51 protein-coding genes (1 of these 51 running past the window's edge) are annotated in these 57,671 nt (G+C 31.5%); 22 read left to right on the forward strand and 29 right to left on the reverse strand.

Annotated elements, in window-relative coordinates; genetic code table 11:
* On the forward strand, nucleotides 1–224 hold a 224-nt coding region (locus tag ACZIYX_RS10935; protein WP_462682274.1), incomplete at its 5' end, for a hypothetical protein.
* Between the two features lie 50 nt (nucleotides 225–274).
* On the opposite strand, the gene ACZIYX_RS10940 is transcribed toward ACZIYX_RS10935, so the two are convergent.
* The 8 genes from ACZIYX_RS10940 to ACZIYX_RS10975 all read right to left on the reverse strand — a co-directional run bounded on the left by ACZIYX_RS10940 (nucleotide 275) and on the right by ACZIYX_RS10975 (nucleotide 8,953).
* The gene (locus tag ACZIYX_RS10940; protein WP_462682275.1) at nucleotides 275–847 is read right to left on the reverse strand and encodes a hypothetical protein; all 573 of its coding nucleotides are present in this window, start codon (nucleotides 845–847) and stop codon (nucleotides 275–277) included.
* A 314-nt stretch (nucleotides 848–1,161) separates the two neighbouring features.
* Nucleotides 1,162–1,773, reverse strand: coding sequence for a class I SAM-dependent methyltransferase (locus ACZIYX_RS10945; protein ID WP_462682276.1), 612 nt, complete (start codon nucleotides 1,771–1,773; stop codon nucleotides 1,162–1,164).
* Nucleotides 1,774–1,952: 179 nt separating this feature from the next.
* Nucleotides 1,953–2,810 carry an AraC family transcriptional regulator gene (locus ACZIYX_RS10950; RefSeq protein WP_462682277.1) on the reverse strand — a complete coding sequence of 286 codons (858 nt, stop codon included), beginning with the start codon at nucleotides 2,808–2,810 and terminating at the stop codon, nucleotides 1,953–1,955.
* Nucleotides 2,811–3,087: 277 nt separating this feature from the next.
* Nucleotides 3,088–3,807, reverse strand: coding sequence for a DUF4369 domain-containing protein (locus ACZIYX_RS10955; RefSeq protein WP_462682278.1), 720 nt, complete (start codon nucleotides 3,805–3,807; stop codon nucleotides 3,088–3,090).
* 93 nt (nucleotides 3,808–3,900) lie between these two features.
* On the reverse strand, nucleotides 3,901–5,205 hold the full coding sequence (locus ACZIYX_RS10960; RefSeq protein ID WP_462682279.1) for a DUF819 family protein: 1,305 nt from the start codon (nucleotides 5,203–5,205) through the stop codon (nucleotides 3,901–3,903).
* A gap of 80 nt (nucleotides 5,206–5,285) precedes the next feature.
* Nucleotides 5,286–7,181 carry a M61 family metallopeptidase gene (locus ACZIYX_RS10965; RefSeq protein ID WP_462682280.1) on the reverse strand — a complete coding sequence of 632 codons (1,896 nt, stop codon included), beginning with the start codon at nucleotides 7,179–7,181 and terminating at the stop codon, nucleotides 5,286–5,288.
* Complete coding sequence (locus tag ACZIYX_RS10970; RefSeq protein WP_462682281.1) at nucleotides 7,168–7,989, reverse strand: Cof-type HAD-IIB family hydrolase; 822 nt, start codon at nucleotides 7,987–7,989, stop codon at nucleotides 7,168–7,170. The genes ACZIYX_RS10965 and ACZIYX_RS10970 overlap by 14 nt, the downstream gene beginning before the upstream one ends.
* A 40-nt stretch (nucleotides 7,990–8,029) precedes the next feature.
* On the reverse strand, nucleotides 8,030–8,953 hold the full coding sequence (locus ACZIYX_RS10975; protein WP_462682282.1) for an alpha/beta hydrolase: 924 nt from the start codon (nucleotides 8,951–8,953) through the stop codon (nucleotides 8,030–8,032).
* Nucleotides 8,954–9,222: 269 nt separating this feature from the next.
* On the opposite strand from ACZIYX_RS10975, the gene ACZIYX_RS10980 reads away from it, so the two are divergent.
* Nucleotides 9,223–10,005, forward strand: a complete 783-nt coding sequence (locus tag ACZIYX_RS10980; protein ID WP_462682283.1) for a S1/P1 nuclease — start codon at nucleotides 9,223–9,225, stop codon at nucleotides 10,003–10,005.
* A gap of 3 nt (nucleotides 10,006–10,008) precedes the next feature.
* Here ACZIYX_RS10980 and ACZIYX_RS10985 read toward each other — a convergent pair whose 3' ends face one another.
* On the reverse strand, nucleotides 10,009–10,869 hold the full coding sequence (locus ACZIYX_RS10985; protein WP_462682284.1) for a helix-turn-helix domain-containing protein: 861 nt from the start codon (nucleotides 10,867–10,869) through the stop codon (nucleotides 10,009–10,011).
* 206 nt (nucleotides 10,870–11,075) lie between these two features.
* Between ACZIYX_RS10985 and ACZIYX_RS10990 the strand changes: the two genes are divergently transcribed.
* Nucleotides 11,076–11,492: a hypothetical protein gene (locus ACZIYX_RS10990; RefSeq protein WP_462682285.1), complete on the forward strand. Its 417-nt coding sequence runs from the start codon at nucleotides 11,076–11,078 to the stop codon at nucleotides 11,490–11,492.
* A gap of 223 nt (nucleotides 11,493–11,715) precedes the next feature.
* Here ACZIYX_RS10990 and ACZIYX_RS10995 read toward each other — a convergent pair whose 3' ends face one another.
* Complete coding sequence (locus tag ACZIYX_RS10995) at nucleotides 11,716–12,177, reverse strand: hypothetical protein (protein WP_462682286.1); 462 nt, start codon at nucleotides 12,175–12,177, stop codon at nucleotides 11,716–11,718.
* A gap of 174 nt (nucleotides 12,178–12,351) precedes the next feature.
* Here ACZIYX_RS10995 and ACZIYX_RS11000 point away from each other — a divergent pair, with 174 nt between their 5' ends.
* Both ACZIYX_RS11000 and ACZIYX_RS11005 read left to right on the forward strand, forming a co-directional pair.
* A complete protein-coding gene (locus tag ACZIYX_RS11000) occupies nucleotides 12,352–13,413 on the forward strand; it encodes a M12 family metallopeptidase (protein ID WP_462682287.1) in 1,062 nt (353 codons plus the stop codon).
* 289 nt (nucleotides 13,414–13,702) lie between these two features.
* Entirely contained in the window at nucleotides 13,703–16,015 is a 2,313-nt protein-coding gene (locus tag ACZIYX_RS11005) for a S9 family peptidase (protein ID WP_462682288.1), read from the forward strand.
* Between the two features lie 63 nt (nucleotides 16,016–16,078).
* Here ACZIYX_RS11005 and ACZIYX_RS11010 read toward each other — a convergent pair whose 3' ends face one another.
* The 5 genes from ACZIYX_RS11010 to htpG all read right to left on the reverse strand — a co-directional run bounded on the left by ACZIYX_RS11010 (nucleotide 16,079) and on the right by htpG (nucleotide 20,418).
* Nucleotides 16,079–16,684, reverse strand: a complete 606-nt coding sequence (locus ACZIYX_RS11010) for a MarR family winged helix-turn-helix transcriptional regulator (protein WP_462682289.1) — start codon at nucleotides 16,682–16,684, stop codon at nucleotides 16,079–16,081.
* A 67-nt stretch (nucleotides 16,685–16,751) separates the two neighbouring features.
* A complete protein-coding gene (locus ACZIYX_RS11015; RefSeq protein WP_462682290.1) occupies nucleotides 16,752–17,018 on the reverse strand; it encodes a DUF2024 family protein in 267 nt (88 codons plus the stop codon).
* 29 nt (nucleotides 17,019–17,047) lie between these two features.
* Nucleotides 17,048–17,773 carry a hypothetical protein gene (locus tag ACZIYX_RS11020; RefSeq protein WP_462682291.1) on the reverse strand — a complete coding sequence of 242 codons (726 nt, stop codon included), beginning with the start codon at nucleotides 17,771–17,773 and terminating at the stop codon, nucleotides 17,048–17,050.
* A gap of 186 nt (nucleotides 17,774–17,959) precedes the next feature.
* Nucleotides 17,960–18,193: a thioredoxin family protein gene (locus tag ACZIYX_RS11025; protein WP_462682292.1), complete on the reverse strand. Its 234-nt coding sequence runs from the start codon at nucleotides 18,191–18,193 to the stop codon at nucleotides 17,960–17,962.
* A gap of 338 nt (nucleotides 18,194–18,531) precedes the next feature.
* Complete coding sequence (htpG, locus tag ACZIYX_RS11030; protein WP_462682293.1) at nucleotides 18,532–20,418, reverse strand: molecular chaperone HtpG; 1,887 nt, start codon at nucleotides 20,416–20,418, stop codon at nucleotides 18,532–18,534.
* 964 nt (nucleotides 20,419–21,382) lie between these two features.
* Here htpG and ACZIYX_RS11035 point away from each other — a divergent pair.
* Nucleotides 21,383–22,390: a 3-oxoacyl-ACP synthase III family protein gene (locus ACZIYX_RS11035; RefSeq protein ID WP_462682294.1), complete on the forward strand. Its 1,008-nt coding sequence runs from the start codon at nucleotides 21,383–21,385 to the stop codon at nucleotides 22,388–22,390.
* Nucleotides 22,391–22,654: 264 nt separating this feature from the next.
* On the opposite strand, the gene ACZIYX_RS11040 is transcribed toward ACZIYX_RS11035, so the two are convergent.
* The gene (locus ACZIYX_RS11040) at nucleotides 22,655–25,075 is read right to left on the reverse strand and encodes a TonB-dependent receptor (RefSeq protein WP_462682295.1); all 2,421 of its coding nucleotides are present in this window, start codon (nucleotides 25,073–25,075) and stop codon (nucleotides 22,655–22,657) included.
* 382 nt (nucleotides 25,076–25,457) lie between these two features.
* Between ACZIYX_RS11040 and ACZIYX_RS11045 the strand changes: the two genes are divergently transcribed.
* Nucleotides 25,458–25,820 carry a CoA-binding protein gene (locus ACZIYX_RS11045; RefSeq protein ID WP_462682296.1) on the forward strand — a complete coding sequence of 121 codons (363 nt, stop codon included), beginning with the start codon at nucleotides 25,458–25,460 and terminating at the stop codon, nucleotides 25,818–25,820.
* Here ACZIYX_RS11045 and ACZIYX_RS11050 read toward each other — a convergent pair.
* On the reverse strand, nucleotides 25,797–27,290 hold the full coding sequence (locus ACZIYX_RS11050; protein WP_462682297.1) for a sodium:solute symporter: 1,494 nt from the start codon (nucleotides 27,288–27,290) through the stop codon (nucleotides 25,797–25,799). The genes ACZIYX_RS11045 and ACZIYX_RS11050 overlap by 24 nt on opposite strands.
* Nucleotides 27,291–27,591: 301 nt before the next feature.
* Here ACZIYX_RS11050 and ACZIYX_RS11055 point away from each other — a divergent pair, with 301 nt between their 5' ends.
* Together ACZIYX_RS11055 and ACZIYX_RS11060 are read left to right on the forward strand one after the other, a co-directional pair.
* Nucleotides 27,592–28,281 (forward strand): hypothetical protein, encoded by a 690-nt coding sequence (locus ACZIYX_RS11055; protein ID WP_462682298.1) that lies wholly within the window; start codon nucleotides 27,592–27,594, stop codon nucleotides 28,279–28,281.
* Between the two features lie 15 nt (nucleotides 28,282–28,296).
* Nucleotides 28,297–29,106 (forward strand): ThiF family adenylyltransferase, encoded by an 810-nt coding sequence (locus tag ACZIYX_RS11060; RefSeq protein WP_462682299.1) that lies wholly within the window; start codon nucleotides 28,297–28,299, stop codon nucleotides 29,104–29,106.
* Between the two features lie 15 nt (nucleotides 29,107–29,121).
* On the opposite strand, the gene ACZIYX_RS11065 is transcribed toward ACZIYX_RS11060, so the two are convergent.
* Nucleotides 29,122–29,808 carry an ABC transporter ATP-binding protein gene (locus ACZIYX_RS11065; protein WP_462682300.1) on the reverse strand — a complete coding sequence of 229 codons (687 nt, stop codon included), beginning with the start codon at nucleotides 29,806–29,808 and terminating at the stop codon, nucleotides 29,122–29,124.
* A 249-nt stretch (nucleotides 29,809–30,057) separates the two neighbouring features.
* Here ACZIYX_RS11065 and ACZIYX_RS11070 point away from each other — a divergent pair, with 249 nt between their 5' ends.
* A complete protein-coding gene (locus ACZIYX_RS11070; RefSeq protein WP_462682301.1) occupies nucleotides 30,058–30,654 on the forward strand; it encodes a PAS domain-containing protein in 597 nt (198 codons plus the stop codon).
* Nucleotides 30,655–30,770: 116 nt separating this feature from the next.
* Here the strand turns inward: ACZIYX_RS11070 and ACZIYX_RS11075 are convergent, their stop codons facing one another.
* The 5 genes from ACZIYX_RS11075 to lnt form a co-directional block, all read right to left on the reverse strand.
* Nucleotides 30,771–31,895 (reverse strand): nuclear transport factor 2 family protein, encoded by a 1,125-nt coding sequence (locus tag ACZIYX_RS11075; RefSeq protein WP_462682302.1) that lies wholly within the window; start codon nucleotides 31,893–31,895, stop codon nucleotides 30,771–30,773.
* 126 nt (nucleotides 31,896–32,021) lie between these two features.
* Complete coding sequence (locus tag ACZIYX_RS11080; protein ID WP_462682303.1) at nucleotides 32,022–33,068, reverse strand: helix-turn-helix domain-containing protein; 1,047 nt, start codon at nucleotides 33,066–33,068, stop codon at nucleotides 32,022–32,024.
* Nucleotides 33,069–33,173: 105 nt separating this feature from the next.
* Entirely contained in the window at nucleotides 33,174–33,599 is a 426-nt protein-coding gene (locus ACZIYX_RS11085) for a hypothetical protein (protein ID WP_462682304.1), read from the reverse strand.
* A 408-nt stretch (nucleotides 33,600–34,007) separates the two neighbouring features.
* A complete protein-coding gene (locus tag ACZIYX_RS11090) occupies nucleotides 34,008–35,879 on the reverse strand; it encodes an ABC-F family ATP-binding cassette domain-containing protein (RefSeq protein ID WP_462682305.1) in 1,872 nt (623 codons plus the stop codon).
* Nucleotides 35,880–36,042: 163 nt separating this feature from the next.
* Nucleotides 36,043–37,623 carry an apolipoprotein N-acyltransferase gene (gene lnt / locus ACZIYX_RS11095; protein WP_462682306.1) on the reverse strand — a complete coding sequence of 527 codons (1,581 nt, stop codon included), beginning with the start codon at nucleotides 37,621–37,623 and terminating at the stop codon, nucleotides 36,043–36,045.
* Between the two features lie 870 nt (nucleotides 37,624–38,493).
* Between lnt and ACZIYX_RS11100 the strand changes: the two genes are divergently transcribed.
* The 6 genes from ACZIYX_RS11100 to ACZIYX_RS11125 all read left to right on the forward strand — a co-directional run bounded on the left by ACZIYX_RS11100 (nucleotide 38,494) and on the right by ACZIYX_RS11125 (nucleotide 44,262).
* On the forward strand, nucleotides 38,494–38,655 hold the full coding sequence (locus tag ACZIYX_RS11100) for a hypothetical protein (RefSeq protein WP_462682307.1): 162 nt from the start codon (nucleotides 38,494–38,496) through the stop codon (nucleotides 38,653–38,655).
* A gap of 84 nt (nucleotides 38,656–38,739) precedes the next feature.
* Complete coding sequence (locus ACZIYX_RS11105) at nucleotides 38,740–38,937, forward strand: hypothetical protein (protein ID WP_462682308.1); 198 nt, start codon at nucleotides 38,740–38,742, stop codon at nucleotides 38,935–38,937.
* A gap of 581 nt (nucleotides 38,938–39,518) precedes the next feature.
* A complete protein-coding gene (locus ACZIYX_RS11110; protein ID WP_462682309.1) occupies nucleotides 39,519–40,271 on the forward strand; it encodes a CDP-alcohol phosphatidyltransferase family protein in 753 nt (250 codons plus the stop codon).
* Between the two features lie 3 nt (nucleotides 40,272–40,274).
* On the forward strand, nucleotides 40,275–40,835 hold the full coding sequence (locus tag ACZIYX_RS11115; protein ID WP_462682310.1) for a hypothetical protein: 561 nt from the start codon (nucleotides 40,275–40,277) through the stop codon (nucleotides 40,833–40,835).
* A gap of 14 nt (nucleotides 40,836–40,849) precedes the next feature.
* Entirely contained in the window at nucleotides 40,850–43,309 is a 2,460-nt protein-coding gene (locus tag ACZIYX_RS11120; protein WP_462682311.1) for a DUF3160 domain-containing protein, read from the forward strand.
* Between the two features lie 32 nt (nucleotides 43,310–43,341).
* Nucleotides 43,342–44,262 carry a CapA family protein gene (locus tag ACZIYX_RS11125; protein WP_462682312.1) on the forward strand — a complete coding sequence of 307 codons (921 nt, stop codon included), beginning with the start codon at nucleotides 43,342–43,344 and terminating at the stop codon, nucleotides 44,260–44,262.
* Here the strand turns inward: ACZIYX_RS11125 and lptB are convergent.
* From lptB to ACZIYX_RS11145, 4 genes are all read right to left on the reverse strand, one after another.
* Nucleotides 44,259–45,002, reverse strand: a complete 744-nt coding sequence (lptB, locus tag ACZIYX_RS11130; protein WP_462682313.1) for an LPS export ABC transporter ATP-binding protein — start codon at nucleotides 45,000–45,002, stop codon at nucleotides 44,259–44,261. The two genes, ACZIYX_RS11125 and lptB, sit on opposite strands and share 4 nt — an antisense overlap.
* Nucleotides 45,003–45,084: 82 nt before the next feature.
* Entirely contained in the window at nucleotides 45,085–45,435 is a 351-nt protein-coding gene (locus ACZIYX_RS11135; protein WP_462682314.1) for a carboxymuconolactone decarboxylase family protein, read from the reverse strand.
* Nucleotides 45,432–46,268 (reverse strand): twin-arginine translocase subunit TatC, encoded by an 837-nt coding sequence (tatC, locus tag ACZIYX_RS11140; RefSeq protein WP_462682315.1) that lies wholly within the window; start codon nucleotides 46,266–46,268, stop codon nucleotides 45,432–45,434. The genes ACZIYX_RS11135 and tatC overlap by 4 nt, the downstream gene beginning before the upstream one ends.
* A complete protein-coding gene (locus ACZIYX_RS11145) occupies nucleotides 46,268–47,254 on the reverse strand; it encodes a KpsF/GutQ family sugar-phosphate isomerase (protein ID WP_462682316.1) in 987 nt (328 codons plus the stop codon). Before ACZIYX_RS11145 ends, tatC begins: the two co-directional genes overlap by 1 nt.
* A gap of 216 nt (nucleotides 47,255–47,470) precedes the next feature.
* On the opposite strand from ACZIYX_RS11145, the gene ACZIYX_RS11150 reads away from it, so the two are divergent.
* Nucleotides 47,471–49,672: a RecQ family ATP-dependent DNA helicase gene (locus tag ACZIYX_RS11150; protein WP_462682317.1), complete on the forward strand. Its 2,202-nt coding sequence runs from the start codon at nucleotides 47,471–47,473 to the stop codon at nucleotides 49,670–49,672.
* A gap of 75 nt (nucleotides 49,673–49,747) precedes the next feature.
* On the opposite strand, the gene ACZIYX_RS11155 is transcribed toward ACZIYX_RS11150, so the two are convergent.
* On the reverse strand, nucleotides 49,748–50,995 hold the full coding sequence (locus ACZIYX_RS11155; RefSeq protein ID WP_462682318.1) for a hypothetical protein: 1,248 nt from the start codon (nucleotides 50,993–50,995) through the stop codon (nucleotides 49,748–49,750).
* 374 nt (nucleotides 50,996–51,369) lie between these two features.
* On the opposite strand from ACZIYX_RS11155, the gene ACZIYX_RS11160 reads away from it, so the two are divergent.
* From ACZIYX_RS11160 to ACZIYX_RS11175, 4 genes are all read left to right on the forward strand, one after another.
* Nucleotides 51,370–52,575, forward strand: coding sequence for a lanthionine synthetase C family protein (locus tag ACZIYX_RS11160; protein WP_462682319.1), 1,206 nt, complete (start codon nucleotides 51,370–51,372; stop codon nucleotides 52,573–52,575).
* A gap of 89 nt (nucleotides 52,576–52,664) precedes the next feature.
* Nucleotides 52,665–52,937: a hypothetical protein gene (locus ACZIYX_RS11165; RefSeq protein WP_462682320.1), complete on the forward strand. Its 273-nt coding sequence runs from the start codon at nucleotides 52,665–52,667 to the stop codon at nucleotides 52,935–52,937.
* A gap of 364 nt (nucleotides 52,938–53,301) precedes the next feature.
* Nucleotides 53,302–55,548, forward strand: coding sequence for a lantibiotic dehydratase family protein (locus ACZIYX_RS11170; RefSeq protein ID WP_462682321.1), 2,247 nt, complete (start codon nucleotides 53,302–53,304; stop codon nucleotides 55,546–55,548).
* Nucleotides 55,549–55,550: 2 nt separating this feature from the next.
* Nucleotides 55,551–56,435, forward strand: a complete 885-nt coding sequence (locus ACZIYX_RS11175; protein ID WP_462682322.1) for a thiopeptide-type bacteriocin biosynthesis protein — start codon at nucleotides 55,551–55,553, stop codon at nucleotides 56,433–56,435.
* A gap of 109 nt (nucleotides 56,436–56,544) precedes the next feature.
* Here ACZIYX_RS11175 and ACZIYX_RS11180 read toward each other — a convergent pair whose 3' ends face one another.
* Nucleotides 56,545–56,907 (reverse strand): LytR/AlgR family response regulator transcription factor, encoded by a 363-nt coding sequence (locus ACZIYX_RS11180; RefSeq protein ID WP_462682323.1) that lies wholly within the window; start codon nucleotides 56,905–56,907, stop codon nucleotides 56,545–56,547.
* A gap of 613 nt (nucleotides 56,908–57,520) precedes the next feature.
* Here ACZIYX_RS11180 and ACZIYX_RS11185 point away from each other — a divergent pair.
* On the forward strand, nucleotides 57,521–57,671 hold the start of the coding sequence (locus ACZIYX_RS11185; RefSeq protein WP_462682324.1) for a peptidylprolyl isomerase. 782 nt of this gene lie beyond the right edge of the window; the window shows 151 of its 933 coding nt (coding positions 1–151); it begins with the start codon at nucleotides 57,521–57,523; the stop codon falls past the right edge of the window.

The raw sequence follows: 57,671 nt of genomic DNA on the forward strand, positions 1-57,671 counted from the left end.
CCTACTGCATAAAAAAGCGTCCTTCAATCCTACTTTTTACCAATCCAATTAGAAAATTTTGTCTGCGTGACTTTTTGAAATTAAACCTAACGTCTCGTATAAGAAACGTAGGGCAGGTGATAAGCGATACGTTTAATATTGGTACTAAGCCAAATATAAATATTTTGCTTTTATCTTTTTTCTCAATAAACGACAAATTTTATAGTTGGCGACTTGGCAAATAAACACAGACCTTTTGATTAAGCCCAAAAGCCCTATTTTTTCTTATACCTTGTTACCAACTGTGTTTTCTTTTAGGTATTTTGTGTTTAATTAAAACTACTTCCTTTTCAATAACTTCTATAGTATCCGGAATTTCAGGTACTTTTCCAGATTCTTTTATTTTTTTCGCATTTTCCTCAAACCTTCTTTCCCATTCTAATATATCGGTTAGATTTCTTATGTGTTCGACTTCAATGTTTATTAGCGAATATTTTGAATCAATTTTTAATTCTGCTCTTCGTTTTAAATCTTTTAGAATTAATTCTGCACTTTTTACTTTAGAATATCTTGATATTGTTCCCAAATCAATTTTATAAATACTATCTCCATATATGGATATATATTGAAATTTAGCTAAAGAAACAGTTGGTTTTAATAACCTTCCATTTATTTTTAATTCAACATTTTCTTTTTTTCCAACATAGTAAATTTTGGACAAGTTAGTAGTGTCAGATTTTATGTCTTTTTTCTTTTCCGCAATATTAGTTCTTATTTTTTCTTTAACTTCTGGTTTTAATATTTTCCATTTTAAAGCAATCCGAGACTTTTTAATATTTACAGTGTCAGTTATTTTTTCGTATTTCACGCTAATGTCAGATTCAGATATTAGTCTATAGTCAGATTCTTGACTATATAGTTCAAATCCAAAGATCAACAATAATATTAGAGTGAGTTTTTGCATAGTTGGTAACAATAGAGTATGTGTACTGGTACACATACATCCATTATATTTATTACAAATCTAGCAGATTTCTAATTGATTTAAAATTATTTACGGCAACTTGCGTGTATGTTTTTATTGTTTTTGTGTTACTATATTGTAAAAGGGTTTGTGTATATTGGATGCTTTGTGTTATTTCCTGAAAAAGAATGGTAAAGGAATGCCTTAATAAATAGGTGCTATTTTTTTCTTCCTATAAATCTAATTACAGAACCTTTTCCGATATGATATTTGCCTTCATTTAAAAGAATTTCTTCTTCTTTTAATAGTAGAGTATCATAGTTCTTAAAGTCATTAATTATTTCTGCTTCAGAAAAAAGCGTATCCAGATCTTTTGGACCTCCTACTTTTGGATTTCGCTTATTGTAGTTTATATGATTTTTACTAAACCCTTCTAAAATGACTACTCCTCCTGGTTTGAGATAGGTATTTAATTTTTTATGAAATATTGCCTTTTTTTCTGCAGGAAAGTGTGCATATATAAGTCCGATTGCATCAAAGGTTTCTTTTTCATATTGTAATAGATCTAAATCTTCAACAATATAGTGTATAGAAACATTATTTTCTTTAGCAAGTTGTAATGCTTTATTTTTACCTTCAATACTAATATCAAAAGCATCTACTTTCCAACCTAATTGAGCTGCAAATACCCCATTGCGACCTTCTCCATCGGCAGGCATTAATATAGACCCTGGGTCAAGTTTTAAAAGCCATTCTTTAAAAAAAATATTAGGTTCTTTACCATAAGCAAATTCTACATCTCTATATCTGTCGTCCCATTTTTGATTCATAGTTAATTATAGTTTATATAATACCATTTACACTTTGAATTTACCGCAATAAAAAATAGTCGATTTTTCTTCTATAGTAAATTCAAAGTACAATAGGTATAAGTTTATTTTTTACTTGCTACCAAAAGTAGGTTTTATAGTAGTTTTTATAACAGGACAAAAGCTTAGTTATATAGGACTTATTTAAAATTATGTCTAAATGCCTCGGGAGTATATCCAGTATGTTTTTTAAAAAATCTAATAAAATAGGAAACATCTTCATAACCTAAGTGGTATGCTATTTGAATAACCTGACTGGTAGTAGCAATAAGATGTCTTTTGGCTTCTAAAATGATATATTCATTAATTAGTTCCGAACACGTTTTGCCTAATGTTGATTTAAGAATTGTGTTAAGCTGATAGTTAGAAAGGTTTAGCATATTGGCATATTCAGAAACTTGTTTATGTTTGTGTATATGTATTTCTAAAAGTTCTAAAAAATGCTGCAGACGCTCTTGTGCGGGTGTATTATTATTGTTTGCTTGTGTTTTACTGTCCTGCCTAATGAGTTCTGTACACAAAATGATTAGATTTGCTTTAATAATATCTATATATCCTTTGTTTTTATTGGTGTACTCTTTAAAAATATAAGTTAATATTGAAAATATTTTTTTAAATCTATTGCTATCTAATACATAAAGATCTGTAGCACTGGCTTTACGTAATAAATGTTTGGGTTGACTATTGTTTGGGTAGAAAAAATCTGTTTTAAAACTCATTAGATACCCTTTGCTTCCTGCTTTAAGCATAAGTTGATGTACTTGACCAGGGCGTATAAAAAAGATTGAATTATCAGAAACTGGATACGGTTTAAAATCTATTTCATGATTTCCTGCACCTTTTTTTATAGCTAACATATAAAAAAAATCGTGCCTATGAATTTCTTGGATCATGTCTTTTCCAGAAAGTAAATTTTGAATACGTCTTATCCCAAAGCTTTTAGAAAAACTTAACTCTTTTTGTGTTGCATTAATATATCTTGTAGGAATGTTATCCATTTTAGCATGTATTGCTATTGGTATCGTTTATAGTGTGGTTGTGTTATTTAATACATCCTTTTTTCTATTATTAAATTGAGTAGATAAGAGTATCGAAGATATTTAAAATATAAATATAAAGAGACTTAAGGAAATACGGGGTATGTTATGAAATAATAAATTTTATTCGGGTTAAACGATATAGATAAAATAGAAAGAAACACAGTGTTTTTTTAGAAATTAGTATTCATATTTGAACTAAATTTTGTCAAAAATTACTTTTTAGACACCTTCGTTTTTATTCATTTTTAAGCTCTAACTCTTTACGATCTTTAATGTATTGTATTAATTGCTTACCGTATAATGATTTTTTTACTTTTGGGCTTAATGATTTGGCCACTGTATCCAGATATTTTAAGTTTGCGTCATAAACTTCGTTTATGGTAACATAAGGAGCAACTTCTAGTTTTTTATTATGTATAGCAAAATTAATAGTGTAAAGATATTTTTGGCGCAGAAGATTTTTGTATGCTTTATCATTTTCTATTAATTTTTCTTCATCATTTTGTTTACTGGCTTCAAAATCTTCTTTTATAATTTTAAGGTTTCTTTCGTTAAACCTTTGCAGCATTTTTTTATATTCTTCAAGCTTTTCTTGATTTTTTCCTCCTTTTATTTTTATGTCCTTTTCAAAATCACGAACAGAGGTAGTAATGCTTATTTCTCCCGGTTCTGCAAAAAAATCGATACGGTCATTATATTGCTTTCCATCATCTTTATCCAGGTATAAGTAGTGTATTTCGGGTTCTTGTATGTTGGATACCAGAACAAATTCAGAATCGCCTTCTATTTTTACAGAATCAATATTAATCAATATTGTATCTTGTACTTTTTGTAAGTACACCGTTCCTTTTTTTAATCCTTTAATATTACCTGTAATAGTAACATTTCCTTTTTTGGGAGAACTACAATTGGTTAAAAGAACCATTAAAAACAATAAGGCAGAAAAATACTTCATGTACAATTTTTGATTTTTTATTCGGGACACAAATATGCGAGTTTTATTTTAAATCCGAACATAGATTTTTTATAATCTAATATCCTTTTTCTACTAATTTCCAGAAGCTATTTGCATAAGTATAGTACATAGTATAGCACCATAAGTTCCTATGACGTATCCAAAAACAGCAAGAAGAACACCAACGGTAGCCAGGGATGGATGAAATGCTGCAGCTACAACTGGCGCAGATGCTGCACCACCTATATTTGCTTTACTGCCTACTGCAAGAAAAAAATAAGGTGCCTTTATTAATTTGGCAACTCCAACAAGTAGCAGTACATGGATCGTCATCCAAACCAAACCTATTGCAATAAGCCCGGGGTTTTCAAAAATTTTACTTATATTCATTTTCATTCCTATGGTAGCTACCAGGATATAGATAAAAATACTTCCTAATTTACTGGCTCCGGCCCCTTCGTATTTTTTGGCTTTGGTATAGGATAATAAAATCCCAATTACCGTGGCTATAGTAATCATCCAAAAGAATTTTGATGTAAATGAAGATAGGGCAGAGCTTTTATCATTAAAGATTTCAAAATTATTGGATAGTAAACCAGATATTCCTGATGCTCCCCAATGTGCTATTCCCACAGTGGTAAATGCAATAGAAAGCATGATAATATAATCAGCCAACGATGGGTTTTTTGTGATACTATCTGCATAACTGGATACTTTTTGTTTTAGGGCTTCAATAGCACTATTATCTGCTTTTAACCAACGATCAATTTTATCACTTTTTCCTATCCCCAATAAAAGCACTGCCATCCAGATATTGGCAACTACGATGTCTACTAATACCATACCACCGTATTTTTCGGGATTATATTTATAAATTTCTAACATTGCCGCTTGGTTTGCTCCACCACCAATCCAACTACCCGCCAAAGTAGACAGACCTCTCCAGATAGCATCAAAATCTGACCCACCAACTGTTTCTGGAGAGATTATAGAAATAAGTAAAATAGCAATAGGTCCTCCTATAATAACACCTATAGTACCTGTTAGAAACATTATTAATGCTTTTGGTCCCAGGTTAAAAATGCTTTTAAGATCTATGCTTAATGTCATTAATACCAAGGATGCGGGTAGTAAATATCTACTGGCTATATAGTATACTTTAGAGGATTTTTCTACCAATATACCATCTGCATTTAGTTCTTTCCATTCTGGGGAGATTATTCCTAAAGAGTTAAATATAGCAGGTAAGAGATAGCATAATAATAAAGCGGGCACAAATTTATAGAAGGTTTTCCAGAAGCCTTTTTTTATAGAAGAAGTGTGAAAAACTATTCCTAAACAAAATAATAGAATACCAAAAACAATGGTGTCGTCTGTAAAAAAAGGAATGTTTTCCATTTTGATTTTTTAAATTAATTAAGATAAAGTGCAAAATACATTTAATTTGAATAAGATTAAAGAGCATAGGATTAGAAGTTTTATTCATTAACCCATTTTTTAAACAGCATTTTTTGTCTTTCTGTAGCATTTATGTCTTGTTGCAGTATTGTTTTTTCTACAGTAGGTTTGATTACAGTAGATGTAAGCGCCTTAATTTTATTATTGCGCCTGATCTTAAATGTGATCTCATCTCCAACCTTCCATTTATTAGAATCCCCAAATAGATCGTAGATGTTTTTAAGATTATATTCTTTTTTACCAATGCTTAATAAAACATCTCCTTCTAAAATACCAAGACCTTTTAAAAAACTATTAAAAGGGATGTCTGAGGTAAAAGATACTTCTTTAGAAGCATCAGAACCAGTAACAAAAGGTTGTTGTTCAAAAATAAAATAGGAGGAAGGAACATTTTCTATGGCATAGTGTACCCCTATTTTGTTAAGATAAAATTCATAATCAATAGGGGTGGTTCCCATTACATGTTTTTGTAAAAAAGCACTAACCTCTGGATAAGAAGCCTTTTCTATAGATTTAATGAGTTTATGATCCTCAAAAGGGGTGTTGATTCCATACTCGCTGGATAAGTTTTTGATAAGATCCAATATACCGTATGCCCCCTCACTTTTATCTCTCATAATGATATCTAAGCACATAGATATTAAAGCTCCTTTTTCATAAACATTTCTGTAATTTTCACGATAAGGATCTGTTAATATATTCTTACTCATAGTAGTAAAAGAGAAAGATTCATCGAATGAAGAAGCTGCTTCGATTTTGTCGATTATGCGTTCAAAAAACTGCTTTTTTGTGATAAGCCCTTGCGAAATTTGAAACAATATCGAAAAATATTCTGTGGTTCCTTCATATAACCATAAATGTTCAGACATTTTTGGAGCATTATAATCAAAATTGTGAATTTCTTCAGAATGAAGGGTTAGTGGAGTGACAATATGGAAAAACTCATGAGAAACCACATCTGTAAGTGCTTCATTAAGTTTTTCCTGGGGTAATGATTCTGGTAGTACAACAACAGTAGAGGTGTTATGTTCTAAGGCTCCGTACCCTTGGGCGTCATCAGATTTTGAAGAGGAAAGATATAACAAGATGCTATATTTTTTTGTAGAATTAATCGCTCCCAAAAAACTTTTTTGAGCTCGTATCATGTGTTCTATTTGCGGGGCTAAACTTGAAGCACTATGTGTTGCATTGTTAGAATAAACAGATAATTGTATTTCTATATCATTAACAGAAAAAGAAACAGCTTGCTGATTTGTATACAGGATAGGGTTATCCACAACATCTGCATATCTTTTAAAAAGAAAATAGTCAATATCTGTATTGGATGTAGTAGAGGAGTGTTCAGAAAATATTTCTTCGAGTGATGTTGAAGCTTTTAGAACAGATGGATGTTTGATAAATAATTTATATTCGTTTTGTTTCATACCGGTAAAATATCCTATAAATGCATAAAGGTTTAAAACAAAGTTTTTATCCTTTAAAATATTGGATCCTGTAGGCGAAAAAACGTCATTTTCATCTTCAGAATCAAAGGTGTCGTTTACCCAATATGTGATTTTATGTAGTTGTTTTGCATTATCTATTTTCCAACGGTTATCCCCATGTTTTACCACCTTTAAAAGATTTCCTAGTTTATCAAAAGCTTGAAGGTTTTCGAGATATTTTCCGTAATTGTTATTTTGGTAAGTCCCGGGAACAATTTTTGGCATATAATAACTTATGGTGTCTACATCCAGATCAGGGACGTTAATTTCTATTTTAACTTTGTCTTCCACAATGTTAACAAGATCCATAGAAACACTAATAGGAGAGGTGTTTGTAGTAGTTATTTGTTGTGTAGTTTTGCAGCCAATCATTACATTGAACATTACAAAAGCAAATACTAATCCAGTTATTATATTATTATTTTTTTGCACAGTTTAAAATATTTTTTTTAATGTATATGGCTACTCCATCCTCTTTTCCTGCCAGGGTTATAATATCTGCTATTTGCAAAACTTCTGGTTTGGCATTTGCTACAGCTACACCTGTGCCCACTGCTTTAAGCATATCTATATCGTTGTAATTATCTCCAAAGGCGATCGCTTTAGAAATTGGAATTTTAAAATGCATAGTAAGCAGTAGATTTATTGCTGTTAGTTTTGAAATATTTTTGTGGGCAATTTCTATATAAGTGGGTTTAGAGCGATATAAGTGTAATATGTCCCCAAAATAGTTTTCTAAAAAAGCATAAGCTTTATCTATATAATATTCTTCGCCCATGCACATAATTTTATGAGCTCCTTTATGGTTTGCTCTCCAGTCATGGATAACTTCTTGTATTGGTTTGACCACCGGGTTTACTTTGGTGTTATTGGCTTCTCTGTTGGCCCAAAAATCCATTTCAGGAACAAACCAGTCGTTATCGTGATATAAGCTGATATGAAATTTTTGATCTTTATTAAAAGCCTTAAGTTTTTCTATAATATCCACTGGTATAAAAGTAGAATGTACAGGTTTTTGATCTACCAGAACTAGTCCGCCATTATAGCATATCAGGGGTTGATCCAGGATATCTAGTTTTTTTTGTAAATGATACATTGCACCAGGCATTCTTGAAGAGATCAGAACTACAGGGACATTATTTTTTATTCTTTTGATTTCTGAAATGGTAAGCTCAGAAAGCTCTCTGTCAGGATTTAAAAGTGTTCCGTCAATATCAGAAAATATAATGCTATCGGGCATTAGGTTTTAAGGGATTTAGATTATATACTTCTTTTAGAAACTATTTATTTACAAAGTTAACAATAGCTGTAATAACTTCGGGGATTATTTTTCTAAAGGGCTCATTATAGGACTTATGATTTTCTAGTCTATTCCCTTTAATTTCTTTTAATATATGGTTCATATCTGGTATAAACAGATATTCTGCAAGGGGAACAGTCTCTTTAAGTTTTTCGCTTTGTTCTGGTTTTACCTGCAGATCTTTACCTCCTTGAATAATTAATATAGGTATTTCTAATTTTGAAATTTCTTCAGAAGGGTCATATTTTATCCAGGATCTCATAAATGGCTGTAGATCGTACCTGAAAATAGATTCTAGGGCTGGGTCATAACCAGTAGCTCTGCCATTTTCTTTTAATTGTTTAAAAGCGGTATAAGCACTTTTATCCAAACCAGGGGCTTGAGTTGCAATTTGGTCAATGATCACTTGATCCAAAGAGTTGGCATTTCCTGCTATAGAAATAAAGCCATTAATATTTTGTCTGGCAGCTATCATGCCAACAAGAGATCCCTGACCATGACCGGCAACAATTATTTTTTTATATTTTTTTGTAAAATATTCTATAGCTGAGGCAGCATCTTTTATAAAATGATCTAAAGAGATTTCGTGCTCCTTGATGCCTAAACCATCCATTTTAAAAAGCCTTTTGTCATATCGAAAAGAAGCAATGCCCTGACGGGCTAATTCGTGAGATAATTGTTTAAAGGTATCATTTTTTGACATTCGGTCATTACCATCCCTGTTAATAGCACCTGCATCCATTATAAAAATAATTAGAGGTACATTATCATCTTCAGAATAAGGAGTTACCAAAGTGCCTTCTATATACTTATTAATTTTGATAATAGCAGAATTATATTCTTTTTCTTGCCCATAACAAAAAAAGGTAATAAAGAGTATAAATAAATAAAATGTACTTTTCATATAGGTTGGGGTGTGCATAATTTGTTTATAATATAGTAAATCATAAGTTATACTAACAAACAGATTTTTTAATTCTTTAGTTTATGGATGATTTCTTTTTTTTTAAATAATATAAGAAATACAAATGAAAGGATAAACCAATAAATCAGACCGCATATTTTGATTAAAATTAATTATTGTTTTATGAGTTCAACTTTCTTTAATTTCATAAATCATTTTAACAAATCACTAACTTACCCTTTTTTATCTTTGTCTCAAAATATAAACAAATGAAACTTAAATACAGTTGGTTATTTATCTTATTGGTTTTTACTATACCCGGATTTTCTATAGAATACGATTGGGGTAAAACAGGACATAGGGTAACAGGACAAATAGCAGAGGCCTATTTAACTAAAAAAGCAAAACGAAATATAAGTAAGTTACTTAACGGAAAAGGATTGGCATTGGTTTCTAATTTTGCCGATGATATTAAAAGCGACAGAGCGTATAAAGAATATAGTTCCTGGCACTATGTTAATTTTCCTTTTGATAAGAAATATGGAGAAGAAAAACCCAGCGAATATGGAGATTTGATAAAAGGAATAGAAAAATGTATAGCAGTATTGAAAGATAAAGAATCCCCTGCAAAGGATAAGGAGTTTTTTTTGAAAATGCTAGTGCATTTTATAGGGGATTTACATCAACCACTTCATGTAGGAAGAGGAGAAGATAAAGGAGGAAATGATATACAAATACGTTGGTTTGATGAAGGATCTAATTTACATAAGGTGTGGGATAGTGAAATGATAGATCATTATGGGATGAGCTATACAGAGATGTCTGTAAATACAGATATAGTATCAAAATCTAAAATTAAAACCATCCAAGAAGGAACTATTTTAGAATGGGTACATGAATCACAACAACTAGCAAAACAGGTGTATGGTTCTGCTAATGCAGGTGAAGAATTGGGGTATAAGTATATGTATACTTATTTTCCAATTGTAAGGACACAGTTACAAACCGGGGGTATACGTCTCGCAAAAATACTAAACGAAATTTTTGGATAAAGTTTAATTATTTATAGCGAGCTCTTTTCGATATTGTTTTGGGGACATTTCAAAGTGCTTTTTAAAAGTTTTTGTAAGATGACTTTCATCGGTATATCCTAATTGATATGCGATTTCAGCAATAGTAAACTCGGTATGTTGTAATCGGTATTCTACCAATTTCATTTTATATTTTGTAACATATTGATGTATAGACTCTCCTGTTTTTCTTTTAAAATAGGTGCTGATAGAACTTTGTGACATGTTGAATTTACTTGCCAAAAAATTGATCTTAGTAAGGTCATTATCATACGCATGTTGCCGGATATGACTTAAAATCATATCAATCTTATTATGGTTTACAGTGGTCTCTTTTTTCTTTGGATTATATTTTTCAGAAATGTTGCGCACAATGATACTTAAAATAGTACTTATTGCATTGGAGATAATTTCCTGATAATATATTTTTTCGTGTTTAAATTCTTCCAGAACCAAATTATGGATATCCCAAATAATATTTCGGTCTTCTTCATGAGCAATAACATCCCCCGGGATAATATTTGGATGATGTAATAACTGTTCTATGCGTTGTAACCAATACTTTCTGTCGGGCAAATTTATTTTACTTGAAAATAAAAGCTCTGTAAATTTAAAATAGGTGAAATCAGTTCTTTTATCTATTTCAAAATGATGTATGTCTTCTGGGGCTAGTAAAAATATATTACTTTCTTTATAAGGAAAACGGATACCATTTATCGTATGATACCCTTCACCTTTTTCGATAAAAATTATCTCAAAATAATTATGGTTATGAGGTTTCACTTCCCATTCATCAACAGAGTATTGATGCACTACAAAGGTCTCATTCAAGGTGTAACGATTCATAAACACTTTTTTAACATTTTAAAGTTACAAAAATAAAATCAATAAAAAAGGATAATTTTGTACAAGTATTTTTTTGTAAAAACATATATAATACTGATAATTAGTTTGTTATATTGTTTTTTTACAAGTTATCTGTAGGTTTTTACAAGAATAAAAATTGATGCAAGTTGTAGATTTGCTCTGCGATATTTAACACAAATCTCCTTATGAGAATTAGATTTTTTATGTACCGGGTTACCAGAATTTTATTTGGAATTTTTTTAATACTAACCAGTATTTATAATGTAATTAAATATCCGTTTTTTTTGGATCGTTTAGATCAGTATTTTAATAATGCAAGAGTATTTGATACCGTTTTTTTAGAAACAATGGCTCCGTTAGTTCCTTTTGAAGAGTTTGCTATCGGAATGTTTTTGTTTATGGGGATATTTATCAGAAAGGTTTTAATAACCAGTATGGTATTATTTTTCTTTTTTGCATTGTTTTTGATGGATGCAGATTATTGGGATCGTGCTTTTTTGCATTTATTGTTTTGCATGGTTGCGATAGTATTATTAATGAAAGATAATCAAGATTCGAATCCTGCGCTTTTAAATAAAAAAAACATCTATTTATATAGGTAACCTCAATATATTATACCAATCGTAATAAAGCCTTAAGGATCAATACCGATTTATGAAGACCTTAGATCAGCTTTCTTATTTATAATCATTAGGTATATGAACAAAAAAAACAAAATTAGTATGCTAATCATTGCTCAAACAGCAATAATTTAGGTTAATGTAAATAGCAGACCTGGTCCTGAAAGGATTTAACAAAAGTTAAAATTAAGTATATACCAACTTATTAAATCTCTGTAGTTTTTTCTTTACCAGTTCTACTAACTGTAAAAACCTTGCTTCGTGTCCTGTTTTTTATGAAATTTACTTTTCTAAAACGAAGAGCTGTCCAATCACTATCAATAGATACTTGTCTTACAGGTTCTAAATCATAATCTCCAAGAACCTCCCATCCATAATCCCGGGTAATTTCGGAAGTATAATTTTTGGAACTCTTTTTGGGATAGGCAAACCAAAGTATAGCATCCCCTATAAGTTTAGGATATATGGTTTCAATACGAGTTTCGATTTGTTTTTTTTCGATAGCAAAAACAAGGGCAAAATCAACTTCGGACACCTGAATTAAAGATTCTTTGACCGTTATACCTTTTAGACAGTCCAGTTCTTTGCAAAATCCCTCAGGCTCATTAAGAACCAATATCTCGTCTAATGTCGAAGGTAATTGTAATTTTTTAAAAAGAGGAGTCATAAGATTATGATTTAGTGAAAAAATGTATCTTTTAAAGATACAAAAAAATAATCATCTTATTTGCTATATATCTGTTAGTTAATCTAAATATGGGTTAAAAAATCATAGATATTTGAACAATAAAAAACAGGATCTTGTAGTTAAGGATACACACAAACTCAAATTATATTAATTATGAAAACAGTTTTTAAAAGCACCTTATTAGGAGCTTTGGCACTCGTTGCATGTACAACATTTATTTCTTGTGAGAAAGAACAATTAGATACCCCTCAGAAAGACTTAAACAACCAGACAATAGTTGAGAAAAAAATTATTGAAGAACTTGCCTACCCTGAAACAACAGGAAAACAAGTAACTATTCAGCTTTATGGCGAATCTGTTGAAGCCGAAAAGATAGGAGACGAATATATCGTAGGAGGAGATATGATATTTACAGAAAACGATATAAAAGCAATAGAAGCAAAAAGTGTAGGTCGCACAGGTAGACGTTGGCCAAATAATACTGTATATTATGAAATACAAAGCAGCTTGCCAAATCAGGCACGGGTTACCGATGCCATTGCACATTGGGAAGCAAATACAAACCTTAGGTTTGTAAAAAGAACAAACCAGTCTGCTTATGTTTATTTTCAAACAGGAAGCGGTTGTTCTTCTGCTGTTGGTCGTAGTGGTGGCAAACAGACGATTAATTTGGCAGATGGATGCTCTACAGGTAGTACAATACACGAAATAGGGCATGCAGTTGGATTATGGCATGAGCAAAGCAGAGCAGATAGAGATCAGTATATTACAATTAATTTTGAAAATATACAGGCAAACAGATCCCATAATTTTCAGACTTATGCGCAACAAGGTCAGGATGGCGATGAATATACCAATTCATTAGATTTTAACTCTATAATGTTATATAGTTCTTATGCATTTTCAAAAAATAACCAACCCACTATCGTAAAAAAAGACGGATCAACCTATAATACACAAAGAAATGGTCTTTCGTCGGGAGATATTGCAGGAATAAAAGTTATGTATCCAGGTGGAGGAACTAACGATATTTGTGATGGAGTATCCCCTTGGTCAAGCTCACAAACCTATCAAACAGGAGATCGCGTTACATATCAAGGATATTTGTTTGAAAGAACATCTGCTAATTGGAAACAAGTAGGGCAATGTGGTTCCTCTTCAAAATCGTTTAGTGGTCAGGATGTACCTGATCTTAATGAAATAGCAAATAATTAATACAGCACTTTTGTGCCAAAAATCAATCCCTTAAGAACAAATTCTTAAGGGATTTTTTATAATGTAAATTATTTATTAACAATGGATTGAAAAATATATTGGCGTATAAAACTCTCATAATATTGTCTTGTTTTTTTGGATCATAAAATCAGGGCAATATATTATGATTACAGAACAAGCAGATAACTTCTTTACTATTTTACCAAAAATTAATGTAACAAAAAGCAGAATCAGGTTACTTACTATTTATAAATACGCTTAATTTATTTAATTAAAATCTCATATACTAATGAAAACAAGTTTATTAAAAGCGAGGGGTGCTTTTTTCCTACTATTGTGTATGTCTTTTGCCCAGTCTTATGGTCAGGAAGTTATAGGAACATGGAAAGGGAAACTATCTGTTCAAGGAGCTGAAATTCCTTTAGCATTTCACATCGAAAAAAAAGACGAAGCATTGATAGCAACAATGGACAGCCCATCGCAAGGAACAACCGGGCTCTCTATGGATACGGTAGCTTTTGAAAACAATCAATTAACTTTAGAATTTAAACAAGCAGGAATTAAATACATAGCAACTGTTGATGCAACAAAGCTTACAGGAACTTTTTATCAAGGCGAAATGAAACTACCACTAGAAATGGAAAAATCTGAAAAAACCATACCTGGTAATCCGGAATTAGTTACCTCAGACTCTACTCTTGTAGAATTAAGTAATTTGGATACAGGAAATTATAAATATTCAGTCGAAGATTATTTTGCAAAACCTAAAGCCAGAACTTTTCTTTTTTCTCCCAATGGAGAATACCTTTCCTACAGAGAGAAAGATGATGATAATAAGAATCACGTATATGTAAAAGAAATTGCTACAGATAAAATCACCCGGGTTATTGAGGAAAAAGAAGAGTTGATCAGAGGGTATGGTTGGGCAAATAATAATCGCTTGGTTTATGTAATGGATAAAGGAGGAAATGAAGATTATCACCTTTTTGCAGCAAATATCGATGGATCTGACCAAAAAGAATTGACTCCTTTTGAAGGAGTTCAAGTAAGTATTCTTGAAGGTTTGAAAGAAGATGAAGACCACATGATTATCTCTATGAACAAGAATAACAAACAAATTTTTGAACCTTATAAAATCAATATAGTTACTGGCGAGATTAAACAATTATTCAAAAACGAAGATGCAGCTAACCCTATTGCAGGATACAACTTTGATAAGGATGGAAACCTACGGGGGTATGTAAAAATTAGAGATGGAGTAAATTTTGACCTGTTTTATGCAAAAGAAGATGGAAAATATGAAATCATTAAGCAACTAAACTGGAAAGATACTTTTTCTATATTAAGATTTGACTATGCTACAGATAATCCTCATGATGCTTATGTGGTTTCTAACCTGGACTCAGACAAGTCTCAGATTTATTTATACGATCTTAAAGAGGATAAAGTAATTAAAAAAGTTTTTTCAAATGACAAATATGATGTATCTAACCTTTCTGTATCCAGAAAAAGAGGGTATGAGTTAGATTATTTTTCATACGAAGGAGAAAAAAGTGTAATTGTACCAGTAAGCGATTACTATAAAAAGTTGCACGCAAAAATCACGACTAAGTTCCCGGATCATCAATATTCTATTGCAGATAAAACAGATGAAGAGGATAAATACCTGATTTTTTTGCAAAGTGATAAACTGTACGGGGTTTATTATTCTTACAATACAAAAACTGATGAATTTAAGTTGTTGTACAATTTGATGCCACAGTTAGTAGAAAATGATATGGTCGAGATGCGCCCTATTAGTTTTAAAAGCAGGGATGGCCTAACTATAAATGGATATATTACTTTACCAAAAGAGGCAGTACAAGGTAAAAAAGTTGCGTTAATTGTAAATCCACATGGAGGACCACAAGGAGTTCGCGATTCTTGGGGATTCAATCCCGAAGCGCAATTGTTTGCCAGTAGGGGGTACGCAACATTACAAGTAAATTTTAGAATATCAGGAGGCTATGGAAAGAAGTTTTTGGAATCAGGATTTAAAGAAATTGGAAGAAAAGCGATGGACGATGTAGAGGATGGGTTAAAGTATGTGATCGATCAAGGTTGGGTCAATAAAGATAAAGTAGCTATTTATGGAGGAAGCCATGGGGGATATGCAGTGTTGAGAGGATTAACCAAAACCCCGGATTTATACACCTGTGGTGTAGATTATGTAGGGGTTTCTAATCTTTTTACTTTTATGAAAACCATTCCTCCTTATTGGAAACCTTATTTAAAAATCATAAAAGAAATATGGTATGATGAAGATGTGGCAGAAGAAAAAGCTATAATGAAAGAGGTGTCCCCGGTATATCAAATAGACAAGATTAAAAAACCACTATTTGTGGTACAAGGAGCAAATGACCCAAGGGTAAATATCGACGAGTCGGATCAGATCGTTAAAGCTTTGCGTGATAAAGGATTTGACGTACCATACATGGTAAGATATGATGAAGGTCATGGTTTTGGTAAAGAAGAAAATTCTATAGCGATGTATAAAACCATGATGGGGTTTTATGCAAAACATTTGAAAGATAAAAAAACAACAAAACCTATAAAAAAATAAACCATACTTTTTGATAAAGTGTAAATACAGTGTGTAAACAGTACTGTATTTACACTTTCAAATTTATAGCCTTTCTTCAAATTCAGCACAATCTAACCTGATATCTGTATCTTTTAAACTGGTTTGTATTAGATTACAATAGTGCTCGTTTTTGTCTTTTGAATAAAATTTACAAGCATAGCAAGTTCTTTGTACCGATAATATGCCAGATTGATTAAGTTTATAAATCAGAGTATTTATGATTTTTAATAAAGATTCTTTTTCTTTGGTATTAAAGTGATGTAATTGATTTTTTATCGGAGCAGCAAAGTTTTCAGTCTCTGAAACTTTTTTGCGTCCTTCCGGAGTTAAGTTTATATAGTAACTTCTACTATCTGATGCGGTTTTATTTTTAAAAATCAGCTCTTTTTTTTCTAATATTTTAACCGCATCACTAATCGTGGGTTTGGTAATATTAAATTCTTTTGCAAGATGGCTTACTGTACATAAGTCTACTTTATGATATGCTATAAAGATTAGAATTTGTATTTGTATAGGGCTTAAGCCTAAAAGTTTTGCATGTTCCCATAACAGAGATCTAAAAACTTCTGAAATACGTTCCAGTCCAATTACAATTTTGCTGTTAACGTCTTTGTGTTGAAATGATATATCAAAAATACTTTTACTCATTTAAAATGCTAATGAGAAATTTTGTTTTCTCATTAGCAAAGTTAGTAATCCTAATTATTTAAAAGCCTTATTCTTGGCAATTTTCTATCTCGATGATTGAATATCCTTTGATTTTAATATCATCAATTATTTCTATAGTTCCTTGTTCGATATGACAAAGTACACACTTGTCAGAAGTAATAGCTTCGACTTTAAAAGGCTTATTACTTAGATAATCTTCTCCAAATTTAAAAACAATAGAACGATCTTTTATAAAATCAGGAACAAGTATATCAAAATGCATTACTATTCCATCATTTCGTTTCACGTAAGTGTCCCAAACTGCTATTTTCATATATTTATTTTGTGTTACTATTTAAAATACTATTTTGATTTTACCGTATATGGCAGAGACAGATCTTTACTTAGTACACTATATACTTTATATACACCAAGCATAGGTTTGTCTTTGATCTCTGTATTTACTTGCATGTATGCAGAGACGGCATCAAATTTAAAATCAGTTTTATTCTGTATTCTGTAATCTGGGATTATAACTTTAATACTGGATTTATTAGTAACAACCTGAAAACCTGGAGAGTCCATATACATAGGCATTCCTGGATTGGTTGGCGGTAATTTTACTGTCGGATCTGTTTTTTTGAATTGTTTTACAGATAATCCTCCTTCTACGCGCTCGTCTTTGTATAAAATAACCCAGTGGGGATGCCATATAATACCATCATTATCATAGATTAGATCACTATTTTCATCCCATAATGGAGTATCATCAAAATCAGGATGTGAGGTTAAAGCCAGAGCAACAATACCTTCTGTATAACTAAATCCAACATCGGTTGGCTGTAATGTAGTAGGAAAAACATAACCTAAAACAGGTGCGCCGTGCAATTTTCCTACAGGGGCAGGAGTGGTTTTTCCAGCTTGTCCTTTTACATGGATTTCCCAGATAGTACTGGCAATGGTTGCATCATGTGTAATAGAGGCTTTTATTATTTGCAGATCGTTATTATTGTATTTTTTACATGTATCACAAGCTAATAGTGTGCTGACTAAGAGAATGAATACTAAAGTTAGAATTATATTTTTCATGTGTTTTTCAATTAAGACTTTACTAACAACTATTTTTTAACAGTTGTTTTAGAATGGTATTAGGATGCTTTTAACCTCTTATTTATAGAGGTATGCTTCGAAAAAAAAATATTTTTGGAAGCATACCTTGTGAGATTGTTAGGAGATTATATGTTATTAGGAATCCTAACTATTTGAGTTAAAAAATTATCCTTTTACATCTGCTATAGATGCACCAAAGTTAATGTGTAGTACATTTCCATCAGGAGTCACCAATGCAGGAACTGATTGTACACCAGCTTGCTCTGCACTTTTAATTTTTGATTGATCTTGCCCTAAATGTATGATCTCTATATTATCAGAACCAATTAGACTAACGATGTCATGTTCTGCGCTAATACATACAGGACAACCTGCGTGATAAAAAATTGATTTATTCATTTTGTAGTATTTATATGTTGATGCAAAATTGCAATACAAATATAGTAAGGATTCCTAACTAAAAAAATATTTTTCTGATTTTTATTTAAAATATGCTAAAATACAAAGTTGCTTTTTTGTCATTTGAAACGATAAAATTTTTGCATAACACTTGTGCTGGATTAAGTTGAAGTATAGCTACAGAAGTTTTTTACAGTCAAGAATGATGAAAAATAACAAAGAATGAGTAAATGTTTTATCATTATTTCAGGATCTATTAGGTATTATATATAAAAAAACCGCTTCAGTGTATGTAACAACGAAGCGGTCTAATAGCTTATTTGGTAGTAATCTAACTACTATTTTATCATTTCGTAACTACGTTTGATAAAATCTGTTAACTCTTCTCCTTTTAATAGATTTTGAGAAAGCCTTGCCAGATCTAAAGATTGTTTTATTAACCGTTCTTTTTTCTTATCTGTTTTGGCATCTTTAATTTGCCCGATCAATTCGTGATTTGTATTTACAATAAGATTATACATTTCTGGCATATTACCAAACATATTCATACCGCCGCCACCTGTTTGCTGCATTTCTTTCATTCTGCGCATAAACTCTGGTTGTGTGATCATAAATGGCGTAGCATTACTGTCCATAGCTTCTAGTTGTACAGTATATTTTTCTTTAGGAACAACTTTTTCAAGATCTGTTTTAAGAATTTCTTTTTCCTCATCAGATAATTTTGATATTGTTTCCTCGTCTTTTTTGATAAGGTTATCTATATGATCTCCATCTACCCGGGCAAAAGAAATATTTTCTTTACTGGTTTCTAATTTTTGAATTAAATGGGAAACGATAGGAGAGTCTAAAAGCAATACTTCGTAGCCTTTATCTTTGGCAGCAGAAATATAAGAGTGTTGTTCATCTTTATTAGATGCGTAAAGAATTACCAGTTTACCATCTTTATCGGTTTGAGAATCTTTAATTTTTTCTTGTAACTCTTCAAAAGTAAAGAAAGAACCATCTACCGTTGGGTAAAGAGCAAATTTGTCTGCTTTTTCAAAGAATTTTTCTTCAGAAAGCATTCCATACTCGATCACGATTTTTATATCATTCCATTTTTGTTCAAAATCTTCTCTATTGTTTTTAAACATAGAGGTTAATTTATCTGCAACTTTTCGAGTAATATAACTAGATATTTTCTTTACATTTCCATCTGCTTGCAGGTAAGAACGAGATACGTTAAGAGGGATATCTGGCGAATCTATCACACCTCTAAGCATAGTAAGAAACTCGGGTACAATACCTTCTACATTATCGGTAACAAATACTTGATTTTGGTATAGTTGTATTCTGTCTTTTTGCATGTTCATATCCTGTCCCATTTTTGGGAAATATAAAATCCCTGTCAGGTTAAAAGGATAATCTACATTAAGATGAATATTAAAAAGAGGTTCTTCGAACTGCATAGGATACAATTCGCGATAAAAGCTCTTATAATCCTGATCTTCTAAATCTGCCGGTTGTTTGGTCCATGCTGGATTAGGGTTGTTTATAATATTATCTACTTCTTGAGTAGGTGCCGGATCTTCTTCTTTAGCATCTTCAGGCTTAGGCAAAGTTTCTGTTTTGGTACCAAATTTAATAGGTACGGGCATAAACTTATTATATTTAACCAATAGCTCACGTATTCTACTTTCTTTAAGAAACTCTTTGTCATCATCCCCAATATGCAAGATTATTTCTGTCCCTCTTTCTGTCTTGTCATGTTTTTCCAGGGTAAAAGTTGGCGAACCATCACAAATCCAATGTGCTGCAGGCTCATCTTTATAAGATTTTGTAATGATTTCTACTTTGCCAGCAACCATAAAAGCAGAATAAAATCCTAAACCAAAATGACCTATAATTCCAGAATCTTTAGCACTGTCCTTATATTTTTCAAGAAATTCTTCAGCTCCGGAGAATGCAATTTGATTAATATATTTTTCAACCTCCTCTGCGGTCATACCAACCCCTTGGTCGATAATATGTAATTGCTTTTTATCCTTATCGATTTTAACCTCGATAATAGGGTTTCCATACTCTACGGTTACTTCGCCGATACTAGTTAGATGTTTTAACTTTAAAGTTGCATCTGTTGCATTAGACACTAATTCTCGTAAGAAAATTTCATGATCAGAATACAAGAATTTTTTAATTAAAGGAAAAATGTTTTCTACAGATACATTAATACTTCCTGTTGCCATTTTTATACGGTTTTAATTTAATTATCTTCTTTTGAAGAATTACTAGTCAAAAAAAATACCAATTAAGGCTACCTGTCAAACTGGCACTTTTTTGCTCAATTAGGTTGTAATTATTAATGATTAAAAGAGGTTAATTATTGATATGCAATAATTTTCATGTTTTCTGAAATATTTTTGACATATTTTTTTGTTTAGTTTTTTGATTCTAAAAATCAACAATCATTACTTTCAGATAAAAATTTAATCCTTTATTTATAGTCTGATTTACTTTGGATTACCTCAAAAACAAAATACATTTTAGGAAACATATCTGGTGAGCCTGCTCCCTCAGGTTATTGGTTTGATAAAGATATGGTTACGAATAAGAAGAAACAGACTATATGATTAGAAGTTAAACAGGGGTAAAAAACTACTCAATCTTATGTTGCAATTCCTAACCTTAGATTTCCTTAATATTATGAATCTTTATTAAGTGCATGTTATAATTATGATGGATTGGCTGGATGGTGTGTACAACTTGATGGGCTTTCAAAAAAAAGATCAGGAACTTTGGGATTTTTTTTGTTTTCAGTTTTTTATGCTTTTACAATAAAAAGTAATTTATGTGCGTTATAATATACTGAAGAACAGTAATTTACATACTAATTTGTTGTATATGCATATATATAGTTAAAGTTTCTTTTATCAAAATATTAAGAATACATATCTTGTGTGATAGTTTTTTAATCCAAATTATGCAATATAACTTTGTTATAAAGACTGAAAATACAGCAAACCTGATATTTATTTTCTTAGTTTTAGCATAGCTGTTTACCCTTAGTATATTAAAGGGGAGCTATGGTTAAACTTAAAATATAGAGTAGCATCAGAATTTATAGTAGTTTCAGGATGTAATAAAGTTCTATTGTTTATTTTAGGTTTAATAAAAGATAAAATAATACTCAATACACAATAAATTAGCTATATGTATACTTCAAAAATATCAGGTTTAGGATCTTATGTCCCCGAAAATATTGTAACCAATGATGATCTTTCTAAAATAATGGACACCAATGATGAATGGATTCAGGAACGAACAGGTATAAAGGAAAGACGTCATATTAAAAAAGGAGATGGTAACAGTACATCTGTAATGGGGGTTAAGGCTGCCAAAATAGCTTTGGAAAGGGCTAACCTTAAGGCAGACGACATAGAGTTAATTATTTTTGCAACGCTTAGTCCGGATATGTATTTTCCGGGAGGAGGTGTACAAGTGCAGGAAATGATGAACATGAAAACAATTCCTGCACTGGATATCCGCAACCAATGCAGTGGTTTTATCTATGCCATATCTGTTGCAGATCAATTTATTAAAACCGGGATGTACAAAAATGTCTTGGTTATAGGAAGTGAAAATCATAGTGGTGGTTTGGATATGACAACCAGAGGCAGAGGGGTTTCTGTTATTTTTGGAGATGGAGCAGGAGCAGCAGTGTTAACCAGAAGCGACGAAGAAGGCAGAGGGGTTTTATCTACCCATTTGCATAGTGAAGGAGCACATGCAAAAGAATTATCTCTGGAAGGACCTAGTACAGAGCATTGGGTACCGGAGATTATTGCAGAAAACCCACAAGAAAATATTCCTTATTATCCATATATGAATGGGCAATTTGTATTTAAAAATGCAGTAGTGCGTTTTTCTGAAGTCATAAATGAAGGTTTGCAAGCCAACAACCTTTCTGCAACCGATATAGATATATTAATACCGCATCAGGCAAATTTAAGAATTTCTCAATTCGTACAAAAAAAGTTTAAGCTATCAGACGACCAGGTATTTAATAATATTCAAAAATATGGTAATACTACAGCAGCTTCTATTCCGATTGCGCTTACAGAAGCATGGGAAAAAGGAAAGATAAAAGAAGGAGATATAGTGGTTTTGGCTGCTTTTGGTAGCGGTTTTACTTGGGGAAGTGCTATTTTAAAATGGTAGCCCAAAACATAAATAAAACAAAAACGCGAAGCATATTGCTTCGCGTTTTTTACGTAATAACTTCTTGGTTACTATTTTTTAAAGGCTAATTCAAATAAACCATAACCATGATTCTATATATACAAACGTTGTAAAATTCATTGTGTTACAGAATCCATTATTTTTTTGCAATTATTTAACTTAAATAAGTTCTTGTCTGTAATTTTTATTAAATTTTACAAGTAAAACAACTTATTGTTGCTATACTATCTTTCCAGAAGTGATTTAAAGTATCCCTCCGCCAGATTTTTCATTATTATCTCTTCGTTTTCTATCCGCTTTTCTGTTTTTTCCACTTCCAAACCTATAGGATAACCCTAAGAAAACAGTTTGGGTTTCGCCTTTAAACTTACCATTTTGAGGATATGGATTATCTCCAGAAAATCGAAATCGCATGGTGTTAAAAATATCGTTAAAGTTAACACTAGCGGTTCCTTTACCTCCCATAAAGCTATATCTGGCACCAGTATTTACAAAATAAAATGGTTTTGTTTTAAATTGAACACCTTCTTGTTCTCCTCTGTAAAAACCAAATACTTGAAAAGTTAAGTTTTTGGTAGCTTTTAAGCTATTATTAATTCTGAAATTATATATAACAGCATCTACCTCTTTGCTTACATTATCTATAATTCCTTTTTGTGTTTGACCATAAAGATCAAAACTAGCATTAAAACCCCACCAATTAGTTAGGTTATAATTACCAGATATTTCTATACCGTATGCAGAATTGTTGTCAAAGTTCCCAAAGGTTAGTATCTGTCCTTCTTCTACATCAGGGTTTTCTATAAGTGTTTGACTAATTTCGTCATTAATTATTCTATAAAAAACACCACTTGTTATAGATCCTTTTTTCAGTTTTCTGGTATAATTAGCTTCGATAGAATTAGTGAATTGAGGATCTAATGAAGGGTTTCCGATCGAAACTATTCTAGGGGTACTCCATTCTCGAATTGGATTAACCTGATTTAATCCGGGTCTGTCAATTCTTCTGCTATAGCTTAATTGGTAACTGTTTTTTTCACCAGGAGTATAGTTTAGATAACCAGAGGGATATACTGTAAAAATATCATCTTCAAATACTTTTTCGCTATTAAAAATTGCTTCAACCTCATAATTTTCTACACGCGCCCCCAGTTGATAAGACCATTTTTCAAAATTTTGACTATAAGTAGCATAAAAAGAATGTATATTTCTATCGTAGGTGTATTTGGAATTTGGAAATAAAGTAGATTGGTATTTATTATTTGTCCTTCTTAACCGGGTTTCATATCCTAGTTCTAACTTCGTTTTTTCAGTTAAAGGATTTATATAATCTAAGTTGATTGTAGTGTTGTTCCTTTCGTTATCAATAATATCTTTGTAGTCTACAAGAGATCCATCGCCTCCTGAAAAATTAAATCTGTCATCATTATCACTGTTAAAATTATTATAATCTACTTCTAATTCGATATTGTGCCCCTCTTTTTTAAAGTTGTGCTTATAATCAAAATTATAAGTAGAACCCAAATTATCACTATCGCTTATCAGACTTTGTGATATATCATTTTGGGTAGGATTCATAAATAAAATATTAGTATTTCCAGAGGTTAGCCCGTCAAATAAATTTTGATTGGTGTATACAGAAATAGTATTGTTGTCATTAATAAAATAATCTAAACCTATTTTAAAAAGGTGCGATTTATTATTGTCTAAAAAACTAAAATTTGTTCTATAATTTTCATCTTCTCTGAATACAAACCCACCGTTTAGTTGTTTTGTAATATTATTGCCGTAGTTACCATAAAAATTGATTTTTCCAGTTCTGTAGTTCAAATCTACAGAACTATTAAATCGTGCATTTTTATCAAAATTAAGCCCCAGGTTAATGTTTCCATTAAAGCCTATATTGCTGTTTTTATGTAATATTATATTTATGATCCCGCTCATTCCTTCGGGGTTGTATTTGGCAGAAGGATTAGTGATTAGTTCTATTTTTTTAATAGAGGTAGAAGGGATTTGTTTTAGCAATTGAGCAGTATCTATATTGGTTGGTTTACCATCAATAAGGATACGAACATTTTGGTTGCCTCTAAGTGCAATATTTCCATCTTGATCTACATTAACAGATGGTATATTGTTCATTATTTCAGAGGCTGTACCCCCGGTTGTAGTTAGATCCTTTCCTATATTAATCACTTTTCGGTCGATTTTTTGCTCTATGGTAGTTCTTTCTGCAACTACAGTTACATCATCCAAAGCTTCTGCTTCTTCTTCTAATGCAATAATACCTGCGTTTACATCTTTATTTTGTTTTGTAATTTCTATAGGCTGAGAATACGTTTTGTAGCCTATAAACTGTACTTTTAAGGTGTAACTTCCATTTGGGATATCAGAGATTATAAAATCCCCATCATCATTGCTTATACCCCCGCTAATAATTTTATTTGCGCTGTCATGAACCACAACTGTTGCGTATGGTATGGGTTGTTGCAAGTTTTTGTCAATAATTTTTCCTTTCAAGGTTCCAACTATAGCCTCATTGCTTGGTTGTGCCGTAAGAAAGAGACAGCATAAGGAAAAAAAGAATAAAATAATTTTTTGATTGATTGTTTTCATTGTAACGTTTATTTGATTGGTGATTGCTATACATTGTACTTGGTATTGCATAATACAAATACACTGTTTTTCCCTAAATATGTATAGCAATTACAGATGTATAATGGTAAGACGAGGATATGTAAATTCTGTTACACTTTATTTTAATTTTAACAAAATATTAAAAAATCAAAAACCGCCCCTATTTTTGTAGAGGCGGTTTTATATAATAACCAAATAGTAACACTAACCATCAACTATGAATAAAATTTGATTATTAAGTAACTAACTAACTAAATTTTATGAATAATCATATCTTTTATAAATAAGACGCGATGCTTTGATCTGTGTTACAGGGATTACTTGTTTTTAACATTTTTAAAGCTATTTTTAACGTTTTTACCTCAATTATATTCTACAATAAGCCTATTTTTCTCTTTTTTAAGTTATATATATGAATAAAAAAACATTGGTGCTTGGGGCATCCTTAAAACCAGATAGATATTCTAACAGGGCAATTATTAAATTGGTACATTATAACCACGATGTTGTGGCAATTGGTCTTAAAAAAGGAGAAGTAGCCGGAATAGGGATTCAAACCAGGATGGATGGTATAGGTAATATAGATACAGTAACTCTGTATTTGAACCCCGTTCGACAAAAACCATACTATGACCAGATTTTAAATTTAAAACCTGAAAGAGTAATTTTTAATCCTGGCACAGAAAATCCAGAGTTTTACAAAAAACTTAAAGATGCGGATATAAAAGTAGAAATAGCTTGTACATTGGTATTACTTTCTACGAATCAATATTAATCCTAAAAAAGTTATAAAACCATTGATGATTAGTATTTCAAAACCAACTTGATAGTATAGCTCTTTTGCTATATTTTCAGAAATCCTCCATGTATTATCTGTTGTGATGTATATATATAGTTGAGAAGAAAGGTTTATAACTATGGATATTATTACAGAAATTAAACAGATAATTGGTGCCAGTTTATCTTTGATCTTGAATTTTGTAAAAAGCCCAAAAGCATATAGGCCTAGTAATGGGCCATAAGTAAAGCCTGCAAACTTAAATAGTTTTGCAATAACACTTTCATCTTTTATAATATACTTAAAAGCAATTATAACCAATATCAGTATGCAAGAGAACAGGATATGTATTTTTTTTCTGGTTTTGACTTGATCTAATGGGCTATATTTTTTTTCAATATCTAATATATCTATGCTAAAAGATGTTGTTAACGAGGTTAATGCGCTATCGGCACTACTATATGCAGCGGCAATAAGACCCAATATAAAAAATACAGCAATCCCAAAGCCCAAATCGCTTTGCGTGGCAATTACCGAAAACAGCTGGTCTTTGTGCGCATCTATTCCATTTTGAGACGCATATTGAGTTAGTAGCAGACCAAGCCCCAAAAAAATAAAATTTACAATAGTTAAAACAATAGTAAACCAAAACATGTTTTTTTGAGCATCTTTTAAATTACGACAAGTAAGGTTTTTTTGCATCATATCCTGATCTAAACCAGTCATTACAATTGCAATAAATGCCCCGGACAAAAATTGTTTCCAAAAATAATTTGCGCTCTTAAAATCATCAAAAAAGAAGGTTTTGGAAAGCTCACTGTTTAACAGATGAGCCAAAAGATTGGATTCTTTAATTTGAAGACCACCAGAGATATAGTATATTGCTACACCTACAGATATTAGCATAAATAAAGTTTGTAAGGTATCGGTCCAGACAATAGTTTTAATACCCGATTTAAAAGTATATAACCATATTAATAAAATAGTTATAACAACAGTAATCCAGAACGGAACCCCCAAAGCATCAAAAAGAATAGCCTGCAAAACATTTGCTACCAAAAACAACCTGAAACTGGCACCTATTACTCTGGAAAGCAAAAAAAATGAGGCTCCGGTTTTATATGAATAATTACCAAAACGCTCCAGAAGATAGGTGTATATTGAAGTCAAATTAAGCCTGTAGTATAATGGAAGCAATATAGTGCCTATTACCAGATACCCTAAAATGTACCCCAATACGACTTGCATATAACTAAATTGTGAGGCTTCAACCCACCCGGGAACAGAAATAAAGGTAACCCCGCTTAGGGATGCCCCAATCATACCAAAAGCAACAATATACCAAGGGGATTGTTTGTTGGCTTTAAAAAAAGCATCATTTCCCGAATTTTTTCCTGTGAAATACGAAATAAGAAGAAGAACTCCAAAATATGCTCCTATTAGAAGCAGTATATGTAATGGTTGCATAAATTTTGGTTAAAATTTAGCCCCAAAATACAAATTTTAGAAGTACTAATTAAGAATAGTCAAAATTAAGTCCTTGGTTTAAATTTATTTGTAGTAATACCATTTGCACAAACCAGAGTGTTGTTATGGATTAAAGCTTGTTTAAACAGTTTTTCAGATTCGTTTTTTATTCACTTATATATTTAAGTAAGGCATGTATTGCAAAAATTACGGCAAATATAAAACAACATATTTTGAGGAATCAAAGTAGAATACTTTTGCTTAATAATTATATCTAGTTAATCTTTTAGCAAACTTGTTTATGATACTCTTTAACCCGCCAGATGACGACCTTTTAATCAGAAAATATGAAACTATAAGTTTATATCAGATTGGCAGGTCCAATATTTCTGAACTATCTGAGTTTGTTTTTAAAATGTACTCATTTCATTATTTAAAAAAATATCAATGGTCATCAAGTATCCGGGAGTTAGAGAGTATGAGGCAAAGTGATATGGATCATTTTGATGAATCTGTATATTTTGGATTTAGAAACTCAAAACAAGAACTTTTGGGAACTATAAAAGCTACCAAAAGAACTGAAAATATTATTTTCCCTATCGAGTATGAATTTGATATAGATATTGAAAAAACGATCGAAAAAGAAAATTTGAGGGTAGACGAAGTATGGCATTTGGGACGCTTGGCAATAGATTCTAATCTGCTTCGCCTACAAAATACATCTATACAATCCAAAAGGATGTTACAACTTTTGTTGATACATTCGTTAAGTGTGATTAACCACCAACCAAACAATTTGATGATAGCAGAGTCTGATGTTTTGATTCATAAAACATTTCAGGATTTAGGATTGGATATGCAAATTATTGGAGATCGCAAAAATTGCCTTGGTAGCCCAACCTATCCTGTTATTTTAAAATTTGAAAATATGGATAAATGGTTAGATGAAAATTCAATGCAGGAAAAATCATTGATAGAAGTTTTTTTATAAAAAAAATAAATAGAAATGATGGCAGAAAAATTAACTATAAGTAATAATAAAAAAAAGATTTTGCAGATGCATGATAATGAAAGGTACCACAAAAATGTACTATATATAACACCAGAACAACAAGATAAAATCAAAGATGTAAAAATAATTTTTGGGGGAGTTGGCCTGGGGAGCGTATTGGCAGAAACTGCGTTGAGGTTAGGTTTTGAAAATTTTGTTTTTATAGATGGGGATACGGTTGAGTTATCTAATTTAAACCGCCAGAATTACCAACAAAGTGATGTTAATCTATCTAAGGTAGAGGCAATAACAAAGCGATTATTGGCAATCAATCCAAATGCAAAAATAGAATATCACCATCTGTTTTTGGATCCCGATAATATATCAAAATATATAAAAGGTTGTGATATTGCTATTAATGCTATTGATTTTGATACAGAACATACTCCTTTTGTTTTTGATAAAAAATGTAAAGAACAAGGAATACCGGTTATTCATCCTTTAAACTTTGGTTGGGCAGGGGCAGTATATGTCGTAACCCCGGATAGTGAACAAATCTATGATGTAACAAGAAATAAGGAACGATTTGAATTAATTTTGATTCAAAATATGCTTGATTTTTTTAAATATAGAACAGAAATGGACCTAAAATGGTTTTATGAATTTTATGAATCCTATAAAGAAAATTCCAAAAAGATGACACCTCCGCAATTGGCAGTTGGATCTTCTTTGGCAGCAGCATTGGTAACCAATGTTTTGTTTAGCTTGGTCAACGGTCTGAATGTAAAAACTTTTCCGGAGCCTTATTTTTTATCCACGAGATAACAAGATGTCATAAACTTATTTATTCCTTACATCACTTTCGATCATCCCGTCACGCAATCGAATAACTCTGTGTGCATGCGCTGCAACTTCCTCTTCGTGAGTTACCAGGATAACGGTATTTCCCGCAGCGTGAATCTCATCAAAAAGCTGCATGATCTCCAGAGAAGTTTTAGAATCCAGATTCCCTGTAGGCTCATCTGCCAAGATTATAGAAGGTTTATTCACCAAAGCCCTTCCAACAGCAACACGTTGCCTTTGCCCCCCCGAAAGCTGATTGGGTTTATGATCCATACGATCTGAAAGCCCAACATCTGTTAACACTTCTTCGGCCCTAATGATCCTGTCTTTTTTAGAAACGCCCGCATATACCATAGGTAAGGCGACATTGTCTAAGGCTGTAGTTCTGGGAAGTAAATTAAAGGTTTGAAAAACAAAACCTATTTCGCGATTACGTATATCTGCCAACTCATTATCGGTCATTTTGCTCACATCATTTCCGTTAAGAATATAAGTTCCACCAGTCGGCGTATCCAAGCAACCCAAAAGGTTCATAAGTGTAGACTTACCAGATCCGGAAGGTCCCATTATAGCCAAATATTCTCCTCGGGCAATATCCAGGTCAATACCTTTAAGTACATAAACCGTTTCTTGTCCGAGTTGAAAATTTCGAATGATACTTCTAATTTCAATAACGTTTTTCATGTAGTAATCTTTGCAGATGGTTAAGATACAATTTTAGACTATATGACGCTATACACAAAAAGATGTTACACCGTAAAATAAAAAGGTGTTTTGCATATATTTAAAAATGCTTGTGAATAGCGACTAGTTAAGGGTTCGTTAAAATTTTGAAGACCTTAATTTTCCTAACTAATACTATGACTTTTATCATGTTTTGAATTTCATGTTACTACTAGTTTTGTGCCAAAATATTAACTAGCATAGATAAAAATGAAAGCACTAAAAAGACCAGAACCGATTAATGTAGAGATCATTTTAGATCCCAAACAGACCATTATGAGCAAAACAGATTCTAAAGGGATCATCGAGTATGCAAATGATTATTTTATGGAAATATCTGGTTATGAGGAGTATGAGTTGATTGGCCAGCCTCATAATGTAATAAGGCATCCAGATATGCCTAAAGTGGTTTTTAAATGGTTGTGGGAAAGGTTAAAAGAAAAGAAAAACATGCATGCTTTGGTAAAAAACATGGCAAAAGACGGAAGGTTTTATTGGGTAATCACTGATTTTGAAGTTAAAGTAGATGAAACGGGAGAAATATCTTCTTTTTTTGCAAGAAGAAAAGCCCCTCCAAGAAAAACTATAGATCTGGTAAGTGAACTATACAGAAAAATCCTTTCGATTGAACAAGCGGGAGGGATCGAGGTTGCCGAAAAATATCTGGTAGGGTTCTTAGAAGAAAAAGGAATGACCTATGATGAGTACATAGAGAGTATATGTCTTACAGAAGAAAAGAAACCTGTAGATTTAAAAGAACTTCAATATTATAAACGTAAAGGTTTATTTGTAAGAATGTTTAAATAATACTATAACGAAGTCGTATGATGTAAAAATACTTACTTTTATTTATTGCGCTAAGCCTAAAAACTTCTTTAATACGTAGTTTTTAGGCTTTTGTATATAAGTAAATAAGGTTTCTTTTATTTAATGTCTCTTTTAGATAATACTTCTATAATTTTTTGGGCAACCATTTCTGAAGACAAATGATTTTGACCCGTAATTAAGTTTCCATCGGTTTCCAGATGAGGAGAATTTCTTGGAGAGAATTTAAAGGTTCCGCCTCTTTCTTCGATAGTTTTTAAAATTAAAAAAGGAAACTCTTTAAAATATTCTTTCGAGGTATCTTCATAACTATCTGGATATCCACTTACGCGTTTTCCTTGCACAAGATACTTTCCATCTTTCGTTTTTAAATTTACAATTCCGGCAGTTCCATGGCATACAGAAGATATAATACCATTATGTTGTTCGTATATCTCCATCGAGATATTTTGAATTTTTTTATTTTCAGGAACACCATACATAGCACTTCCGCCACCAACATAATAGACTGCTTTATATTTTTTTGGTTCTATCTCTTCGGGTTTTTTTGTGTTTTTTAGAGCACCCATAAAATCGTTATTGTACAGATACTCTTTTTGTAAATTATCTGAGGTGTTTATGTATGCCAATGGGACAGGACCTCCCTCCGGACTTACAAAATCAATGGTATACCCAGCTTTTTGAAACGTATGATATGCTTTTACAATTTCAACAAAACTATTACCGTTTTTAAGTGTTGAATCTCCATAAAAATGAGCATTCGAAACAATAAATAATATTTGATCCTTATTATTTTTATGAAATATCCTTTTAGAGGCAGACTTGCTCATAATTACCCAAGTTCCTTCCAACTTTTTCATTAAAAAAAGATCTGTATACCTTAGTTGCTTACCGGGAATTAAAATTTCTACTTTAGCAACTGCAATATCATTCTCTCGATCTATCGCAACTATTCTGCCAGTTCTGCCATTAAATTTATTTTGTTCTCCTTTTTTAAACCAATCTATATACTCCCCAGAAGGCACAACCCAGAGTTCGTCGTTTTTATTAGTTAAATAAAGTTTTGCGTCTTTATAAAAAGCCTTGCTTATTTGTTCTGGTCTATTATAAGAAGTTCCTTCTATATAATTCATTAAAGAATTAGAAATAAGCTGCTCTTCAGATTGCGCATTAGTAATGTTAAAAATTAGGATACATACAATTGTGTAAAAAATGTTTTTCATGATTTTGTTTTTTTATACAGACAATAGTATGTGGTATATCGATAAAATCAGTGATGTTTTATAATCCAGGTGTACGAATTTATAATGTTGGACACTATGATGGGATATAGAATATATATTGGTATACTATACTTGTGCAGATTTATACTGTGCAGGAGTCATACCCGTAAGTTTTTTAAATGTGGAATAAAATGTTGATTTTGAGTTAAAACCACATTCATAACCAATAGTCTCTATAGTGTACTTACTATCGTTTGCTAATAATATTTTAGCTTCATTTATTCGATATTCATTAATAAACAAAGGAAAACTTTTATTTAGGTTATCGTTTATAAATTGGGATAAAATATGAGGTTGTATATTAATTTGTTTTGCTAAATCCGGTAGTTTAAGGTTAGGATCTTTATACAATTCTTTTGTGTTCATTATTTGTTCTAGCCCTTCAAAAATCCTTTTAGCTTCAATATCCTCTATTTTTTTGTCTGCATATTTTGGTTGTTCCTTAAAAAGAATCGAATGTTTTTTTCTGCGAAAAAATAATATTAAGACCAATAAATAAAACACAAATGAAAAAGAAAGAGCCCCAACAATATATGAGGTATAAGAGACTGTTTTGTATGCGATCCAAATAATTAGATTACCAAGATAAACACTAATTATCCATATTTCTACACTACTTAATTTATTTGGCTTTTTTACTAAAGTTTTAAAGACATTTTTTAATAGAAATCCAGACGCCAGGATGTATCCCAGCCATTGGTAGTAGATAATTGTTATAAAATAAGACCTCCATAAACCAGGATGTTCTTGATACGAGTATTGGTAACCAACCACAAGTATAAGGATAGATAAAAAAATAAAGTGATACTTCCAGGAACGATCTAATTTCTTTGAGGAAGAGTTTAACATAGATTTTAAATAAAAAAATAAAGAAGGTCCAATAAGAAAACAAGCAGATAATCCTATTTGTAAGTAGATTTTTGATAACTCTTTATTAAAATAATAAAAGATAGATTTCCAAATTCGAATACTAAGTGCGGTTAATAATGTGCCTAAAAAATAATTAGAGGCATGTTTAGGTTTGGCGTAAAAGAAAAAGTATATAGCCAGAAGTGCACCATTGAATGCTCCAATCGCACTAAAAAAAAATAAAAACTGACTGTTAAAACTCATTGGTAGAATAAAGTGACCTGAAAATTTATAGAAATACCAAAATTAAACAGAAAAAACCAGTAAAAGGAAGTAAGCTTATTTTTTTTAGATGGATACTCAAATTCGTTATGTCCTGATACTAAAGTTTTGTTTAGCTTGTTCGTTTCTGATAAATACAAATCCTAGCCAAAAAACATCGATAGTAACCGTTATTTTTGGGTGCTGTTTTATTTCCTCCCAAAGTGCGGTATTAGTTGCGTTATTGTAAATAGAATTAAATATAAGTACGCTGTCATTATGCATATAAGAAAATAAATTTTCTAGAGTAGTAGTTTCCTTAAGTCTATCCATATCCAGATATATCATATCATAGACACCATTGGGGATAGTTGTACTAGTGATAGAATTGTTTAAAGACAAAATTTGCGATACCATTTGTGAGGAATCTTGTAGTATAAGAGCCTTTTTAACAGCAAAATAAGTGATGGTCTTATATAGTAGTTTAGCAGTACGATACGGCATCTTATTGTTTGAACTGTGTATCCTTTTCAAAGAAACATACTCTTTTCTTTTTTTTCTTTTGTAAAAACATTTAGTAACCAAATCGTATACAAAGGGGGAGTGTACTCCATGTTGATTAGTAGACTTTAAAAGAAACTTTAAATATGTCCTAGATATAAAGCTCATGTTTAGATCCGCTCTTTTTTATATTCAGATTTCCTAAGTACATAACAAAAGTCTATATTTTGGCATGAATGATGGGTACTTAGAAAACTACAAGTGTATTTATTGTTTTTTGTCATTCCGGCCCTTCGACAATGCTCAGAATAAACTAGAGACCGGGATCTGTATTGGTATAGTGTTATCAATGAGTGGATTCCGTTTTTCAACGGAATGACAAATTCGTTCATCTCCTATATCACGTAAATTTTTGTCATGTACAAAGTCAGATTTTACAAATTACCCTTCCATTTTTTCAGATAGCTCCAACCAGCGCATTTCATTTTCTTCAATTTCCTGAATGATTTTCTCTAATTTTTGTGATGCATCATTAATTTTATCTCCTTCTAAGTTACCCTCAAGAAACAGGTTTTCGATCTCCTTCTTTTCGATCTCTAGTTTTTTAAGATCCCGTTCGATTTTGCTAAACTCTTTTTGTTCGTTGTAACTAAGTGCAGCTTTATTATCTTTTTTCCAAGTATTTTTTGTAGTTGTTTCTGTACTATTTGCGGGTGCTTTTACTTCGGGTTCTTTACTATCTTCATATATTCTGTAATCCGAATAATTACCAGGAAAATCTTGTATAACCCCATTTCCTCTAAAAACAAACAGGTGATCTACAATTTTATCCATAAAATATCGATCATGTGATACTACTAGTAAACAACCAGGAAAATCCAGTAAAAAATTCTCGAGTACGTTAAGAGTTACAATATCCAGATCGTTAGTAGGTTCATCCAGAATCAAAAAGTTTGGATTTTGAATTAAAACGGTACACAGGTATAATCTTTTTCTTTCTCCTCCGCTTAATTTTTCTACAAAATCATATTGTTTTTTTCTATCAAATAAAAAGCGCTCCAATAATTGTTGTGCAGAAATTTGCCTTCCTTTTTTTAAAGGAATATAATCTCCAAACTCTCTAATTACATCAATAACTTTTTGTCCTTCTTTAATGGTTATGCCACTTTGTGTATAGTATCCAAACTTTATGGTTTCGCCAATTACTATTTTACCATGATCGGGTTTTGTAGCACCAGTAATCATATTAAGAAAAGTAGATTTACCAGTTCCGTTTTTACCTATAATACCTATACGTTCTCCTGTTTTAAAAACATATTCAAACTTATCCAGCAGGATAAGTTCATCAAAACTTTTAGAAACTTTATGAAGCTCAAGAATTTTACTTCCCATGCGCTCCATGTTGATCTCTAATTGTACTTCATGGTCATTACGTCGTTTATGAGCGCGGTCTTTAATCTCGTAAAAATCATCTATTCTGGATTTGGATTTGGTTGTTCGTGCTTTTGGTTGGCGACGCATCCAATCCAATTCCTTTTTATATAATTGTTTTGCTTTATCTGTAGCAATTTGCTCGTTTGCAACCCGGGATTCTTTATTTTCGAGATAGTATGCATAATTACCTTTGTAACTATATAATTGTCCGTTTTCTAACTCTACAATTTCGTTACATACATTTTCCAGAAAATAACGATCGTGAGTTACCATAAATAAGGTAAAGTTTTCTTTTGCAAAATATTCTTCTAGCCATTCAATCATTTCCAGATCCAAATGGTTAGTTGGCTCATCCAGATATAAAAGATTGGGTTTACTAAGTAAAATATTGGCGAGTGCCAATCGCTTTTTTTGCCCTCCGGATAGGTCACTTACTTTTTTACTTAGATCTTCTAGCTTAAGTTTAAAAAGTATTTGTTTGTATTGTGTTTCAAAATCCCAAGCATTGGCAGCATCCATTTTTTCAAAAGCATGTTGATATCCTTCAGCATCTTCTGGATTTTGTAAAGCTTTTTCGTAGGCATTAATTATATGCAGTATGTCATTGTCTGAGGCAAAAATTGTTTCTTCAATGGTGAGATTAGGATCTAGGTTAGGTTCTTGTGGTAAAAAAGCTACTTTAAGATTTTTACGATACACTACAAGACCATCATCTGGCTCTTCGTCCCCGGCTACTATATTAAGTAACGATGTTTTTCCTGTTCCGTTTTTAGCAACAAAACCAATTTTTTGTCCTTCGTTAATTCCAAAGGAGATATCTTTAAAGAGAACACGCTCTCCAAAAGACTTAGCAATATTTTCTACTGATACGTAATTCACAACTTTTTATAAGATTGCAAAGGTACAAGGTTTATGAGTTACAAAGAAGCAAAGTTTTAAAGTTTCTGCTTGGTAAAACAGAACTTGTAAAAATGAGTGTGTTTATATTGGTTTAAATAACTATTTTTTTTAGTTGAAATCTATAGAAATGCGTACGAGAATTCTATATTTTTCCTTTTCGCCGAGTAACAGATACCAGAAAGATAACAATAGAGATAAAAACAGCTATTCTGGCAAGATAATCACCTGCTTTAGTATAAAAAGTGATTTTATCGTTGGTTTTTAATCTTCCTATTATAGTTCCTCGCTTTTCATACTCTAATGAAGAAATGATATTCCCGGTTTGATCAATAATAGCAGAAATCCCTGTGTTAGCGCTTCGGGCAATGCTTCTACGGGTTTCTATAGCCCTTAGTTTTGCATAATGTAAATGCTGCCTGTGCCCCTGCGTATTACCCCACCAGGCATCATTGGTTATAATAGCAAGAAAATCTGCACCGTTTCTAATATATCCTGTTGCAAATTCGCCATATACACTTTCATAACAAATAAGAGGTCCTACACCAATGCTATCTTTGCTAAAAAAAACTTCTCTATCCTCCTGCGTGGTTTTTTTAGCTACCGTTCCTCCCAGATCGATCATAGCGTCTCCAAGAATAGGTTTTAAAATATTTTGGTAAGGAAAATTTTCAACACCTACAACCAATTTGCTTTTATGGTATAATTCATGAGTCCCATTGGGGCGGACAAAAAAAGCAGAATTGTAGTCGTCATAATACACTCCCTCTTTATAGGTATTCGTTTGTTTTTTAATTTTATTAGGATCCTCAAACACATCGATTAAGGATATTCCTGATAAAAAATTAGCATTAGGATACTGACTTACTATTTTTAGTGCAGTTTTTCTGGCAATAGAGCTAGAAAAATATGGTAATCTGTTAGTGTCTGCAAAAACAGTTTCCGGAGCAATAATAAATCTGGTCTCTGCGGTGATTTTTGTATTGGTAAGAGAGTCTAGTAATGCTCCTATATGATTATCTGTAGTGTTATATTTTTCGGTATACGGATTAATATTTGGTTGTAAGATAACTACTTCTATGTCCTTGCCATTTTCCTCGTAGGTTTTTAAAATAATAAACGAGATGATGATTGGAATACTAATGATTAACCCATTGCGAATTGCAGATCTGTATAAAATGGTTTTGTCTTTATGTTCGATAAAAAGCAAAACACTTTTAAATGCACTAATGTTTACAATCCAAATCCAAAGCGCTCCACCAAAAGCACCTGTATACTCGTACCATTGGATCCATGAGGTAAAACTTGCAAATCCATTGCCCAGGTTAAGCCAAGGCCAGGAAAACTCCCACTGTAAATGCATATATTCAAAACTCATCCAAAAACAAGTCAAGAATATGCTGCTGATCGTAAATGTAGTTTTTTTTGCAACAATGTGATACATTAAAAATACCAAAGTCATCACCAAACTATTTACAATCTCTGCAAAGCCCATACCAAATGGTGTAGAATTATATATCCACCAGGTGGTAATCATATTCCAGATAAAAAAAGTAAGGAAAGCGAGCCCAAAAACCTGTGTTTTGCTGTACTTGTTGTAACGAATAGTATACTCTGCAAACAAAAGGGGGATAAACCCAAAGAATAAAAATAACGGAAATCCATAGGTAGGCCAACTAACAGCAAGCAAAAGACCTGAAAGAATTGACAAAATGATGTTTCTCATAAAAAAGGCTTCCTTGTTAAGCACGAAATTAAACTTATTTCGTTACAATTAATATAATTAAATACTTCTTTTTTGTTAAGTTTAGTAGTGGTGTTTTTTTGCGCAAACCAAGTTTGCCACTATAATTTTTTACAATATCCTAATGTAAATGGATAGTTGATAGTTTCTAAATATGTTTTAATAACATCCTGTAATGTAAAAAATAGCTTTTTTAAAAAGAGTTTATGGAATTTGCATTTGCTTTTAAGAAAGCAAAACCACTTTTATAATGTGCATATCTGCTTTTTTTGTTACTGGTTATATTGTTTTAAAGTGTGATTCACTTAAAAATTTATAAATCTGTACTGCATTTATAAAGATATAAGCTCTTCTGCTAAAATCTCTTTTTTATTTTTTTTATACCGTTGTTGATTAGTGTTTTATGTTCACTTTGTTTTCATTGTTGTAGAACTGTCTTTCTTTTTTTCAATAACGCTTCGGGCTATATTTGACAGAGTTGCTAAGCTTGTTTTTTGCCTCTTGGGTTAATCTAGAAGTACTTCAGGATTCTAAAGAGATAAGTAATATGATGATTGCATGGTTTTAAACAATGTAAAGGGAATAATGATATTTTTTATATAGATGAATTTAGAAGAAACTACTCAAGAAATAATAACTTCTGTTAAAGAAATCGAAACGGGATACTATATAAAAGCCATAAAAAGGACTTTTGACTTAAACATATTCTTTTGCGAAGAATAGACACATTTGGTGAGTGTCTTATAAATGTTCACCACTAAAAGTAATCTTAAAATTTAAATCATTCAAAAATGAAAAAACAAATTTTAAACATAGGAAAAGCTTTAAATAAAGCAGAGCAAAAAACTATTAATGGCGGGCATATGTTGGCTGCACCTTGCAGAGGGGGTAAGGATATGGATACTGGTTGTTTATGTACTTCAGGAGATCAATGTTCTTCAGGAAGTTGTAGAAAAAGTAGAGGCCAGATTTTTGGCAATTGTAGGTGACGAATGTAACAGAGGTTATTTTTAATAACCTCTGTTGTGAATACATGTCATCCACTGGTTAATTTAGTGGAGAAAAGGTAAAAAATAAAAATTTTGAAAAATTTGAATCATGAAAAAATCAATTTTTTACTTAGGAAAAACGTTAAGCAAAGCACAACAAAAACAGATTAATGGAGGAGGAGAAGGATCTTGTAAAGTTTATGAACCTGAAGTGGGGTGGACATCTGGTTGGTCTGTAGAAGATGCACAGTGGTTATTCAAAAATGTATCATACGTAATCGGTTACTGTTGCGCTAGCTGTAAATAATTTTTTAGAAACCTAGTAATAAAATGCTCTTTTCTATTTCAGGATAAAAAGAACTGTGTTTATCGTTTATTTAAGGATGTAGTTGTTCTTTTTGCCGATACACATAGCACATAGCTTAAAGGCAAAGCGTAAGTTGTTGGTTTTTAGATATGTATTTATGTTATTTAGAATGAATAAAAGAAACTGGAAAACGCCCCGTAAAACACGAGGCGATTCCAGTACAACTGGATGTGCTGCCGTAAAATACGGGGCGATTTTCTGTGTAACTGAAGCAGTATTATGTTTTGTATGCCTTTATTTTACCATTAACAACCCTCTAAATCTCCCTTCAAAAGGAAGTTTTTACCCTTTACCTTTGAAGGAAGGTTGGGATGGATGTGTTTTTAAATCTAAGATGGCAAAGTAGGATTATTGCTTTTTTGATATGATAGTAATAAAACACTCTTTTTTCTTTCTTCAATAAATAAAAGAATAGTTTATCCTATTTGGCAATAAATTAAAACGTAACAGGGGCGAAAAAAGCGTCTTTTTAAGTGTTCATTAGAGTAAATAGTTTGCTATTTTTACACAAAATAAAATTTATGAACATCAAAAAGCATATTCCAAATAGTATAACGCTTCTTAATCTTTTTTCTGGCTGTATTGCAGTTATTTTTGCCGTTCAGGGACAGTTAGAGTTGGCAGCTGTTTTTGTTATATTAGGTATAGGGTTTGATTTTTTTGATGGTTTTGCAGCACGAATATTAAATGTAAAAAGTGATTTGGGCTTACAGCTGGATTCTTTGGCAGATATGGTTACCAGTGGTGTTGTACCGGGTATTGTAATGTATCAGCTATTATCACAGGTATTTGGTAAACCATTTTATGTAGTTCCCGGCTCTTGGAACTCTGAACAGGTATTGGGGAGTTTTGATGCTTCTTATATATCGCTGTTTGGCTTGTTAATTACTCTTGCCTCGGCGTATCGATTAGCAAAATTTAATATCGATACCAGACAAACCGACTCTTTTATAGGCCTGCCAACCCCTGCAAACACGCTCCTTATTATTTGTTTGCCTCTTATCCTTAAGTTTCAACCAGAAGCCTGGATAATAGAAATCATTTTAAATAAGTGGTTTTTGATAGGGTTAACCTTATTAAGTTGTTATTTATTAAATGCTGAAATTCCTTTGTTTGCCCTAAAATTTAAGACATGGGGATTTGCAGAAAATAAAATCCGTTATATCTTTTTATTAGCAGCAATTGTTTTGATTGTTTTGATAAAATTTATGGCTATTCCCTGCATAATATTGTTGTATGTTTTGATGTCTGTGTTTTTGTATAAGAAAGGTTAGTGCATGTTTTTCGGGATTTTATATAAAAACTTAAGCTTCTATTTATGTATAATTTCTTGTGTAACACTTTTTTCATCATGTCATGAAAAGATTTCTTTAAAAAAAGAAATCAAAAAAGGAAGTTTCTCTCTTATAAAAGAAAATGATTCACTTTATTATTTAACAATAACTTCTGCTAACAATTTAGATAAGTGGAAATTACCATATCCTGTTTATCAGTTTCAAACCGGGGATATAGATGGTAATGGTATCGAAGATGCAATGATAGGGGTAATTAAACCAACCAGATTTGACTCTGTAAAAGGCAAACGGTTATTTATTTTTAAAAATTACAAAGGATTGGTGCGCCCACTTTGGTTAGGGTCTAGGTTAAGTCAGCCATTGGTGGATTTTAGTTTTATAAAAAAAGAAAAACAAACGCGAATACGAAGCGTAGAAAGAGAAAAGAGCGGTAAGTATCTGGTTGCAGAGTATAAATGGCGTAAATTTGGATTAGAATTTACCAAATATTTAAAAAGAGAAACAGATAGCACATCGGCTATAACTCTTCTGGAAAATAATTAATACATAAAAAACGTATGAAAAAAATAATTCTATTATCTGTTTCTCTAATTATATTAAGTTGTGGAGGTAAAGAAAAATCTAAAGCAAAAATTGCTGAAGATGAAAACACTAATGCTATAGAAGAAATACAAAAGGAAAACGAGGCATTAGCTACTCCTATAATTTCTGCAAAAAGTATTGATATAGAGCAATTAAAAGATGCTGTTGATTTAGAAATGGATATCTCGGGTCTTAGCTTATCCGATATCCGAATTCTTAGAAACTCTTTTGCTGCCAAACAAGGATATTGTTTTATGAAAGCAGATCTTAGAGGTGTATTTAGTACAACAACCTGGTATGACGAAAGAATGAGGAAAAGATATTGGGAAGAAGAGGGAGGTAAATCGGCAAATCCAATTTCTTATACAGAAGAAGAGCGAAAGTTTATAGATAAATTAAAAATCAGGGAAAATGAATTGATGCAACAAAATTTTATAAAAGAAGGAAACCGTACATCGGTAAACATGAGTAATATTGTAAACCCTTTTCAGATGGAGGAAATGCCATCAGAATTAACAGCAATGCTATCTAAAACTGGATTTGCAATTATACCCAATAATAATATTCAATTATTTCATGTATATGAACAAAATGATTACCAGCAGTTTCCAAATTTTGTAACTACCGATATGTATATGCAATTGTTTCACATGTATTTTGGGTATGTGCTAAGGACTGTAGAAGAAGATCAGTTTATACCATTGCTTTCTCAAATCTGTGAGATGATGATGAAAGATATGAGAGAGTTGTCAAAAACTACTACAAATACATCTGTCAAAGATCTGGCAAACTATAACCTAACCTATTATGCAATAGCATACACTTCATTAACACAAAAAAAGGTTGTGGTTCCGGATAGTTATAAAGATTTGTATGAAAAGGAATTAGCAAATGTTGATGCTGCTATAGATAATACCTCTGTTTTTTTGGATTATGAACAGGCAACTTTTCCTTACAGTCTTTTTAAACCAAGAGGGCATTATACAAGGACAGAAGAGTTGAAACGTTATTTTAAAGCGATGATGTGGTTGCAAACAGCGCCCTTTTGCTTAGACAACGATATGCATTTAAAAAAGGCAGTTATAAGCGCTTCATTTTTGGCGAATAGCCCCAATTTTGGAGAAGAGACCTGGAATAAGTACAAAGCTATTATGGAGCCAATTAATTTTATAATAGGTCTTCCAGATAATGTTTCGTTTTTAGATTTAGCTAAGTGGATTAAAAAGAAAGAATTAGATCTAAATGATCTTATTACAAATCAGAATGCATTAGAGAGTTTAAGAAAAGAAATAAAGAAAATAGCAGATGCCCAAAATGTAATAAAATCTAAGAGTGCGGTTAGTTGTGTGGATAAAATTAATTTTATTCCTCAGCGATATTTGTCTGATAATGAGGTGTTACAAGAGTTGGTAGATGTTAAAAGCGAGGTAACAAAAAGAGGGTATCCAAAAGGATTAGATGTAATGGCAGCATTTGGAAGTGTTTCTGCCAGTAATGTTTTATTAAATGAATTAAAAGAAGGGGATAACTGGAGGGAGTATCCAACAATACTCAATACCATGAAAAATAAAATGAAAGGATTGGATTGGAACTCTACTTTGTATAATAAGTGGGTCCAGAGCCTTTTAGAGTTACAAAAACCTAATGACAGTTATCCTTATTTTATGCAAAGCCCGCAATGGGCAAAAAAAGATTTGAATGCTTCTTTAGCGTCCTGGGCAGAGTTAAAACATGATGCAATTCTTTATGCAGAACAGCCTGCGACTGCAGAATGTGGAGATGGTGGACCACCAAGCCCATATACCGTAGGATATGTAGAGCCAAACATTAGATATTGGAGCTCTGTAATAGAGTTGATAGATGTAACTAAAGAAGTTTTAGAGAAAAATCACTTAATGAATTCTAATATTTCCAGAATAACAACCAGTTTAAAAGAAAATGCAGAGTTTTTGCTTTCTGCTAGTAAAAAAGAGCTGTCGGGGCAGCAACTTTCTGAAAAAGAATACTCGCAGATAGAACTAATAGGTAGTACTTTTGAGTGGTTAACATTAGATTTAGTAAAACAAAAAGATCAATACCTGGATAGTTGGCATAGTGTAAAAGGTCCGGACAAGTCAGTAGCTGTAGTGGCAGATATTTATACGTCAAATTCAAATAACAACCCTGATAAAGGTATTTTGCATGTTGCAACAGGTAATGTAAATGATATTTATGTGGTAGTAGAAATTGAAGGGTATTTGTATATCACCAAAGGAGCAGTATTTGGATATCATGAATTTCATATTCCAATGGGTAATCGATTAACAGATGAAGAATGGCAAGAAATGCTTAATAATGGAGAAGCCCCGGATGTGCCGGATTGGATAAAAGAAATTATGCTTCCAATAAAAACACCAAAGGCAAATGAAAAAATCTTTTATAGTTCGGGTTGTTAGAAATAGTTATATTTTTGGATAGACTAAAATTTATGCGTGGTAAATCGCTTTGTGCGTTACTTTTAATAAGTATACTCACAGTTTCGTGTGATTTCTTAAATGAAGAACCCGAGGTAAATAAAATCGTTTTTGTAGGAGATCTCCTTTTGGATAGGGGAGTTAGAGAAAGAATTGAATATTTAGGTATACATAGTTTGTTTCATCCTACTATAGATTCTGTTTTTGCAGAAAGTGACATTGTAATTGCAAATTTAGAGTGCCCGGCCACCCAAATTGAAGAACCAATTAATAAAAAATTTATTTTTAGAGCCGATCCAGAATGGTTAACGGTATTGAAAGAACATAAGATTACACATCTTAATATGGCTAATAACCATTCGATGGATCAAGGAAGAAAAGGGTTGGTTGATACAGAAAAGAATATTATAAAAAACGGATTGATACCTTTAGGTTTTGGAGATAATTTAAAAGAAGCTTGCAAAGGGCAGTTAATAGCTTCTTATCCACGAAAAGTGTATGTGTTTTCTTCGCTTCAGGTACCTTCAGAGAACTGGCCGTTTTTAGAAAATAAACCTTGTGTATGCGAAGATTCTTTTGATTCTATAGCCAAAAGGATTAAAAAATTGAAGGCTATAGAGCCCGATTCGGTTATAATTGTTCAATTACATTGGGGGGCAGAACATACTATAAAGCCACTAACGACTCAAAAACAACAAGCTTATTTATTAATTGATTCAGGAGCAGATGTTATCATAGGGCATCATACGCATACTATACAATCGATCGAATTTTATAAAGAAAAACCTGTTTATTACAGTATTGGTAATTTTATTTTTGATCAATCTAAGGCGATAAATTCTAAAGGTCTAATGGTACAAATAGAAATAAAAAAAAAGAAACTCTTGTTCAAAGAAATAACATTTGAGATTGAAAATTGTATGCCTAGACTTTAATTAAAATCTAATTTCTTTTTTCTAAGCTCAAAATTTTGCCCTAAATATACTTTACGAACCATTTCATCTTCTGCTAATTCTTCAGGAATACCCGCCTTTAGGATGCTTCCTTCAAACATTAGATAAGTTCTGTCTGTTATGGCAAGTGTTTCTTGTACATTGTGATCGGTAATGAGGATTCCAATATTTTTATTTTTTAATTGGGCAACAATACGTTGTATGTCCTCTACCGCAACCGGATCTACCCCGGCAAAAGGCTCATCTAAGAGGATAAAGTTTGGATCTGTTGCCAAGGCACGAGCAATCTCTGTACGACGACGCTCTCCACCACTAAGCAGATCCCCACGGTTTTTGCGAATATGCCCCAACCCAAACTCTTCGATAAGTTCTTCCATTTTGTGTAGTTGCTCTTTTTTGGTAAGCTTAGTGAGTTGTAATACACTTAAAATATTGTCCTCAATACTTAATTTTCTAAAAACAGAAGCTTCCTGGGCAAGGTATCCTATCCCATTTTGAGCCCTTTTATACATAGGGTACTTTGTGATATCTGTACTTTCCAGAGTGATTTTTCCGCCATTGGGTTTTACCAAGCCAACGATCATGTAAAAGGAAGTCGTTTTACCTGCACCATTAGGCCCCAGAAGTCCAACAATTTCCCCTTGGTTTACCTCTAGCGAAATGCCTTTTACTACTTTTCTGCCTTTGTATGTTTTTATAAGATTTTCTGCTTTTAACTTCATATCAGAATGACTTCTTTTATATAGTGGATGTTGCTAAAAATGAACTCGTAAATTTACACTATTCTTTTTAACCTTTAATTATTTAAGAGGTTTTTGCTTCCAAAGCATCCCAAAACTCATAAGCACGACGAAGATGAGGGATAACAATAGTGCCGCCAACAAGAGTAGCAATGCCAAGAGCTTCAACTACCTCTTCTTTTTTTAACCCTTCTTTATGGCAAGTCTCTAAATGGTATCGTACGCAATCATCGCAACGTAATACAGCAGAGGCTACTAATCCCAATAATTCTTTGGTCTTTACATTTAAGGCACCTTCCATATAGGCATTAGTGTCTAAATTAAAGATTCTTTTTATTATTTTGTTATTATCTTCTAGAATACGAGAATTCATCTTTTCTCTGTAGTCGTTAAAATCATCAACTATATCGCTCATTTAGATTGTTTTTGTAGTTTTTTATTTTGTTTTTTGATCACAGCTTTAGAAATAAATATACTTATTTCATATAGTATTAATATAGGAATAGCTACAATAACCTGGCTGGCAATATCAGGAGGGGTAATTATAGCAGAAAGTATCAATACGATTACCAGAGCAAATTTTCTGTATTTTCTTAAAAACTCCGGAGTAACCAAGCCTATTTTAGTAAGAAAAAACATGACAACCGGAAGTTCGAATATTAGCCCGCACGCAATCACGGATGCCCTTACCAAAGCGATATAGCTATCGATATCAAATTCATTGAGAACTTCTTTGCTAACTTGATACCCCCCTAAGAAATTAATAGATAAAGGAGTAATAACATAATATCCAAAAAGTACCCCAAGAAAAAAAAGAAAAGAGCATATAATAATAAAACCCTTAGAATATTTTTTTTCATTATCATACATAGCAGGAGCAATAAATTTCCAGAATTCATAGATTACATAAGGAAAAGCAATTATAAACCCGGCAGTTATAGATGTCCAGATATGAACAGAAAATTGTCCTGCTACCTTCCTGCTTTGTACACTAAATGGTAGCTCTTTAAAACATAAACTTTCATCTAAGCCCAAATATTTGGATAAATTACAAAGCGCTTTGTAGGTAGGGAAATCAGGTTTTTTAGGACCAAAAATCAGTACATCAAAAACAAATTCTTTAGCAATAAAAGCTATAACTCCGGCAGTCATTACCGCAATAGTAGCTCTAATTAAATGCCATCGTAACTCTTCCAGATGATCTAAAAAAGACATGGAATGAGGGTTTTTTTTATTTTTTTTTGCCATTATATAATACCTTCTCGAATTAGATCATGAATATGTAAAAAACCAGCATATTTACCATTTTCTACAGCCAATAATTGTGAAATAGAATTTTCTTCTAGTTTTTCAAGAGCATCGATTGCCATGGCATCATTACTAATGCTTTTTGGATTTGGAGACATAATATCCTTGGCAGTTAGTTTTTCAAAAGAAGATATGTTGGTAGTAAGCATTCTACGTAAATCCCCATCTGTAATAATTCCCAAAATAACCCCGTTTTGAGTAACCGCAGTGGCTCCTAATCTTTTTTCTGTCATTTCTACAATTACACTAGTAATATTGGAGTCCGGGGATACTTCGGGTTTTTCATTTTGAGAAGTAATATCACTTACTCGCAAATAGAGTTTTTTTCCTAAAGCTCCGCCCGGATGGTATTTGGCAAAATCCCTGCTGGAAAAACCCTGAAGATGCAAAAGGCAAACAGCAAGCGCATCTCCAATAACAAGTTGGGCAGTAGTACTTGTTGTTGGTGCCAGATTATTGGGGCATGCTTCTTTTTCTACATAAGCATGTAAAACATAATCAGCTTCCTTGCCTAAAAAAGACTCTTTGTTGGAAGTAATACCTATCAAAGTGTTTTTAAAGTTTTTGATAAGGGGTACCAACACTTTTATTTCGGGAGTGTTTCCACTTTTTGAAATACAGATAACAATATCGTCTTCAAGAATATTTCCTAAATCCCCATGAATAGCATCTGCGGCATGCATAAAAACCGCAGGAGTTCCTGTAGAGTTCATTGTTGCCACAATTTTGGTGGCAATAATAGCACTTTTGCCAATACCGGTGATAATAACCCTGCCTTTTGATTTATGAATGCTTTGGACAGCGTTAGAAAATTCTTCGTCTACAAGCTCTTCTAAATAGGCAATTGCACGGGCTTCTTCGGCGATAGTTTTTTTTGCGTATGAAATTATAGTATCCTGAGTGTTCAAAATTTTAAAAATTTTCATGTTATAATTAAAGATTTTATTATCTTTAATTTACGCAAAGGTATACAATACCTTATTAATTTTAAATAGTCATAAAAAAAAGCATATTAAATAATGCTTTGTTTATCTTTGACGTATTAAAGTTAAAAACGAAATATCCACTGGATCTGTCTTGGGGAAAACGGATTTTAGTGTTAGTGAATCTTTATTTATTGGTATATAAAAGTATAATGTTTAATGAGTTTGAATGAAACTGACTTGCAAAGTGCTTTAAAAAAACACTTTGGGTTTAGTCAATTTAGAGGACTACAGGAAAAGGTAATACAAAGTATTTTAGAAAAACAAAATACTTTTGTAATAATGCCTACAGGTGGAGGAAAATCCCTTTGTTATCAATTACCTGCTTTAATGTGCAAAGGTACCGCTATCGTAGTGTCGCCTTTGATCGCATTAATGAAAAATCAAGTAGATGCTATTCGAAGCATCTCATCGATAGAAGGGATAGCCCACGTGCTTAATTCGTCTCTTAATAAATCTGAGGTGAGAAAGGTAAAAGAGGATATTGAAAATGGAGTAACCAAACTGCTATATGTGGCTCCTGAATCTCTGACCAAAGAAGAATATGTTGATTTTTTAAAATCTCAGGAAATCTCCTTTTTGGCGGTAGACGAAGCCCATTGTATTAGTGAGTGGGGACATGATTTTAGACCAGAATATCGAAATCTTAGAAGTATTATTAAAAGAATAGGAGAAGATATTCCAATTATTGGACTTACAGCTACTGCTACTCCAAAAGTACAAGAAGATATTCTTAAAAATTTGGCAATGAGTGATGCAAAAACTTTTAAAGCATCCTTTAACCGACCAAATTTATATTATGAAATACGCCCCAAAACAAAAAATGTAGATGCAGATATTACCCGTTTTGTAAAACAAAACGCAGGCAAAAGCGGTATTATATATTGCCTTAGCAGAAAACGAGTAGAAGAACTGGCACAAACATTAGAGGTTAATGGAGTAAAAGCGGTACCTTATCATGCAGGGTTAGACGCAAAAACCAGAGCAAGACATCAAGATATGTTTTTGATGGAAGATGTTGATGTAGTGGTTGCTACTATTGCCTTTGGAATGGGGATTGATAAACCAGATGTGCGATTCGTGATTCATCATGATATGCCCAAAAGTATAGAAAGCTATTATCAAGAAACAGGTCGTGCGGGTCGAGATGGGGGAGAAGGGCACTGTTTAGCGTACTACGCATATAAAGATATCGAAAAACTTGAAAAATTCATGAGCGGAAAGCCTGTTGCAGAACAAGAAATAGGACACGCTTTATTACAAGAAATAGTAGCTTTTGCCGAAACTTCTATATCCAGACGTAAATTTATTTTACACTATTTTGGAGAAGAGTTTGATGAAGTAAATGGAGAAGGAGCGGATATGGATGATAATGTTCGTAATCCTAAGAAAAAACACGAAGCAAAAGACGAAGTTAAACTTCTTCTGGAAGTGGTTAGCAAAACAGGTGAAATTTATAAATCAAAAGATCTGGTAAATACACTTATAGGTAAAAGTAATGCGTTGATTATTTCTCATAAAACCCACCAACAACCTTTCTTTGGCAGCGGTAATGCCAAAACCGGTAATTATTGGATGGCTCTTGTAAGGCAAGTGCTGGTAGAAGGATATTTGCGTAAAGATATCGAAACGTATGGAGTGATCAGAGTTACTGAAGAAGGAAAAAATTTTATTAACAATCCTGCCAGTTTTATGATGACCGAAGATCATGTTTATAGCGATGAGGCAGAAGATTCTATAATTACCGCAGCAAAATCTGCCGGCAAAGGAGGAGACGATATATTGGTAGCAATGCTTCGGGATTTAAGAAAATCAGTAGCAAAAAAAATAGGAGTACCTCCCTTTGTGGTTTTTCAGGACCCGTCTATTGATGATATGGCTTTAAAATATCCTGTAACTATAGAAGAATTAGCAAATGTTCATGGAGTAGGAGAAGGGAAAGCCAAAAAATATGGAAACGAATTTGTGGCTCTCATTGCAAAATATGTTGAAGAAAATGATATTTTACGACCCGATGATTTTGTGGTTAAAACCACAGGGGCCAATAGTGGTCTTAAATTATATATTATACAAAACGTAGATCGTAAATTACCGCTAGATGATATAGCCGCAGCAAAAGGAATGAATATGACTACCTTTATTAAGGAAATGGAAGCTATAGTATATAGTGGTACTAAACTTAATATTGCATATTGGATCGATGAAATCCTTGATGAAGACCAACAAGAAGAGATTCATGAATATTTTATTGAAGCAGAAGATGATAAAATAGATAAAGCAATAGAAGAATTTGATGGAGATTATGACGATGAAGAGTTGCGTTTGTATCGTATTAAATTTATTAGTGAAGTAGCAAATTAAAGACATCAAAAAATAGAGTCTGTTATACATAAAAAGGTGTTCTTGTTTTGAGAACACCTTTTTGTGTATAAAAAACTACATTTCAAAATTTGATAACTGTTTTTTATTGTGTTTAGATAAATTTACAGAAATATACAAGCTTGATGTGGAGAGTTCTGATTTGGATAATGAAGTGCTTAATGTTTCGCTTTTAGCAATATTCTTATCCGAATATATACGATATCCAACTTTAAAACGCCCAACACCAAATCCGCCTCCATAAAAGTAATCCAAAGTGATTTTTTTAACACTCTTAAAAACAGATTCAGTTCCCAAATCATGATCTGCAGAAAGCCCTCCTTCAAAGAAAAGTTCAAAATCCGAACTTAAATAAATGTGGAACCTGGGAGCCAAAGCCACATTAACGCTTTTAAAATCCAGAGTTAATGGTTTTATTGTTCCAGAAACATTGTTTTGTTGTGTAGAAAATGCCCTATATGTAGACTCTAAGAAAAAACTAAGATCAACCTTATAAAATGGAATAAAAGTTTCTAAATAAATACCGTATTTTGTGGCTAATACATCGTCATAGATAACCGGTTGATTAGGATTGAACTCAGACGGGTGTGAAAAACTTACAAAATCTAAAGAACCTATAAGTCCAACTTTGGTTTGGCTAATCTTTCTTTTTACTACATACTCTATTTTTGCCCCTTTGCAATTATTATAATCAGCAAAATAATTTTTTAAATCTCTTTGGGAATGTGTAAGTTCTGCTACATCTTGATTGCCACAATTTACATATTGTTGTAATTGTTCTTTAAATTGAGTATTAGCTTTTGGGATAACTTTTTCCCCCACTTTTTTACTCTCATCGGGCACATAATAAGTCTTATAAATTAATAATTCAGGGTACGGGTTTTCTTTGGATGTATAAAAAAACCGATGCACATCATTTTCAGAATATTGATATAAAGAAGCTTCACTTTTTAGGATTACCCTAAGAAAAACTTTTTTAATTTTCAGATCAGGGCTTTCACTTTTTGTAGATTTTCCAACATTGTCACCCCTAAGGTCAAACTTCATAATATACCTCTTGAAAATATAATCCTGACCTACACCAAATTCTTTATAATCTTTAATTTTACCAATAGATGGCGTTGATGAGATTGTTTTTTTCCAGGTAAACTCTGTTGGATTGTTTTTCCAGGATATTTTTTTTATAAGACATTCTTTGCGGTTTCCATCGTTATCAATGAAATATCCGGATTCATAAATATTTTGAGCAAAAATAGTAGAAGTAAATAACAAGCAAAATAGTAGTAGAGTAAATAATAGTTTCATTGCATAAATTGGTTATTCTTAATTGGTTTTTGTTTAAAGTAATCTTCTATAACAAGTATGTTCTGTATTTATTGCTTTTAGACCCGGTTTTTAATGATGTATTTTAATATTGCGCTCAGAAAGAAAACCAAAAATTCAACTCCCTACAGAGATTTTTATTATGCTAAACGCGTTTAAATTGATTTTGATATCGGTTATAAAACTATTTAAAACGCTTGTCAATAATTGAAAATTACATTGAAATATTGCTGTTATATTTAGACTTGAATTTTATGGTTCCATTTATTTCCAGTATTGATTATAACAAATAGGTGTCAACATTTTTTATTGTAAAACCCTGCTTAAATTATAAAACATTTTTTTGAATTTTGAGAATGAGAAAAATATTAGAAAAACAACTAAGTGAGATAAGCTTGATTCTTAGAGATGAATATAAAAATGATTCAGAAATAGGAATCTTCTCAGGGATATCGGGAATTTCTCTTTTTCAATTCTATTATTCAAAATACTCAGGGATTGATAATTATTCAGATTATGGAGTTGAAGTAATAACAGAATCGATAAATAGGATTAATGAAGGGTATAATTATCCCCCATATTGTGGAGGTATAGCAGGAGCAGGATGGGTTGTTGATCATCTCTCAGAAGAGGGCTTTGTAGAGATTGATGCTGATGGATTATTGAGTGATTTAGATATGTATTTATATAATACTATGATTACGGATATTACAAATAATAATTATGATTTTTTGCATGGAGCTATTGGTTATGGTTATTATTTTTTGAAGAGATTAAAAAATACAAAATCAAAAAAATTAAAATCTCGTTATATTAATTTTTTGTCAGAATTATTGAAACACCTACAACATTTATCAATAAAAGATGAAAATGGAATCAAATGGCTGTCAGTAGTAGATCAAACAACAGGTGCACAGGGGTATAATCTCAGCTTATCTCATGGTATGTCCAGTATCATAAATTTCCTTTCTCGTTTACATAAGTATCCCGAATTTAAACAAACAGTCTCTCCTTTATTAAAAGGAGCAATATCCTTTGTTCTAAACTATGAAAATAAAGAGGAGGATTTTTTATCGTTATTCCCTAGTTGGATTTCAGAACCTTATGAAAAAAACTCTAGCAGACTATCATGGTGTTATGGTGATCTGGGATTAGGGGTTTCTTTACGTATAGCGGCAATTGAATTGAAAGATGATGGTCTATACAATAAAAGTATAGAAATTTTAAAGCACTCTGCGCACCGTAGAACCAAAGAACAATCTTTTGTGAGAGATTCTGCTATATGCCATGGAGCTTTTGGTAATGCACTTGTTTTTTCGAGATTATATAAGGAAACTCATGATTCTCTTTTTAAAGAAACTGCTACATATTGGATTGAAGAAGGAGTGGCCATGGCAACTTTTGAAGATGGATATGCCGGATATAAGCAATGGAATGGAGCTGAAGCACTATGGGAAAATGAAATAGGATTTCTTACAGGAATAGCAGGGATAGGTATGACAATATTATTTTACTTATCTGATTTTGAGACATCATGGGATGAGTGTTTGATGATATCTTAAAAATACTATGGGTTTTCAAGAAAAGTAGAACAAGTAAAAGTATTTGTGAAGAATACTTATTTATTTAATAACAATTAAAAATTATAATCATGAAAAAAAAGAAGTTATCAAGTTTAAGTCTAAACAAGAAGACTATTTCTAAATTTAATAGTTCAAAAATAACTGGGGGTGGATATACTGATGGGCCATCTTGGGGTGGTTGTGCTGTAAACACTGTATCTTGTAATGCAAATGGTTGCAGTGTAACACATCCTCCTCAAACACAAGGTCCTGGATGTACACGACCTACTTTAGAGCTTTCTTATTGCCAAGGTATTCAAGGGGTTCCTGTAGGCTGTATTTCTGTTAATCCTTGTGCATAAGAATGAGGCTTGCTATAAATAATCTTTGATTATTTATAGCTATTAAAATTATGAATTTCTAATTTAAAAAAAATCTCAGAACATATTTGTATCTGGGATTTTTTCTAATCAAAAGTAAACTTCTGAAACTTTATTATACCATTTTAACTTTGAAATAGTACGTATAGAAATTGAATTTATTTTTTAAGTATTCAAGGCAAAAAGCTTGTGCCAGACTTGATCTGGTATCAAGCATAGCTGTAGTTACGGTTATATTTTTTAACGAAGAATAGATGAAAAAGAAATAATTTATTAGTGCTATTTCAAAGTTAAAATGGTATTATATTGATAATCATAAAAATTATTTAACCTTTCATTTTATAAAATGATAAAAACAAAAAATCCATACCAAAGTTTTAATAAGTTTGTAATAAGATCTCCTTTGTTGTCTTTAAATTTTTATAAAGAACTAACTAATGAGAATGTAATTGACAATGAGCAGTTAAAAAAAATATGCAATGACTCTAAGATAAGAGAAGCTATTTTTTTGGCATCACCATCTTTATATTTTGAATTAGAAAAATGGTTAAATGAAGAATTGACCAATAAAAAAGAAATTGACAAGCTCACCAGTTCAATTTTAAAATATCTGAGTAGAATGTCCTCGCGTTGCACCCCTTTTGGAATCTTTGCAGGGTGCGGAGTCGGGGAGTTTTCTAAAAAGAATGATCTAGAACTTAAACTAGAGGGAAATAACAAACGTCATACACGTTTGGATATGAACTATTTGGTTGCGTTATCACAGGATTTAATCAAAAATAAGCATATCCAAGATCAGCTGCTGTTTTTTTCAAATTCCAGCATATATAAAGCAGGAGATTTTCTAAGATATATTGAATATTATCATATTAACAGCAAAAGATATCATCAGATAATATCGGTAGATCATACAGAGTACTTACAAGAGATATTAGAGGCTTCAAAAAAAGGAGTTTTATTAAAAGATTTAGTCAAATTATTAGTAGATGACGAAATTGAAGAAGAAGAAGCTTTATCCTTTATTGAAGAAATGGTAGGGAGTCAATTACTAATAAGTGAGTTAGAACCCTCTGTGACGGGAGACGAGTTTTTGTTACAAATAATTAAAGTATTAAAAAAATTAAACGGAGTAGAGGATATAATTATAATATTAGAATCGGTTAATACTATTTTAAAAAATATTGATCGTTGTATAGGTAATGAAAGGAATGAATATGCGAAAATAAATGAATTATTAAAAAAAATAGGTACTGATTTTGATATAAAATATTTATTTCAGACCGATATGATTCTTAATCTTGCAGATAATAAATTAAGCGATCAGGTTATTGATAAGGTAAAGAAAGGAATCTCATTTTTTAATAAAATATCACCACCGATGAGGGATACAAATATTAAAAAATTTAGAGAAGCATTTTATGAACGTTACGAAAATAGAGAAGTTAAATTATCTCAAGTCTTAGATACAGAAATGGGAATAGGATATCTTCAAGATCAAGGCTCGGGAACGGTAAATCCACTTGTAGATGATCTCTTTGTCGGATATTCATCCCAAGACTCTTCTATGGGAAATATATCATGGAATGCATTTTATTCCTTATTATATAAGAAACTTAATGAAACTATCTCAAAAAAAGCATACAGCTTAAAACTTGAAGATAAAGACTTCGAAAGTTTTCAAAAAGAATGGAATGATTTGCCGGATACTTTATCTGTTATGACAGAAATCACAATAGTCGATGGTAAAGAAATGATTTTTATGAATGGTGCAGGAGGGTCAAGTGCAGCCAATCTATTTGGTAGGTTTTGCCATGGTGATTCAGAATTACATGAATATACTAAGAAAATAATTGATTCTGAAGGTGTTATAAATAAAGGGAAAATAATGGCCGAAATTATACATCTACCCGAATCAAGAGTGGGTAATATATTGGCAAGACCAACATTGCGGGAATATGAAATTCCATATTTGGCAAAATCATCTGTAAAGGAGAAAAATCAGTTAATACTTGATGATCTTATGGTTTCGATTAAAAATAATAAAGAAGTTTTTTTACGATCTAAAAAAAACAATAAACAAGTGATTCCATATTTAACGAATGCACATAATTATTCATCTAATTCATTACCTGTTTATCATTTTTTATCCGATATGCAATTACAAAACAGACGTGGTGGTATAGGGTTTAATTGGGGACCTCTGGCAGGAGAATTTGAATTTTTACCAAGAGTTACCTATGAGGATATTATTTTTTCAAAGGCAACCTGGAACTTTAAAAACGCATCTATTCAACCTTTTATTAAACTAATAGAAAGAGAAGAAGAATTGCTGAAAAAGTTTTCAGAATGGAAATTAGAAAAACAATTGCCCCAATATGTAAAATTAATAGAAGGGGATAATGAATTATTAATATGCTTAACCAATGTGACTTCCATAAAAATGCTTTTAGATACGGTCAAAAATCAAGCTACATTTGTATTGTCTGAATTTCTGTTTTCAGAGGATGGAATACTAAAAAGAGATAAAGAATATTATTCAAATCAAGTAGTTGTCTCCTTTTATAATGAGGAAAAATTGAATGTAAACAAATAATTATGAATAAAGGTATACAACGTTCCTTTATATTAGGAGAAGAATGGCTATATTATAAAGTTTATACAGGTCCTAATACAGCAGATTTTATATTAGGGAATATAATAAAGCCAATTACGGATGATTTGTTAAAGAAAGGTTGGATTGATAAATGGTTTTTTATTAGATATGCAGACCCCAAGGAACATCTTAGAATCCGTTTTCATCTTACACATTTAGACTGTTTGGGTAAAATAGTTTCATTGATAACTCCTCATTTAAAAGATTTGATTCATAAAGATTTAATATGGAAAATTCAAACAGATATTTATCATCGTGAGATAGAAAGATATGGAACTAATACAATAGATGAGGCTGAATCCCTGTTTTTTTACGATAGCGTAATGATAAGTACACTAATTAGTATAATTGAAGGGGATGAAGGAGAAGAAATACGTTGGCTTTTTGGTTTAAAGGCAATCGACAGGTTATTAGATAGTTTTCGGTATACAGAAACTCAAAAAATAGAATTATTAAATAATCTAAAAGCTAATTATAGAAATGAGTTTCATGAATCTAAAATACTTAATAATCAAATAAAAGATAAATATAGAGATAAAAGAAAAAGAATCGAGGAGTTCATGACTTTTGAAACTTCTAGCACTAAAGATTATCAACCTTTGTTAAATATCTTAAATAAAAAGCATATAGATATGTGCCCAGTAGTTGAGTCTATACTTGGTAAGAAATTAGAAAAAGATATAAATGATTTATTATCAAGCTATATTCATATGTTAATGAATCGCTTATTCAAATCTAAAAATCGTATTCATGAAATGATTTGCTATGATTTTTTACATCGTTACTATATGTCAAAAAATGCAAGAAGAAATAGATTTCTTAAATGAAAAGCGCTTTAATTAATATATACTTTGAGGTATAACCTATTCTTACTATGAATTAATAATATTACTTTGCATATTAACAGTTATTAATATACATGATTTTTTTATTGGATTATGAAAGGCTTTTTATTAATTCAAATAATTTCGATTTATTACGTATAGAAACAATGATTTTTTCTTTATTACTAAGAGTTATGGCTTCTTTTTTATAAATAGAGTGTATATGTGTAATATTAATAAGAGTAAATCTATTAGCTCTAAAAAAACCTTTTTTGGATAATAAACTTTCATAATATTTTAAAGATTTTGATGCTAAATATTTCGATTTATTTACTAGTATAAAAATACTGTAGTTACCATCTGCCTCACACTTAAGGATATCATTTGTGTTTATAGCTATGTGTTCATCTCCTATATGAATCAATAATTTTGAAACATTAGATATTTGTTCAAGGATAATATGGTTTTGTGCCAAAATATATATAATTAATTTACTAATTAGAGTTGTTTAATAATCGTTTAGGTTTAGAGTAAATTATTAAAATGACATCTTGATTTTTACTTAATTAAAAGTAAATAGTACAGATATGAATTTCTAAATATGGTTATTAGTTAATGTTATGAGTATGAAAAATGTTACCTTGACTATAGATAATATTTTATATAAAGTTTTATTGTTGTCTGGCTAAAGTAAGGGAGCTTATTTAGAAACCCAGTAAAATAAAAGGTTCTCAGAGATTTTGTTATTTTAGGAATTGTTTTTTAGCTTTTTTTAAATCCTCTCATTTTTTATAAGAATCATTTTAGAGATTGAATGGTGCTGGTTTAAAATAAAGTAGAGTTTGGGTTCTTGTATCTTGAAGCGATAGTAATTTGGAGCTTTTACAGAACACCAATGGTATTTTTTGGTTTTCAAAAGTTAAAATGGTATTATTCTGGATAATTGGATGTTTTTATTGATTATTACTTCATGAGTTTTGATTGTGCTAGTTTCTTACACACATAAAACTTTGATAAACTCTAATATCAAACCAAAGTCAATTACTTATCTTTGCGACTTTAAATTAAAAAGCTTAAAAAACTACATTATGCAAGAAGGATTATACGCAAAATTTAATACAACAAAAGGAAGTATTCTTATTAATTTAGAATATAAGAAGACACCGGGAACGGTAGGTAATTTTGTTGGTTTGGCCGAAGGTAATATAGAAAACCAAGCAATCCCACAAGGAAAACCAT

This window comes from Aquimarina sp. (assembly GCF_977115655.1).

Coding starts and splice junctions, on each gene's coding strand:
- ACZIYX_RS10945 (WP_462682276.1), bottom strand. CDS start 1,773: ATGAATCAAAAATGGGACGACAGATATAGAGATGTAGAATTTGCTTAT.
- ACZIYX_RS10950 (WP_462682277.1), bottom strand. CDS start 2,810: ATGGATAACATTCCTACAAGATATATTAATGCAACACAAAAAGAGTTA.
- ACZIYX_RS10955 (WP_462682278.1), bottom strand. CDS start 3,807: ATGAAGTATTTTTCTGCCTTATTGTTTTTAATGGTTCTTTTAACCAAT.
- ACZIYX_RS10960 (WP_462682279.1), bottom strand. CDS start 5,205: ATGGAAAACATTCCTTTTTTTACAGACGACACCATTGTTTTTGGTATT.
- ACZIYX_RS10970 (WP_462682281.1), bottom strand. CDS start 7,989: ATGCCCGATAGCATTATATTTTCTGATATTGACGGAACACTTTTAAAT.
- ACZIYX_RS10975 (WP_462682282.1), bottom strand. CDS start 8,953: ATGAAAAGTACATTTTATTTATTTATACTCTTTATTACCTTTTTTTGT.
- ACZIYX_RS10980 (WP_462682283.1), top strand. CDS start 9,223: ATGAAACTTAAATACAGTTGGTTATTTATCTTATTGGTTTTTACTATA.
- ACZIYX_RS10985 (WP_462682284.1), bottom strand. CDS start 10,869: ATGAATCGTTACACCTTGAATGAGACCTTTGTAGTGCATCAATACTCT.
- ACZIYX_RS10990 (WP_462682285.1), top strand. CDS start 11,076: ATGAGAATTAGATTTTTTATGTACCGGGTTACCAGAATTTTATTTGGA.
- ACZIYX_RS10995 (WP_462682286.1), bottom strand. CDS start 12,177: ATGACTCCTCTTTTTAAAAAATTACAATTACCTTCGACATTAGACGAG.
- ACZIYX_RS11000 (WP_462682287.1), top strand. CDS start 12,352: ATGAAAACAGTTTTTAAAAGCACCTTATTAGGAGCTTTGGCACTCGTT.
- ACZIYX_RS11005 (WP_462682288.1), top strand. CDS start 13,703: ATGAAAACAAGTTTATTAAAAGCGAGGGGTGCTTTTTTCCTACTATTG.
- ACZIYX_RS11010 (WP_462682289.1), bottom strand. CDS start 16,684: ATGAGTAAAAGTATTTTTGATATATCATTTCAACACAAAGACGTTAAC.
- ACZIYX_RS11015 (WP_462682290.1), bottom strand. CDS start 17,018: ATGAAAATAGCAGTTTGGGACACTTACGTGAAACGAAATGATGGAATA.
- ACZIYX_RS11020 (WP_462682291.1), bottom strand. CDS start 17,773: ATGAAAAATATAATTCTAACTTTAGTATTCATTCTCTTAGTCAGCACA.
- ACZIYX_RS11025 (WP_462682292.1), bottom strand. CDS start 18,193: ATGAATAAATCAATTTTTTATCACGCAGGTTGTCCTGTATGTATTAGC.
- htpG (WP_462682293.1), bottom strand. CDS start 20,418: ATGGCAACAGGAAGTATTAATGTATCTGTAGAAAACATTTTTCCTTTA.
- ACZIYX_RS11035 (WP_462682294.1), top strand. CDS start 21,383: ATGTATACTTCAAAAATATCAGGTTTAGGATCTTATGTCCCCGAAAAT.
- ACZIYX_RS11040 (WP_462682295.1), bottom strand. CDS start 25,075: ATGCAATACCAAGTACAATGTATAGCAATCACCAATCAAATAAACGTT.
- ACZIYX_RS11045 (WP_462682296.1), top strand. CDS start 25,458: ATGAATAAAAAAACATTGGTGCTTGGGGCATCCTTAAAACCAGATAGA.
- ACZIYX_RS11050 (WP_462682297.1), bottom strand. CDS start 27,290: ATGCAACCATTACATATACTGCTTCTAATAGGAGCATATTTTGGAGTT.
- ACZIYX_RS11055 (WP_462682298.1), top strand. CDS start 27,592: ATGATACTCTTTAACCCGCCAGATGACGACCTTTTAATCAGAAAATAT.
- ACZIYX_RS11060 (WP_462682299.1), top strand. CDS start 28,297: ATGATGGCAGAAAAATTAACTATAAGTAATAATAAAAAAAAGATTTTG.
- ACZIYX_RS11065 (WP_462682300.1), bottom strand. CDS start 29,808: ATGAAAAACGTTATTGAAATTAGAAGTATCATTCGAAATTTTCAACTC.
- ACZIYX_RS11070 (WP_462682301.1), top strand. CDS start 30,058: ATGAAAGCACTAAAAAGACCAGAACCGATTAATGTAGAGATCATTTTA.
- ACZIYX_RS11075 (WP_462682302.1), bottom strand. CDS start 31,895: ATGAAAAACATTTTTTACACAATTGTATGTATCCTAATTTTTAACATT.
- ACZIYX_RS11080 (WP_462682303.1), bottom strand. CDS start 33,068: ATGAGTTTTAACAGTCAGTTTTTATTTTTTTTTAGTGCGATTGGAGCA.
- lnt (WP_462682306.1), bottom strand. CDS start 37,623: ATGAGAAACATCATTTTGTCAATTCTTTCAGGTCTTTTGCTTGCTGTT.
- ACZIYX_RS11100 (WP_462682307.1), top strand. CDS start 38,494: ATGGCGGGCATATGTTGGCTGCACCTTGCAGAGGGGGTAAGGATATGG.
- ACZIYX_RS11105 (WP_462682308.1), top strand. CDS start 38,740: ATGAAAAAATCAATTTTTTACTTAGGAAAAACGTTAAGCAAAGCACAA.
- ACZIYX_RS11110 (WP_462682309.1), top strand. CDS start 39,519: ATGAACATCAAAAAGCATATTCCAAATAGTATAACGCTTCTTAATCTT.
- ACZIYX_RS11115 (WP_462682310.1), top strand. CDS start 40,275: ATGTTTTTCGGGATTTTATATAAAAACTTAAGCTTCTATTTATGTATA.
- ACZIYX_RS11120 (WP_462682311.1), top strand. CDS start 40,850: ATGAAAAAAATAATTCTATTATCTGTTTCTCTAATTATATTAAGTTGT.
- ACZIYX_RS11125 (WP_462682312.1), top strand. CDS start 43,342: ATGCGTGGTAAATCGCTTTGTGCGTTACTTTTAATAAGTATACTCACA.
- lptB (WP_462682313.1), bottom strand. CDS start 45,002: ATGAAGTTAAAAGCAGAAAATCTTATAAAAACATACAAAGGCAGAAAA.
- ACZIYX_RS11135 (WP_462682314.1), bottom strand. CDS start 45,435: ATGAGCGATATAGTTGATGATTTTAACGACTACAGAGAAAAGATGAAT.
- tatC (WP_462682315.1), bottom strand. CDS start 46,268: ATGGCAAAAAAAAATAAAAAAAACCCTCATTCCATGTCTTTTTTAGAT.
- ACZIYX_RS11145 (WP_462682316.1), bottom strand. CDS start 47,254: ATGAAAATTTTTAAAATTTTGAACACTCAGGATACTATAATTTCATAC.
- ACZIYX_RS11150 (WP_462682317.1), top strand. CDS start 47,471: ATGAGTTTGAATGAAACTGACTTGCAAAGTGCTTTAAAAAAACACTTT.
- ACZIYX_RS11155 (WP_462682318.1), bottom strand. CDS start 50,995: ATGAAACTATTATTTACTCTACTACTATTTTGCTTGTTATTTACTTCT.
- ACZIYX_RS11160 (WP_462682319.1), top strand. CDS start 51,370: ATGAGAAAAATATTAGAAAAACAACTAAGTGAGATAAGCTTGATTCTT.
- ACZIYX_RS11165 (WP_462682320.1), top strand. CDS start 52,665: ATGAAAAAAAAGAAGTTATCAAGTTTAAGTCTAAACAAGAAGACTATT.
- ACZIYX_RS11170 (WP_462682321.1), top strand. CDS start 53,302: ATGATAAAAACAAAAAATCCATACCAAAGTTTTAATAAGTTTGTAATA.
- ACZIYX_RS11175 (WP_462682322.1), top strand. CDS start 55,551: ATGAATAAAGGTATACAACGTTCCTTTATATTAGGAGAAGAATGGCTA.